At 72.7% G+C, this 57,671-nt stretch carries 40 protein-coding genes and 1 pseudogene (1 of these 41 running past the window's edge); 20 read left to right on the top strand and 21 right to left on the bottom strand.

All coding sequences use genetic code 11. The features are described 5' to 3' along the window. Both ACFWPS_RS40535 and ACFWPS_RS40530 read right to left on the bottom strand, forming a co-directional pair. A protein-coding gene (locus tag ACFWPS_RS40535) for an MMPL family transporter (RefSeq protein WP_383715309.1) crosses the window boundary here: on the bottom strand, positions 1-625 show its 5' end (the start). 1,625 nt of this gene lie to the left of the window's left edge; the window shows 625 of its 2,250 coding nt (coding positions 1-625); its start codon is at positions 623-625; its stop codon lies beyond the left edge, outside the window. Positions 626-798: 173 nt separating this feature from the next. After that, on the bottom strand, positions 799-1,737 hold the full coding sequence (locus tag ACFWPS_RS40530; RefSeq protein WP_383715306.1) for an SGNH/GDSL hydrolase family protein: 939 nt from the start codon (positions 1,735-1,737) through the stop codon (positions 799-801). Between the two features lie 445 nt (positions 1,738-2,182). Between ACFWPS_RS40530 and ACFWPS_RS40525 the strand changes: the two genes are divergently transcribed. Next, complete coding sequence (locus ACFWPS_RS40525) at positions 2,183-2,968, top strand: hypothetical protein (RefSeq protein WP_383715303.1); 786 nt, start codon at positions 2,183-2,185, stop codon at positions 2,966-2,968. 54 nt (positions 2,969-3,022) lie between these two features. Here the strand turns inward: ACFWPS_RS40525 and ACFWPS_RS40520 are convergent, their stop codons facing one another. Continuing rightward, on the bottom strand, positions 3,023-3,730 hold the full coding sequence (locus tag ACFWPS_RS40520) for an SDR family oxidoreductase (RefSeq protein WP_383715300.1): 708 nt from the start codon (positions 3,728-3,730) through the stop codon (positions 3,023-3,025). Positions 3,731-3,831: 101 nt separating this feature from the next. Between ACFWPS_RS40520 and ACFWPS_RS40515 the strand changes: the two genes are divergently transcribed. The 9 genes from ACFWPS_RS40515 (at position 3,832) to ACFWPS_RS40475 (ending at position 23,791) form a co-directional block, all read left to right on the top strand. Then, entirely contained in the window at positions 3,832-4,677 is an 846-nt protein-coding gene (locus ACFWPS_RS40515) for a helix-turn-helix transcriptional regulator (RefSeq protein ID WP_383715298.1), read from the top strand. Between the two features lie 96 nt (positions 4,678-4,773). Beyond that, positions 4,774-5,955 (top strand): histidine kinase, encoded by a 1,182-nt coding sequence (locus ACFWPS_RS40510; protein ID WP_383715295.1) that lies wholly within the window; start codon positions 4,774-4,776, stop codon positions 5,953-5,955. Then, on the top strand, positions 5,943-6,596 hold the full coding sequence (locus ACFWPS_RS40505) for a response regulator (RefSeq protein ID WP_383715293.1): 654 nt from the start codon (positions 5,943-5,945) through the stop codon (positions 6,594-6,596). The genes ACFWPS_RS40510 and ACFWPS_RS40505 overlap by 13 nt, the downstream gene beginning before the upstream one ends. Before the next feature lie 365 nt (positions 6,597-6,961). Beyond that, the gene (locus tag ACFWPS_RS40500) at positions 6,962-11,041 is read left to right on the top strand and encodes an amino acid adenylation domain-containing protein (protein WP_383715290.1); all 4,080 of its coding nucleotides are present in this window, start codon (positions 6,962-6,964) and stop codon (positions 11,039-11,041) included. Continuing rightward, positions 11,038-20,376, top strand: coding sequence for an amino acid adenylation domain-containing protein (locus ACFWPS_RS40495; RefSeq protein WP_383715288.1), 9,339 nt, complete (start codon positions 11,038-11,040; stop codon positions 20,374-20,376). Before ACFWPS_RS40500 ends, ACFWPS_RS40495 begins: the two co-directional genes overlap by 4 nt. Before the next feature lie 11 nt (positions 20,377-20,387). Beyond that, the gene (locus ACFWPS_RS40490; RefSeq protein ID WP_383715285.1) at positions 20,388-21,470 is read left to right on the top strand and encodes a GSCFA domain-containing protein; all 1,083 of its coding nucleotides are present in this window, start codon (positions 20,388-20,390) and stop codon (positions 21,468-21,470) included. After that, the gene (locus tag ACFWPS_RS40485; protein WP_383715282.1) at positions 21,409-22,128 is read left to right on the top strand and encodes a hypothetical protein; all 720 of its coding nucleotides are present in this window, start codon (positions 21,409-21,411) and stop codon (positions 22,126-22,128) included. The genes ACFWPS_RS40490 and ACFWPS_RS40485 overlap by 62 nt, the downstream gene beginning before the upstream one ends. 51 nt (positions 22,129-22,179) lie before the next feature. Further along, positions 22,180-23,058, top strand: coding sequence for a TauD/TfdA dioxygenase family protein (locus ACFWPS_RS40480; RefSeq protein ID WP_383715279.1), 879 nt, complete (start codon positions 22,180-22,182; stop codon positions 23,056-23,058). Positions 23,059-23,080: 22 nt separating this feature from the next. After that, entirely contained in the window at positions 23,081-23,791 is a 711-nt protein-coding gene (locus tag ACFWPS_RS40475; protein WP_383715277.1) for a hypothetical protein, read from the top strand. A 9-nt stretch (positions 23,792-23,800) separates the two neighbouring features. On the opposite strand, the gene ACFWPS_RS40470 is transcribed toward ACFWPS_RS40475, so the two are convergent. The 10 genes from ACFWPS_RS40470 to ACFWPS_RS40425 all read right to left on the bottom strand — a co-directional run bounded on the left by ACFWPS_RS40470 (position 23,801) and on the right by ACFWPS_RS40425 (position 37,262). Further along, entirely contained in the window at positions 23,801-25,924 is a 2,124-nt protein-coding gene (locus tag ACFWPS_RS40470) for an exo-alpha-sialidase (protein WP_383715275.1), read from the bottom strand. Between the two features lie 120 nt (positions 25,925-26,044). Continuing rightward, the gene (locus ACFWPS_RS40465; protein ID WP_383715272.1) at positions 26,045-27,043 is read right to left on the bottom strand and encodes a dihydrodipicolinate synthase family protein; all 999 of its coding nucleotides are present in this window, start codon (positions 27,041-27,043) and stop codon (positions 26,045-26,047) included. Beyond that, positions 27,043-28,656, bottom strand: a complete 1,614-nt coding sequence (locus tag ACFWPS_RS40460; RefSeq protein WP_383715270.1) for an FAD-dependent oxidoreductase — start codon at positions 28,654-28,656, stop codon at positions 27,043-27,045. The genes ACFWPS_RS40465 and ACFWPS_RS40460 overlap by 1 nt, the downstream gene beginning before the upstream one ends. Beyond that, positions 28,653-30,854, bottom strand: coding sequence for a trehalase family glycosidase (locus tag ACFWPS_RS40455; protein ID WP_383715268.1), 2,202 nt, complete (start codon positions 30,852-30,854; stop codon positions 28,653-28,655). Before ACFWPS_RS40455 ends, ACFWPS_RS40460 begins: the two co-directional genes overlap by 4 nt. Continuing rightward, positions 30,851-31,723: an ATP-binding cassette domain-containing protein gene (locus ACFWPS_RS40450; protein ID WP_383715265.1), complete on the bottom strand. Its 873-nt coding sequence runs from the start codon at positions 31,721-31,723 to the stop codon at positions 30,851-30,853. Before ACFWPS_RS40450 ends, ACFWPS_RS40455 begins: the two co-directional genes overlap by 4 nt. Further along, positions 31,720-32,757 (bottom strand): ABC transporter ATP-binding protein, encoded by a 1,038-nt coding sequence (locus tag ACFWPS_RS40445; RefSeq protein ID WP_383715262.1) that lies wholly within the window; start codon positions 32,755-32,757, stop codon positions 31,720-31,722. Before ACFWPS_RS40445 ends, ACFWPS_RS40450 begins: the two co-directional genes overlap by 4 nt. Beyond that, the gene (locus ACFWPS_RS40440; RefSeq protein ID WP_383715260.1) at positions 32,754-34,292 is read right to left on the bottom strand and encodes an ABC transporter substrate-binding protein; all 1,539 of its coding nucleotides are present in this window, start codon (positions 34,290-34,292) and stop codon (positions 32,754-32,756) included. Before ACFWPS_RS40440 ends, ACFWPS_RS40445 begins: the two co-directional genes overlap by 4 nt. Positions 34,293-34,360: 68 nt before the next feature. Further along, on the bottom strand, positions 34,361-35,239 hold the full coding sequence (locus ACFWPS_RS40435; protein ID WP_383715259.1) for an ABC transporter permease: 879 nt from the start codon (positions 35,237-35,239) through the stop codon (positions 34,361-34,363). Beyond that, complete coding sequence (locus ACFWPS_RS40430; protein WP_383715256.1) at positions 35,239-36,165, bottom strand: ABC transporter permease; 927 nt, start codon at positions 36,163-36,165, stop codon at positions 35,239-35,241. The genes ACFWPS_RS40435 and ACFWPS_RS40430 overlap by 1 nt, the downstream gene beginning before the upstream one ends. Then, positions 36,162-37,262 carry a LacI family DNA-binding transcriptional regulator gene (locus ACFWPS_RS40425; RefSeq protein ID WP_383715254.1) on the bottom strand — a complete coding sequence of 367 codons (1,101 nt, stop codon included), beginning with the start codon at positions 37,260-37,262 and terminating at the stop codon, positions 36,162-36,164. The genes ACFWPS_RS40430 and ACFWPS_RS40425 overlap by 4 nt, the downstream gene beginning before the upstream one ends. A 245-nt stretch (positions 37,263-37,507) precedes the next feature. On the opposite strand from ACFWPS_RS40425, the gene ACFWPS_RS40420 reads away from it, so the two are divergent. Together ACFWPS_RS40420 and ACFWPS_RS40415 are read left to right on the top strand one after the other, a co-directional pair. Further along, positions 37,508-38,365, top strand: a complete 858-nt coding sequence (locus ACFWPS_RS40420) for a phytanoyl-CoA dioxygenase family protein (RefSeq protein ID WP_383715251.1) — start codon at positions 37,508-37,510, stop codon at positions 38,363-38,365. Between the two features lie 4 nt (positions 38,366-38,369). After that, on the top strand, positions 38,370-39,308 hold the full coding sequence (locus ACFWPS_RS40415; RefSeq protein WP_383715248.1) for a helix-turn-helix transcriptional regulator: 939 nt from the start codon (positions 38,370-38,372) through the stop codon (positions 39,306-39,308). Positions 39,309-39,340: 32 nt separating this feature from the next. Here the strand turns inward: ACFWPS_RS40415 and ACFWPS_RS40410 are convergent, their stop codons facing one another. Then, positions 39,341-40,207, bottom strand: a complete 867-nt coding sequence (locus ACFWPS_RS40410) for an aldo/keto reductase (RefSeq protein ID WP_383715244.1) — start codon at positions 40,205-40,207, stop codon at positions 39,341-39,343. A gap of 194 nt (positions 40,208-40,401) precedes the next feature. Between ACFWPS_RS40410 and ACFWPS_RS40405 the strand changes: the two genes are divergently transcribed. Both ACFWPS_RS40405 and ACFWPS_RS40400 read left to right on the top strand, forming a co-directional pair. Beyond that, the gene (locus ACFWPS_RS40405; protein ID WP_383715241.1) at positions 40,402-42,075 is read left to right on the top strand and encodes an FAD-dependent oxidoreductase; all 1,674 of its coding nucleotides are present in this window, start codon (positions 40,402-40,404) and stop codon (positions 42,073-42,075) included. A 130-nt stretch (positions 42,076-42,205) separates the two neighbouring features. Beyond that, positions 42,206-42,637, top strand: a complete 432-nt coding sequence (locus ACFWPS_RS40400) for an OsmC family peroxiredoxin (RefSeq protein ID WP_383715238.1) — start codon at positions 42,206-42,208, stop codon at positions 42,635-42,637. Between the two features lie 72 nt (positions 42,638-42,709). Here ACFWPS_RS40400 and ACFWPS_RS40395 read toward each other — a convergent pair. Together ACFWPS_RS40395 and ACFWPS_RS40390 are read right to left on the bottom strand one after the other, a co-directional pair. Then, positions 42,710-42,928: pseudogene (locus ACFWPS_RS40395) on the bottom strand (aminoglycoside phosphotransferase family protein); the annotation flags it as partial. Positions 42,929-43,015: 87 nt separating this feature from the next. Then, complete coding sequence (locus ACFWPS_RS40390) at positions 43,016-43,963, bottom strand: LysR substrate-binding domain-containing protein (protein ID WP_383715235.1); 948 nt, start codon at positions 43,961-43,963, stop codon at positions 43,016-43,018. 115 nt (positions 43,964-44,078) lie between these two features. Between ACFWPS_RS40390 and ACFWPS_RS40385 the strand changes: the two genes are divergently transcribed. After that, complete coding sequence (locus tag ACFWPS_RS40385; RefSeq protein ID WP_383715232.1) at positions 44,079-45,200, top strand: diaminopropionate ammonia-lyase; 1,122 nt, start codon at positions 44,079-44,081, stop codon at positions 45,198-45,200. A 202-nt stretch (positions 45,201-45,402) separates the two neighbouring features. Further along, positions 45,403-45,837, top strand: coding sequence for a VOC family protein (locus ACFWPS_RS40380; protein ID WP_383715230.1), 435 nt, complete (start codon positions 45,403-45,405; stop codon positions 45,835-45,837). Positions 45,838-46,290: 453 nt separating this feature from the next. On the opposite strand, the gene ACFWPS_RS40375 is transcribed toward ACFWPS_RS40380, so the two are convergent. From ACFWPS_RS40375 to ACFWPS_RS40355, 5 genes are read right to left on the bottom strand one after another with little or no spacing between them, the layout of a single operon-like run. Continuing rightward, entirely contained in the window at positions 46,291-47,544 is a 1,254-nt protein-coding gene (locus tag ACFWPS_RS40375) for a serine hydrolase domain-containing protein (protein WP_383715227.1), read from the bottom strand. 38 nt (positions 47,545-47,582) lie between these two features. Further along, positions 47,583-48,377 carry an ATP-binding cassette domain-containing protein gene (locus tag ACFWPS_RS40370; RefSeq protein ID WP_383715226.1) on the bottom strand — a complete coding sequence of 265 codons (795 nt, stop codon included), beginning with the start codon at positions 48,375-48,377 and terminating at the stop codon, positions 47,583-47,585. Positions 48,378-48,379: 2 nt separating this feature from the next. Further along, positions 48,380-50,365 (bottom strand): dipeptide/oligopeptide/nickel ABC transporter permease/ATP-binding protein, encoded by a 1,986-nt coding sequence (locus ACFWPS_RS40365; RefSeq protein ID WP_383715223.1) that lies wholly within the window; start codon positions 50,363-50,365, stop codon positions 48,380-48,382. 17 nt (positions 50,366-50,382) lie between these two features. Beyond that, complete coding sequence (locus ACFWPS_RS40360) at positions 50,383-51,324, bottom strand: ABC transporter permease (RefSeq protein ID WP_383715220.1); 942 nt, start codon at positions 51,322-51,324, stop codon at positions 50,383-50,385. 24 nt (positions 51,325-51,348) lie between these two features. Beyond that, positions 51,349-52,911 (bottom strand): ABC transporter substrate-binding protein, encoded by a 1,563-nt coding sequence (locus tag ACFWPS_RS40355; protein WP_383715217.1) that lies wholly within the window; start codon positions 52,909-52,911, stop codon positions 51,349-51,351. Between the two features lie 718 nt (positions 52,912-53,629). Here ACFWPS_RS40355 and ACFWPS_RS40350 point away from each other — a divergent pair. From ACFWPS_RS40350 to ACFWPS_RS40335, 4 genes are all read left to right on the top strand, one after another. Beyond that, positions 53,630-54,862: a serine hydrolase domain-containing protein gene (locus ACFWPS_RS40350; protein WP_383715215.1), complete on the top strand. Its 1,233-nt coding sequence runs from the start codon at positions 53,630-53,632 to the stop codon at positions 54,860-54,862. Positions 54,863-55,525: 663 nt separating this feature from the next. Next, the gene (dhaK, locus tag ACFWPS_RS40345) at positions 55,526-56,518 is read left to right on the top strand and encodes a dihydroxyacetone kinase subunit DhaK (protein WP_383715213.1); all 993 of its coding nucleotides are present in this window, start codon (positions 55,526-55,528) and stop codon (positions 56,516-56,518) included. Positions 56,519-56,569: 51 nt separating this feature from the next. Beyond that, positions 56,570-57,169, top strand: coding sequence for a dihydroxyacetone kinase subunit DhaL (gene dhaL / locus ACFWPS_RS40340; RefSeq protein ID WP_383715210.1), 600 nt, complete (start codon positions 56,570-56,572; stop codon positions 57,167-57,169). Beyond that, positions 57,162-57,572, top strand: coding sequence for a PTS-dependent dihydroxyacetone kinase phosphotransferase subunit DhaM (locus ACFWPS_RS40335; RefSeq protein ID WP_383715207.1), 411 nt, complete (start codon positions 57,162-57,164; stop codon positions 57,570-57,572). Before dhaL ends, ACFWPS_RS40335 begins: the two co-directional genes overlap by 8 nt. The last annotated feature ends 99 nt before the right edge of the window (positions 57,573-57,671 follow it).

Below are 57,671 nucleotides of genomic sequence, written 5' to 3'. Positions count from 1 at the left end.
GGATCGCGGTCAGCAGCGGCAGTCCGGCGGCCGCGAGCGAACCGAAGGTGGCCAGCAGGACGACGGCCGCGACCGCGATGCCGATGACCTCGGCGACGCCCCCGGGTCCGGCGCCGCTGTCCATGGCGGAGCCGCCGGTCTCGACGGTGAGGCCCGTGTCGCGCGCCTGGTCGACGGCGTCGTCCAGTGCCGTGCGGGCGGCGTCGGTGATCTGGGACGACTTGACCTTGTAGGTGACGGTCGCGTACGCCGTCGTACCGTCCTTGCTGACCGCGTTCGCCTTGAACGGGTCGGAGACGACGGCCACCTGGGCGCCGTCGCCCAGGGCGGTCACCGTCTCCTCGATCGCCTTCCGGTGACCGGTGGCGGTGACCCGCTGCCCGTGCGGGGCGACGAAGACGACCCGCGCGGTGGCGCCGTCGGCGGCGGCACCCGGGAAGCGCTCCTGCATCAGGTCGAACGCCTTCTGGGACTCGATGCCCGGCGCCGAGAACTCCTCGTCGGCGGCGCCCGGCGCCTGCAGCGCGCCCAGTCCTACGGCGGCCAGGACGGCCAACCACAGCAAGGCGACGTACCCGCGCCGCCGGAAGGCCAGTCGGCCCAGTCGATAGAGAAAAGTAGCCACGTCAGGGAACTCCGCATCCGATCTCGCTTGGTCACCCAGGCTGTCCCGGCGAGGGCCCCCGCGTCGTCGTACGGCTACTGGCACTGCCGGCTACTGAATCCGCAGGACGGACTACTGAAACCGCAGTACGCGTCCGGGCCGCCGGATCATGCCCCGGTACGACGCCCGGACCGTCAGCGCGTCGCACCGAGCGCGCGGAGCACGGCCTCGGCCATGCCGCGCTCGCCGCGCTCGTTGGGGTGCACGGGGGCGGCCGGGGCCGCCGGGACCAGTGGTTCGATCCAGCGCACGCCGGGGTCCGCGCAGGCGCCACGGCCCGTGGAGGGCGTGTAGGTGTCGACGTACACGGCCCCGGCGGCCTGCGCCCGCTCGCGCAGCACGGCGTTGAGCCGGCGCTCTTTCGCGCGCAGGTAGCTCACGTCGCCGGGGGCCAGTCCGAGCGCGGCGCAGTCGGTTCCGGCGGCGGGCAGGATCGCCGGGTAGCCGACCACGTAGACCCGGGCCTCCGGGGCCCCGTGCCTGACGTCGTCGAGCACGCCGGACAGCCGGGCGCCCGCCGTCCTGATCCTGCCGTCGACCTCGTCGGTGCCGTCCGCCGCGTACCGGTCGCGGCACGGCGCCCCGTCGGCCGCACCGCCCGTGATCCGCTGCTCCAGCCGGTAGGCCACGCCGGTCTTGACGCAGGTCGTGATCAGCGAGCCGAAGCCGATGTCGTTCCCGCCGATGCCGAGGGTGACCAGCCGCGTGGCCCTGGTCACGGCCGACAGTTGCGCGGGGTTGACGCCGTCGTCCGTCGACTGCGGCCCGGACAGGTCGTCCATGACGGCCCCGCTGCAGCTGACGTCCCGGAACTCGGCGGCGCGCAGCCCGAGCCGGGCGGCGACCAGGGCGGGGTAGTTGTGGTCGGAGCGCTCGCAGCCGGCGGGCCGCCCGTGCCGGCCGGGGATGCGGGGGCCTGCCGTGTAGGAGTCGCCGAGCGCGGCGTACGGCCCCTTCGGCGGTGCAAGGGGCGGCGCGGCGCCACCCCCGCTGCCGCTGCCGACGGTCACGGCGGTGGCGAGCGCGAGGCACGAGGCGACCGCTGCGAGCCCGAACCCGGTACGAGTCCTCATCCGATGGTCCTGTCTCCTGCTGGGGATCCGACCGGCGCAGGGCTGGGCCGCGGTGGGCGGCGCCGCGCCGGTCTCCGACACCGCTTCAGGCTCTCCGGGCGCCGCGTGTCCCGTCGTCGTACCGATGTGGGCAATCGACGGTCTCATCGCGCAGTACGCGTGGCCGTACCGGCGTACTGCGGTTTCAGCAGCGACTACTGCGGTTCCGGTAGGCCGGGCCCCGGTGAAGGCACTGGTCGTCGACGCAGGCGGCTGAGGCGCGGGCCAGGCCCCGTTCGAACCGGGTTGTGCACCGACCCGGACGGCATCTGCGCAGAAGCGACACACAGGCTGCACACTGCCTGGCCAAAGGCTCGCTACCGTTCAGGCCGTTCGATCCCACGTGCGATCGAGATCAGGCCATGGCGGTGGACGCCGTCGGCGCAGTCGAGTCAGGAAGACGCGGATGGACTACTGCTCCTCGTGCCGTCGGCACCTCAACGGCGCCTTGGCGTGCCCCGGCTGCGGCGCCTACGCCCGGGACGCCGCCCCGCGTGCCACCGTGGCCCCGGCGAGGACCGGCGCGGCGGTCTGGCAGGTTCCGGCCGGCACCGCGTGGTCCGACCCGGACACGTACGCCGAAGAGGCCGCCGAGGACCCGTACGACGGCCAGGGCGCCGCCCCGTCCGCGCCGCTGGGCCGGGCGGCCCGGCGCCGTCAGCGGGCCCGCTGGAAGAAGAACCAGCGGCGGGCCGTGGTGGCCACCGCGGTCGCCCTGGTCGGCGGCGGCCTGACCGTCGCTTCGCTGGACCGGCAGGGCACCGACCGGGCCCAGGCGGCCACGGCTCCGGACAACAGGACCATGGGTCTCGCCGACGAGCAGGCCACCGACATCACCGACGCCACCCGGACGACGGTGTCGGCCGGCCGGCACCGGGCCCCGGACGCCACGCCCGCCACCGGTTCGGCGGCGAACACCCAACGGGCGCAGACCACCGGCGGGCGCCACGCCGCACCGACGACCCGTCAGGACACCGCCGCGTCACCGCAACCCGCGGCGACCTCAGCGGCCCAGCAGCAGTCCGCCGCCACGGTGTCCGGGGACACGGCCGCCGCGACGGTGGCGCCGACGACGGCCACGCCCACCGCGAGCGCCACCACCGGCACCTCGACGTCGTCGGCGAGCCCCGCACCGACCGCCACCGCGACCTCGCCCTCGCAGCTCTGCCTGCTGGTCATCTGCCTCGGCTGATCCCCGGGCCGCCGCGTGCACGGGTCGCGGCGGCCCGGCTGGTCAAGCCGTGGCTCACCAGGGCAGTCGGCCGTTCACGTCGAAGAAGCCGCCGGTCGGTCCGTCCGGGCCGATCTGCGCCATCCGTACGATGATCTCGGCACCCTGCTCCACGGTCTGCGTGCCCGTGTTGCCGTTCAGGTCCGTCTTGGTGAAGCCGGGCTCGACGGAATTGATCCGCATGGCCGGGAAGGCCTTCGCGAACTGCACGGTGAGCATGTTGACCGCGGTCTTGGAGGCCGGGTACGCGATGCCCGGGTAGAAGTGCGCGAAGTGGTCCGGGTCGGAGAGGGCCGTCAGCGAGGCAAGACCGCTGCTGACGTTGACCACGACCGGTGCCGCCGAGCGCTCCAGCAGGGGCCGGAAGGCGTGCAGGACGCGGACGACGCCGAAGACGTTCGTCTCGAAGGTGTTGCGCATCAGGTCCGCGGTGACGGTCTCGGCAGTGGGGACGCCGTTGTCCGCGGTCCTGCTCTCGATCCCGGCGTTGTTGATCAGGACGTCGAGCCCGCCGTCGGCCTCGATCCTCTTGGCCGCGGCCTCGACCGAGGCGTCGTCGGTGACGTCGAGGAGGACGAACCGGGCGCCCAGTTCCCCGGCGGCCCGGCGGCCGCGCTCGGCGTCCCGGGCTCCGATGTACACGGTGTGACCTGCGGCGATGAGCTGGCGGGCGGTTTCGTAACCGATGCCCTTGTTGGCTCCGGTGATCAGTGTTGTCGTCATGCCTCCACCCTGCGCCCCGGTCACGGGGGCAGCCAGAAGACCCTTCTTCCTGGGACTGCGGGTACCAGGCACCGCCGCGGCCGACCGTGTTGACTGGGGGTATGACGGCCACGGAACTCGGACAGGCACTGCGACGCTGGCGCGACCGGGTCGCGCCGGACGCGGCGGGGCTGCCGGCCGGCGGCCGGCGGCGCGCGGCGGGGCTGCGGCGCGAGGAACTGGCGCTGCTGGCCGGGATCTCGGTCGACTACGTCACGCGCCTCGAACAGGGCCGCGCGGCCAACCCGTCCGTGCAGGTCGCGGAGGCGCTGGCACGGGGGCTGCGGCTGTCCGCGGACGAGCGGACGTATCTGTTCGGGCTGGCGGGGCTGGTGCCGCCGGGCCCCGACATGGTGCCCGCCTACATCACGCCCAGTGTCCAGCGGCTCCTCGACCGGCTGGCCGGCACCCCCGTCGCGGTGTCCGACGCGGCCATGACCCTGCTGGTGACCAACCCGATGTACGGGGCGCTGATGGGCGACCCGTCCGGGCTGCGCGGCTTCGAACGCAACGGCGCCTGGCGCAACTTCCTCGCCCGGCCGACCCGGGTGCGGCACACCCCCGAGGAGCGGCGTGTCTTCGAGGCCGGCATGGTCGCCGAGCTGCGCTCGACGGCCGCCCGCTATCCGGCCGACGGCCAACTGCGGCGGATGATCGCCGAGTTGCGGGCGCAGAGCAGGCGGTTCGCCGAGCTGTGGGACGCGGGGGTCGTCGGCCGGCTGGAGGCGTCGCGCAAGACGGTCGAGCATCCGCAGGTGGGCTCGCTCACGCTGGACTGCGACCACCTCCGGGTCGAGGAGCACGACCTGCGCATCCTCGTGTACTCGGCCGAGCCGGGCACCGAGGCCGCCGAGAAACTGGACCTGATCTCGGTGCTCGGCACCCAGAGTCTCGCCGGGAAGCACTGACCCGGCCGGTACGGGCTCACCGGCACGGGCCCACCGGCACGGGCTCACCGGCAGGTGAAGCTTGCGTGACTCAAGCAAAACCCCTAGCTTCCTATCATGCGGAAATCGGTGCGGCGCGCCGCGGAGGCCACGGTCCACCTCGTCCTGACCGCCGCGATGGCCTTCGGAACGTGGATCTTCATCACCGTCCTGCTGATCACCGCGATCGGCACACTGGTGGTCGTCGGTGTCTGGCTGCTGCCCGAGACGGTGCTGCTCGTCCGGCGGATCGCGGGGGCCAAGCGGAGTCTGACCGCCGCCTGGACCGGGGTGCGGATCCCCGAGGCGTACCGGCCCCTGACCGGGGCGGTCCGCGAACGGGTGGTCACGGCCGTGCGGGACCCCGGTACCCGCACCGACGCGCGCTGGATGGCCGCCCACTGGTTCTACGGCGCACTGCTCGGCCTCGCCCTGCCGCTGTGGCCGGTGGGGCTGGTCGTCGACGGTCTGTGGTGCGGGCTGCTGCGCCGCGAGGCGGTCGTACTGCCGCTGATCGTGCGGCTCGCGGACCTGGAGGCGGACTGGTCGACGGCGCTGCTCAAGCCGTCCCCGCAGGCACGGCTCACGGCCCGGGTCGAGGAACTGGCCGCGACCCGCGCCGACGCCATCGCCGCGCACGAGGCCGAACTGCGCCGGATCGAGCGGGACCTGCATGACGGGGCGCAGGCACGGCTGGTGGCGCTGTCCCTGCGTATCGGGCTGGCCAGGCGTGCCTACGGCGGTGATCCCGTGACCGGGCTCCGACTCCTGGACGAGGCCCAGGAGCAGGCCGAGAGGGCGCTGACGGAGCTGCGGCAGGTGGTGCGCGGCATCCATCCGCCGATCCTGAGCGACCGGGGCCTGGCCGGTGCCGTGCGTGCGCTGGCGGCGAGCAGCGGTCTGGAGGTGGCCGTGGACGACGGCGGCCTGGACCAGGGGGTGCGGGCGCCCGCGGCGGTGGAGGCGGCCGCCTATTTCGCGGTGGCCGAGTCGCTGACCAACGTCGCCAAGTACAGCGGGGTGTCCCGCGCCGAGGTCCGGCTGGTCCGGTGCCGGCGCGGTCTGCGTGTGCGGGTCCGGGACGAGGGCCGCGGCGGCGCCGGGGGCAGCTCCCGGACGTTCGGCTCCGACGGAGAGGGCGGCGGCTCGGGGCTGCTCGGCATGCGGCGGCGGGTCGCCGCTCTCGACGGAACCATGAATGTGTCCAGCCCCGTCGGGGGGCCGACCGTGATCGAGGTGGAGCTGCCGTGCGTGTGGTGATCGCCGAGGACAACGCCCTCCTGCGGGAGGGGCTGGTCCTGTTGCTGACCTCGGCCGGGCACGACGTCGTGGCCGTCGCCGGGAGCGGCCCCGAGGTCGTGCCCGCGCTCGTGGAGCACCGGCCGGACGTGGCCGTGCTCGACGTGCGGATGCCCCCGGCCTTCCGCGACGAGGGGCTGCGGGCGGCGCTGGAGGCCCGCGAGCGGCTGCCCGGGCTGCCGGTGCTGGTGCTCTCGCAGTACGTCGAGGAGACGTACGCCGGTGAGCTGCTGGCCGGCGGGACCAGCGGGATCGGGTACCTGCTCAAGGACCGGGTGGGCCGGGTCGACGAGTTCCTCGACGCACTGGAGCGGGTGGCCGCCGGCGGCACCGCGCTGGACCCCGAGGTGGTCGCCGAACTCCTCACCCGCCGCAAGGACTCACCGATCGACTCGCTCACGCCCCGCGAGCGCGAGGTGCTGGGACTGATGGCCGAGGGCCACGACAACACGACCATCGCCAGGACCCTCGTGGTCACCGAACGCGCGGTGCACAAGCACATCGGCAACGTCTTCCTCAAGCTCCGCCTCCCCCCGAGCGACAGCGGCCACCGCCGGGTACTGGCGGTCCTCGCCCATCTGGCCCACGCACCGCGGGTGTGAGCCCCGCCTGTTCGCCAGGCGGCACGGGTCGTCCTGGGCGCGGCCGCCACCGGAAGAGCCCGCTCAAATAGGTCAACTCCCGCAGCAAAGTCAAGTGTTGACATGTCCTGAGCGCGTGACTGATGATCACAACTACATCACGGAGCCCCCTGAGAAACTCTGCACAACTGACGCCTCAGTGTGCGCATCCGCACCACGCGTATCCCCCGTCGGTCCTCCCCCACTCGCCGATATCTACGCATCCCCCCACCTCGCATCCCCCCACTTCTCACCCCCGCTTCCGGCACTTCGCGCGATGCCGTCATTCGCCGCGCCTCCGTTCCGTCCCCGGTCCCGTCCCCCGACAGGAAGGCTAGGCCTTGCCGGTGCTGAACACTCCCCGTCTCGCCCCCGCGGACCCGGCCCGCCGTGTCCGGCCCGCGTCCTTCGCCCAGCAGCGGCTGTGGTTCCTGGCCCAGCTGCCGGGCGGGAACACCGCCTACAACGAGACCATCGCCTTCCTCCTCACCGGCCCGCTCGACCCCGGCATCCTCACCGCCGCCTTCGACGCCCTGACCGACCGGCACGAGACCCTGCGGACCCGGCTGGTGGCCGAGGCGGGCGGAGTGAGTCAGCACATCGACCCGGCGGGCTCGGGTACCACCCTGGAATTCGAGGACCTCAGCGCCTCGGCCGACCCCGACGGGCAGGTGGCCGTGTACCAACGGGAGGAGGCGGAGCGGGAGTTCGACCTGGCGACCGGTCCGCTCTGGCACGGCCGGCTGCTCGTCCTCGACACCGCGCGTCACGTGCTGTTGCTGACGTTCCATCACAGTGTCTACGACGGCGCGTCGATGAACGTGATGATGAGGGAAGTCGGGCTCCTCTACGAGGCGTTGGCGGCCGGGGTCCCCCACGGGCTGCCCGAGCTGCGGCTGCAGTACGCGGACCACGCGGAAGCCCAGCGGGACTCCGTGCTCGGTGGCGCCCTCGCCACTCAGGAGGCCTACTGGAAGGACGTGCTGGCCGACGCCCCGCCCGTGCTCGAACTACCGCTGCCGGGGCCGCGGCCGGCGGAGCAGGGCTACGACGGCGGTCGCGTCGGGTTCGAGCTGGACGCCGACGTCACGGCCGCCCTGCGCGGGCTGGCCCGGGAACACGGGGCCACCTTGTTCGTCGCGGTGCTGACAGGCTGGGCCGTGCTGCTGTCCCGGCTCTCCGGACAACAGGACATCGTTGTCGGAAGCCCGGTCGCGGGCCGCCGCGGCCCGGCAACCTCCGGGCTCATCGGTTTCCTCGTCAACTCGCTCCCGCTGCGGGTCGACCTGTCCGGTTCCCCGACCGCGGCGGAGGCCCTGGATCGCACCCGGGCGGTGGTCCGCGGCGCCCTGGCCCACCAGGACCTGCCTTTCGAGCGGATCGTCGAGGTGGTGAACCCGCCGCGCAGCGCGGCCCACACCCCGTTGTTCCAGACGATGCTGGCCTGGGTCCCGGACCGGCACGACCTGCTGAAGCTGCCCGGGGTCGAGGCCGAGCCGCTGCCGATCGCCCACGCCCCGGCCAAGTTCGACCTCGCCCTGTCGGCGACCGAGTCGGAGGGCCGGCTCACCGGGCACCTGGACCACGCGACCGCACTGCTGGACACCGCCACCGCCGAACGCTGGGCCGGACACCTCCGCCACCTGCTCACCGACATGGCCCGGCACCCGCACCGCACCGTCGACACCCTGGAGCTGATGGATCCGCGCGAGCGCCTGGCACTGATCGGCGCCGGCGACGCCACGCGGCAGCGGGACGAGAGCGGCGACTCCCCCGACACCGGCGGCTCCTCCGACGCGGCCAACTCCCCCGACACCACTGGCTCCTCCGACACCGGCGGCTCCCCCGGCGCCATGGCGACCGCGCTGCGTACGGCCTCCGGCATCACGGAACTCTTCGAGGCCCGGGCCCGCGCGCACCCCGCCGCCACCGCCGTCATCGACCGCGACCACGCACTGGACTACGCGACGCTCGACCGGCGCGCCAACCGGCTCGCACACGCCCTCGTCGGCCGTGCCGTCCGCCCGGGTGACGTCGTCGGACTGCACGCACGCCGTACCGGTGACCTGGCCGTCGGCATCCTCGGCATCCTCAAGGCGGGTGCCGCCTATCTCCCGCTCGACCCCGGGCAGCCCTGGGAACGCCTCGCCGCCATGGTCGAGGACGCCGTGTGCCCCGTGGTCCTCAGCGACCACGACGGTGCGGACCGGCCGGGGGACTGGCTCGACATCGGCGCGGTCGAGGCAGAGGCCGAGTCAGAGGCCGAAGGGACGGCCGGGGACCGGCCGCCGGCCGGGCTCACCCGGACCCCGGACCAACTCGCCTACGTCATCTTCACCTCCGGGTCCACCGGCCGGCCCAAGGGCGTCGCCGTAGAGCACCGCAGCGTCCTCAACCTCTTCTCGGCCTGGCACGACCGGATGGGCAGCGCCCCCGGTGAGGCAGGCTCGGCCTGGTCCAGCATCGGCTTCGACGCCTCGGTCCACGAACTCCTGCTGCCCCTCACCACCGGCGGCGTGCTGCACATCGTCCCCGAGGAGGTGCGGGGCGACCCGGAGGCACTGTTCGCCTGGCTGCGCGAGCACGAGATCGTGCAGGCGTTCCTGCCGCCCGCCTACGTCAAGTGGGTCGACGAGGACCCGGCCGGACGGCTGCGCGGCCTGCGCCTGCGCAAGCTGCTGACCGGGGTCGAGTCGCTCACCGAGGCGGCGCTGCACCGCATGACGGAGCTGCTGCCCGGCCTGCGGGTCTGCTTCGGCTACGGCCCCACCGAGGCGACCCTCTACAGCACCGCCCACTACGCCCCCCGCCCGCTGGACCGCCCCTGCCCCATCGGCCGCCCGCTCCCGGGCACCCGCTGCTACGTCCTGGACGCCCGGATGCAGCCGGTCCCGCCCGGCGTCGTCGGGGAGATCCACCTCGGCGGGGCGGCCCTCGCCCGCGGCTACCTCAACCGCCCCGACCTCACCGAGGAACGCTTCCTGCCGGACCCGTTCGTGCCCGGCGCCCGCGTCTACCGCACCGGCGACCTCGCCCGCTGGGGCGACGACGGCCTGCTCCACTACGCAGGCCGCGCCGACGACCAGGTGAAGCTGCGCGGCTTCCGTATCGAACCCGGGGAGACAGCCGCGGCGTTGACGCGGCTGCCCGGCGTCCGCGAGGCCGTCGTCCTCGCCGACCAGGACCCGGCGGGCCGGCCCCGGCTGGTGGCCGCCGTCGGCCGGGGCGCCGCCGCGGCGCGCACCAGCGCCGACTGGCGCGCGGCACTCGCCCACAGCCTGCCGGACTACATGGTCCCCGCCGTCGTCCTCGACCTCGAGACCCTGCCGCTGGGCCGCAGCGGCAAACTCGACCGCGCCGCTCTGCTCCGCCTGGTCCACGAGCAGACGTCGGACCAGGTCAACACCGCCAGCCCGCGCGACCATGTCGAGCACGCCCTGTACCGCATCTGGCAGCGCATCCTGCTGCACCCCGCGATAGGCGTCGGCGACAACTTCTTCGATCTCGGCGGCACGTCCCTGTCGGCCATCAAGATGGCCCACGAGGTCACCGAGGCCTTCGGCCGCCGGCTGCCGGTCGCCGAGGTCATGGTGCGGCCGACGATCGAGGCGCTGGCCGCGCTGCTGCGCGAGGACGGCGCAGACCGCGCCCCGGGCAGCCTGATCGAGTTCCGCCGGGGCACCGGCCCCCGGGTGGTCTGCGTCCACCCGGCCGGCGGCACCGCCTTCTGCTACCTGCCCCTCGCCACCCACCTCCCCGGACACACCGGCCTCTACGGCATCCAGTCGCCCGGCGTGAACCCGGGAGAGGACGTGCTGCCCAGCGTGGAGACCATGGCGGAGGCGTATCTGCGCCTCCTCGAACCCCTCGGCGAAGGTCCGCTCGTCCTGACCGGGCTCTCCTACGGCGGACTCGTCGCCCACGAGATGGGACGCCTGCTCGGCGCCGCCGGACGGACCGACGTGAGCGTGGTCCTCCTCGACACCCAGGCGACCGACGACGCCGAGGCCCGTGCGGCGATCACCGCCGTCGACGCGGCCGAGTTCCGCGACAAACTCGTGCGGTTCAACGGGATGTACCCCGGCATCGACGACGCCCAGGTGGACCGCTACTTCCGGATCTACAACCACAACCGGCTCACCGCCCGCGAGCACGTGCCGGCCGCCTCACCGGCCCGGCTGGTCCTCGCGGAGGCCGTGCCGGACGGCGCCGACACCCCCTTCCACGCCGAGGTCCGCGCCTTCTGGCGGCAGCGCGCACAGGGCGAGTTCCGCGTCGAGACGATGGCGTGCGACCACTGGGAGATCCTGGAAGGCGCCGAGACCGCCCGGGTCGCCGCACTGCTCGCCGCCGAACTCGCCCATCACGAAGGGCAGTCGACGCACGCGACGCACTCCGTCGCCGTACCGGCGGGAGAAGCCCGATGACCGACCGCACCGCACCGTCCGGAACGACCGAGGCCGGACCGGCCGCAACAGACCCGGCCGAGGCCGGACCGGCCCAAGCAGGAACGGCCGAGGCAGAAACGGCCGAAACCGACCTGGCCGACGACGTATTGACTGACCGTGTCCTGGCTGACGGCGGACTCGTACAGGCCGTGCTCGCCCAGGCTCGCCGCGTGCCCTCCGCCGTCGCCGTCGAGGACGGTGGCCGCCTGCTCGACTACGCGGAACTCGACCTGCTCAGCGGCCGGGTCGCCGCGAGGCTGCGGGAACGGGGCGTGGGCGCCGGGCAGTCCGTCGCGGTCTGCCTGCCCCGCTCCTGGCAGCTGGTGTGCGTCATGCTCGGCATCCGCCGCGCAGGCGCCGCCGTCGTCCCCCTGGACCGGCTCAGCCCGCCCGACCGGCAGCGCCACATCCTCGACGACTCCGGCGCCGTCGCGGTCGTCCACGACGGTACGACCGAGCACGTGGACGGGATCGACGCCGACCTGCTCCTCGGCCCGGCCGCGACACCCGCTGCCGTGAAAGCATCCGAACCCATCGGCGACGCCGACCCGACCGCCTTCGTCTTCTACACCTCCGGCAGCACCGGCCGCCCCAAGGGCGTCGAGGTCACCGACGCGGGTGTGCTGCGGCTGGCCCGGCCCGGCTGGCTCGACCCGCGGCCCGGCGCCCGCTTCGCCTGCCTGTCCAACCCGGCCTTCGACGCGCTCAGTTTCGAGGTCTGGGCCCCGCTGCTCACCGGCGGCGTCTGCGTCGTACTGGACGACTCCGACGTGCACAGCCCGCACCGGTTCGCCGCCGCGTTACGCGAACGCCGCGTCGACACCGCGTTCATCACCGTGGCGCTCTTCAACACGGTCGTCGACAAGGTTCCCGGCTGCTTCGCCGACACCGGCCAGGTCCTCGTCGGCGGCGAACGGCTCGACCCGCGCGCGATCCGCACCTGGTACGCCGCCAACCCGGGCTCCGCCACCGTCCTTCACAACGTGTACGGGCCGACGGAGGCCACCACGTTCGCCCTCTGTCACCCGATCCCCCGCGACTTCGACGGCGACTCGGTCCCGATCGGCACCCCGCTGCCGGGGACCGGGCTGCTGCTGCGCACCGCGGACGGGCGCACCGCGGAGGACGGCGAGGTGGCCGAACTCCTGCTCTCGGGAACGGCGTTGGCGCGCGGCTACCGCAATCTGCCGGACCTGACCGAGCGTTGTTTCGTCCGTTTGGAGGACGAGGACGGCATCCCGCGCCGCTGGTATCGGACCGGTGACCTGGTACGCCAGGACGCCGACGGGCGCGTGCACCACGTCGGACGCGCCGACCGGCAGGTCAAGGTGCGCGGCTTCCGCATCGAACCCGGCGAGGTGGAGCAGCGGATCATGACCCTGCCCGCCGTCCGGCACGCGCACGTCTGCACCCGGCGCGACACGGCGGACCGCCATGAGCTGCTGGCCTTCCTCGTCCTCGGCGACGGCCTCTCCTTCGCCGACTACGAACGTCACCTCGGTACCGCCCTGCCGCCGTACATGCGCCCCCACCACACCCACCTCGTCACGGAACTCCCGCTGACAACCAACGGCAAGGTCGACCAGGCCGCGCTGCTGCGCGCGGCGGGCACGCCGTGGCGCGGGAGACGTGCGGACGCCGCGCCGGTCAGTGCCGAGCAGCGTCCCGTCCTGGAGATCGCCGAGGAGATCCTCGCCGTCGGCGGCCTGCGGCCCGACGACCGCTGGATCCCGAGCGGCGGCGACTCCCTCAAGGCGTTGCGCTTCCGCTTCGAGATCCTGGAGCGGTACGGCGTCGACATCCCCCAGGGCCTTGTGCTGCGCGCCGACTTCGCCGCTCTCGCGGACGCCGTACGCACCGCCGAGGCGGACTCCCGTCCGCCGGTGCCGCCCGCCCCGGACGCCACGGCCGCGCCTGCCACCAGCGAACAGGAACGCCTCTGGCTCCTGCACCGGCGCGACCCCGACGACCGCTCCTACGACGTGCCGCTCGCCTTCCGCGTCCGGGGCACCGTCGACCCGCAGGCACTGCGCCACACGCTGCGCACACTGGTGGCGCGGCACCCGGCCCTGCGCACCCGGCTGGTCCCCGCCCCGGACGGCCTGCTCCAGCGGACCGAGGCGCCGTACGACCCCTGGCAGCCGCTCGACGCCCCCGCCGGGGAGCCCTGGCAGGAGACCGCCGACCGCTTCTTCGCGCACCGCTTCGACCTCACCGAGCACCGTATGCTGCGGGCCGCCTGGGCGGAGCGCGCGGACGGCGGTCTGCTGCTTCTGCATCTGCACCACGCGGCCGTGGACGGCTGGTCGCTCAACCTCCTCTTCCGCGACCTCAGCGACGCCTACGCGGGCGACGCCGGGCGTCCGGCGCCGACCGCCGGCCCTCTGGACCTCGCCCGCTGGCAGCACGACTGGCGCGCCACGCCCGCCTACGAACGCCACCACGCCCGGCTGCGCGACCACTACGCCGACGCGGTGGAGCCGTCACCCGCCCTGCCCGCTCCCGAGCCCGCGGCATCCGCCCGGCCGCGGGCCGGGCTGCTGCGCACCTCCCTCGACCTGGTCCGCCGTTCCGCACTGGACCGGCGCGCCGCGGAACTCGGCCTGACCAGGTTCCAGTTGCTGGTGTCGGCGTTCGCCGCGTGCCTGTACGGCGTGACCGGGCAGGCCCGGCCCCTGGTCGCCGCTCCGGTGGCGAACCGGCCGCGCCCCGAGTTCGCCGAGAGCGTCGGCATGTTCGCGAACACCGTGCTCCTCGACCTCGCCGTACGGCCCGACGACTCCCTGCACGCCCACCTCACCGCACACGCGGACACGGTGACCCGGGTGCTGGAGGGACAGGAGGTCCTCCTCGCCGATCTGCTCGCCGATCCGGCGTTCCGCGACCGCACGCCCCTGTTCGACTACCTGTTCGTCCTGGAGAACACGGAGTTCTCCACGCTGCGCCTGGCCGACTGTGCGATCGAGCCCCTGTGGCCGGAGCCCGCGGGCGCCAAGTGCGCGCTGACCCTGTCGGTGGTGGAGGACGAGTCGGGGTTCGGCTGCCTCTGGGAGTACCGCGACGACTTCGGCTCCGACCGCGCGGCAGCGGCGGCCCGGTTGTTCCGGCGGGCCCTGGACCGGCTGACCGGCGACGGCGACCTCACCGTGCGCGAACTCGTCGCTCCCCACCGCACCTCGGCGACCGCTCACGGCACTCCGGTGGCAGCGGACTTCACGACGGTCGCCGAGGGCTTCGCCCGCCAGGTCGCCCGCACCCCGGACGCGCCCGCCGTCACTTTCGGCGGGACCACCCTCACCTACGCCGAACTCGACGCCCAGGCCGACGAGTTGGCGTCGCTCCTGAGGGCGCCCGAGGATCCCGCCGCGCCGGCGTCCGTGGCCCTGTACCTCCAGCCGTCCGTCGAGCACGTCGTCGCCCTCCTCGCGGCGGCCCGCCGCAACCTGACCGTCGTGCCCCTCGACCCCGCCTACCCGCCGGCCCTGCTGCGTCATGTGCTGGACCGTGCCGCCCCGCTGTGCGTGCTGACCGGCGCCCAGGACCTCGACGTCCTGGCCGCGATCGCCCCGCCGGACCTGCCGCGGCACGTCGTCACCCTCTCCCGTACGCCCACCGCGCCGCCCGTGCCGTACCGGCATCGCGGACTGAGGCCGCTGTACACCCTGTTCACCTCGGGCTCCACCGGCACCCCCAAGGGCGTCCAGGTCCCCGACCGGACCCTGTGCTCCCTGCTCACCTGGCAGCGGACGGCGGGCGGACTCGAACGGCCCGCCGTCACCCAGCAGTTCTCCATGCTCTCCTTCGACGTCTCCTTCCAGGAGATCCTCACCACGCTGTGCTCCGGCGGTGAGCTGCGCCTGGTGCGTCCGGCCTGGCGGCAGGACGTGCCCACACTGCTGCGGCAGTTGGAGACGGGCGGTGCGGAGCGGATCTTCCTGCCGTACGTGGCGCTGCAGATGCTCGCCGAACACGGCGTGCGCCTGGGGGTGTTCCCGTCCCGACTGCGTGATGTCGTCACCGCCGGGGAGCAGTTGGTGTGCACGGACGCGATCCGCCGCTGGTTCGCCGGGCTGCCGGGCGGGGCTCGCCTGTTCAACCACTACGGCCCGACCGAGACCCATGTCGTCAGCGCCCTGTGCCTGGAGGGCGACCCCGCCGCCTGGCCGGCCCGTCCCGCCATCGGGCGCCCGGTGGCGGGGGCCGTGCTGCGGGTGGTCGACGAGGGCGGCCTGCCCGTCCCGCCGGGTGTGACGGGCGACCTGCTCATCGGCGGTCCCATGGCGGGCCGTTGCTATCTCGGCGACCCCGCCGCACACCGCGACCGGTTCCTCGACGACCCCGAGCTGGGCACCCTCTACCGGAGCGGGGACCGCGCCCGCTTCGACGAGCGCGGTCTGCTGCACTACGCGGGGCGCGACGACGGCCAGGTCAAGCTGGGCGGACACCGCCTCGAACTGGGCCAGGTCGAGGCCGCGTTGCTGGAGCTGCCCGGGGTGGTCAACGCGGTCGCGGGGGTACTGGACGGCCTGCTGGTCGCCGCCCTCCAGTGCCGGGGTGAGGATCCCGATCCTGCGGACCTGACCCGACGGCTGGCGCTGCTGCTGCCCGCCTACGTCCGGGTCGCCGCCTTCCGCCGCGTGGCGGACCTGCCGCGCACGCCCAGCGGCAAGCTGGACCGCCGGGCGGCGCTCACCGCGCCGGGACGGGAACTCGGGCCCGCGCCCGCATCGCGGGCGGGGCACGAGCCACGGCCAGGGCACGAACCGGGAGCGGACGGCCGTACGGGCGCCGGGCCGTCGCAGCTGGAAGGGCGGCTGGCCGAGCTGTTCCGGACGGCGACCGGGCGGACCGTCGCCGTGGACGAGCGGTTCCTCGACGCCGGGGCCACCAGCCTGGACCTGATGCGCTTCCAGCTCAGATGCACGGGAGAGGGTGATCTCCCCTTCTCCGTGCCGGACTTGTTCGAGCACGTCACCCTGCGCGCCCTGGCCCGGCTGCTGACGGACGGCGGCACCGCCCGCGACACCCCGGACCGCCGACCGGAGGCGTCTGGCGACACCCGGCGGACAGCGGACGAGCCGGTCGCCGTCGTCGGCATGGCCGTACGGCTGCCGGGCGCGCCCGACCTGGCCGCCTTCTGGGACCTGGTCGTCTCCGGCCGGCGTGGCATCGAGCACTTCGCCGCGGCCGACGGCCGGGTCGGCGCCCGCAGCCAGTCGGCGGGACTGCTCGACTTCGACCCGGGCCGGTTCACGATCAGCCCGCACGAGGCCCGGCTGATGGACCCCCAGCAGCGCCAGCTGCTGATGAACTGCGCCGAGGCCCTGGCCCACGGCGGAATCGGCGACCCGGCCCGGCTGCGGGTCGGTCTGGTCGCCTCCTGCGGCGAGAACACCTACTTCCAGCGCATGCTCCGCGACGGCGACCCGGACCTGCTGCCCGACTCCTTCCGGCTCGCCCTGCACCACGAGAAGGACTTCCTCGCCACCAAGGCCGCCTACCATCTCGGCCTCACCGGACCGGCGTTCACGCTCCAGTCCGCCTGCTCCAGCTCGCTCGCCGGGGTGCACGTCGCGGCCGGGATGCTGCGGCAGGGCGACGCCGACGTGATGCTCGTCGGCGGGGTCCTCGTCGACACGGAGCTGACGGACGGGTACACCTACCGGCCGCAGCACATCTTCTCCCCCGACGGGCACTGCCGGCCCTTCAGCGCGGACGCCGAGGGCACCGTGGGGGCGAGCGGCACCGGCGTGGTCGTCCTCAAGCCGCTGGCCGCGGCCCGCCGGGACGGCGACACCGTGTACGCGGTCGTCACCGGCTCGGGGCTGAACAACGACGGCTCCGGCAAGCTCGGTTACAGCGCCCCGTCACTGCCCGGGCAGCGGGCCGCGATCCGCACGGCACTGGACCGGAGCGGTCACGGTGGCGGCGACGTCGGGTACGTCGAGGCGCACGGCACCGGTACCCGGCTCGGGGACCCGGTCGAGGCGGCCGCGTTGCGGCAGGCGTACGGGCTGGCGGAGGACGCGAGGGTGGCGCTGTCGTCCGTGAAGAGCCAGATCGGGCACCTGGGCGCGGCGGCGGGCGTCGTCGGCCTGGTACGGGCGGTGCTCGCCGTGCACCACGGGGTCGTCCCGCCCACGGCCGACTTCGACCGGCTCAACCCGGAGATCGCCGACGGCCCGTTCCGGATCCCGGTCGCCGCCGAGCCCTGGCCCGCCGGTCCGCGGCGGGTGGCCGGGGTGAGCAGCTTCGGCATCGGCGGCACCAACGCCCATGTGCTGCTGGAGCAGCCGGACCCGGTGCCGGTGCCGGACCCGGTGCCGGACCCGGCGGAGCCACTGCCGTGCCTGGTGCTGTCCGGCGCCTCGGAAGCCGCGGTCCGCGCGGACGGGCGCCGAATCGCCGACTACCTCACGGCCCGTCCCGACGCCTACCCCCAGGTGCTGCGGCACCTCCAGGCCGGACGCCCCGCCCTCGCCCACCGCGCGGCGGCCGTCTGCCCCGACGCCGCCTCGGCCGTCGCCTGGCTGCGGGCGCTGCCGACGGTCACCGCACCCCCGTCCCAGGACGCACCGGCGGTCGAGGACCGCGACCCGCACACCCTCGCCGAGGCATGGGCGGCCGGCCGCACCGTCGTGTGGCCGACGGGTCCGGCACCCGCGCCCTGGGACTTCCCGCCGCCCGCCTTCGACACCGCCGAGTACGACTTCCCGCGCGCCCCCGTCGAGCGGTCCGTAACCTCCCGGCTGCCCGCCGCGCAGTGGCTGCACCAGCCCCTGTGGACGCGCTCGCGGCGCGCCCGCACCGGCGCCCCGGTGTCCCGTCGTACCGCCGTCGTGGTGACCGGCCCCGGGCAGGACGGCGAGAACTGGCGGTTCCTGGAACGCCACTACGCCCGCGTGGTGACCGTACGCGCCGGACAGGGCCTGACCCGGCTCGGCGACGACCGCTACGAGGCCGACGTCGCCGACGCCGGGCAGCTCGCCGCCCTGCTCGACCGCCTGACCGGCGCGGACGGCTCCGACGCTGACGGCTCCGACGGACCTGATCGGCCGGACGGAGGGTCCGTCGACTGGCTGCACGCGCTTCCGCTCGCCCTCGACGGCAGCGCGACCACGGCCTCGCTGGACACGGCCGAGTGGGCCTGCCTCGACACGGTCGCCGCCCTCGCCCTGGCCCTCGCCGGCCGTCCGGAGGCGGACCGGCCCCGGGCCTGGCTGCTGTCCCAGCGGGCGCAGCCTGTCACCGGGAGCGTGCACACCCCCGAGGCCGGTCTGCTCGCCGCGGCCCTGGAAGTTCCCCGGCAGGAACTGGGCGTCACCCTGCGCTGGGCCGACCTGCCAGGACCGCACCCGGCCGGCTGGGCCGCCCACCTGCCCGACCTGCTCCTCGACGACACCATCGCCGTCACCGACCGGGCGACGGCCCTGCGGGACGGCTTCTGGTGGCATCGCGCCAGCGTGCCGGTGCCCGTGGGCGAGACGCCCCGGCCCGCCGCCGCGCCGGGCACCCATCTGGTCCTCGGTGGCACGGGCGGCCTCGGCACCACCCTGGCCGCGAGCCTCCTGCGGCACCCCGGGAACCGGGTCGTCCTGGTGGCCCGCGGCGCCGAAGTGCCCGCCGAGCTGCGGGCGTTCGGCGAGCGCGTCACCCTCGTCACCGCCGACCTGGCGGCCGAGGAACCCGCGGCCGTCGCGGACCGGCTGGCCCCGCTGCTGGACGGTCTGGCCGGCATCGTGCACGCCGCCGGCACCGCCGCGGGCGGGCTCCTGGCCCGGCGTGAACCGGCCGCCGCGCGCGGCGTCACGGCGGCCAAGCTGCGCGGCGCCCTGCTCGTCGAGCTGCTCGTCGCCGAGCACGCCCCCGACTACGTCCTGTACTGCTCCTCGATGGCGGCCCGGTTCGGCGGGGTGGGCCAGTTCGACTACGCGGCCGCCAACGCCTGCCTCGACGCCTACGCCCACCACAGCGCACCCGGCGGCGACGCCACCGTACGCACGAGTGTCGGCTGGGACGCGTGGCGCGACGTCGGTATGGCCCAGCAGCACGCCGCCCGGGCGGACGCCCGGCATCGCGAACACCTGACCGTGGCGCTCACCCCCGAGGAGGGTACGGCCGTCTTCGAGCGGGCCCTCCACCTCCAACTGCCGTACCTCATGGTGAGCACCACGGACCTGACGGCCTCGCGGGCCTTCTACGAACCGTCTCTCACCGCCGAGCCCGCCACTCCCGCAGCCGCCGCTCCCGAGCGGGGTGACCTCGGCGCGGAGATCACCGGAATCCTCCTCGACCTGCTCGGCGTGGACACCGTCGACCCGCAGGCGGCCCTGTACGACCTGGGCGCCGACTCGCTGACCCTGCTGGAACTCCTCGACGAGATCAAACGCCGGCACGGCGCCGACATCGAGCTGTCCCGGCTCAGCCACCGGGTGAGCCTCGCGGAGCTCCTCGGTCACCTCGCCGGCAGCGGTGCCCGCCCGCACGGCGTGGTGGACGTCGAGGTGTGGCAGCGCGGCCCGGGGCCGGACGTGCTGTGCCTGGTGCATCCGGTGGGCGGGGACATCCAGGCCTACCGGCCGCTGGTGTCCGCCCTGCCCGACGACCTCACCGTCTGCCTGATCGCCGACCCCGGGCTGCGCGCTCCCGGGCTGCCGGACCGCTCCATCGACGAGCGCGCCGCGCACTATCTGGCCGCCGTACGACGGGAGTTTTCGGAACCCGGGCGCCGACTCGCGCTCGCCGGCTGGTCGTTCGGGGCGTGGACCGCGCTGTCGATGGCCACGCTCGCCGAGGCCGACGACCGGCCGGTGACCGCCCTCCATCTCCTCGACCCGCCGCCGCCCGGGGCCGGGCACCGCCTCGCCGGCTACGACGAGGAACGGATACAGGCCGTCTTCGCGCGCGAGTTGAGCGGAAGCGGCGGGGGGCGGCCGGCCGAGCCGGTGCACGACGCCACCGGACCCCTCCCAGGAACCGTCGGTCCCCTCACGGAGGCCGGTCGTGTCTACGCCGAGCGGCTCGCGCGCTGCTGCCGTGCCAACCTTGCGGCGATGGCCGGGCACCGGCTGCCGCGGCTGCGCCGGACGCCCGCCGCCGTATGGCTGGCGGAACGCCCCGTGGCCGAGGCCGCGCTCGCGCCGGAACCCACCGCCCCCGGTGCGTGGGACGCCCATCTTCCGTCGCCGTACCGGCTTCACCACGTCGACGCCGACCACTACGAGATCGTCGCCGAGCCGCATGTCCGGGAGATCGCCGCCGCCCTCGCCGGGACCCCGTCCGCCGCCCGGCCGCAGCCCGCCGGACGGATCTGAGGAGACCAGCCGTGCAGCATCCGTACACCCGCCTGCCCGCGAAATCGTTCTGGCGCACCGCGGTCGCCGAGCCCGACCCCGCGGACATCGACGGCCTGTGGACACCGAAGTTCGCGATCGGCCAGGACGATCCCGTGGTCACCGCCGGATCCTGCTTCGCCGCGCACATCGGCCGGGCCCTCCTGGCGGAGGGCATGCACTGGTACGACGCCGAGCTCCCGCCGCCGGGCCTGACGGCCGCCGAGCAGGCGGCGCGCGGATACCGCCGGTTCTCCTTCCGCACCGGCAACATCTACACGGCCGCCGCGCTGCGCCAGTGGGTCGCCTGGGCGCTGGAGGAGGAGAAGCCGCCGGAGGAGGTGTGGGAGGAGGACGGCGTCTTCCACGACCCCTACCGGCCCACCGTGGAACCGGGCGGCCACGCCTCTCCGGACGACGTGCTGCGCGCCCGCGCGGTCACCCTGGACACGGTCCGCACCGCCCTGGACAGGGCCGACGTCCTGGTGTTCACCCTCGGCCTGACCGAGGCCTGGCACGACGTCCGCACCGGTACCGTCCTGCCGATGTGCCCCGGTACCGTGCGCGGCACCTACGACCCCGGCCGGCACGTCCTGCACAACCACACGGTGGACCGGGTGCTCCGCGACCTCACCGACGTGCTCGCGATGGCGCGCGGCGTCAACTCCCGGCTGCGCACGGTCCTCACGGTCTCCCCGGTCCCGCTGACGGCGACCGCCACCGGCCGCCACGCGCTGGTCGCCACCACCCACTCCAAGTCGGTGCTGCGCGCCGCGGCCGGCCAGCTCGCCGACGCCTGCGACGACGTCGACTACTTCCCGTCGTACGAGATCGTCACGGGCTTCCCGTACCGGGCGGCTTTCTACGAGCCGAACCTGCGCACGGTCACCCCCGCCGGGGTGGCCTTCGTGATGCGGCACTTCTTCCGGGGTGTCCGGCCCGATACCGGCACCGCGCCCCCCGCGCCCGCCCTCGCGCATTCCACCCCCGTCACCGGCGGAGAGGACCACTGGTGTGACGACGCCGTACTCGACTACTACGCCCCCCGTTCCCGCCCGGTTCCTCCTGCTCGGTGACTCCCACGCCGGCTGTGTCGGACGGGCCGCGCAGCAGGCGGGGCTGCCCTTCGTGGGCGGCCCGGTCGGCTCGGGGCGGGACTTCCTCGGCCCGTTCCTCGCCATCGACGACCGTGGCGGTGGCGGTGGCGGTGACCTGGTCTTCCGGGACGCCGAGACGCGGCGGCTGGTCCGGGAGTTCCTCGACGTGCTCGGTGTGACCGGGTTCGCGGGCCTCGGGGTGCCGCTCGTGTGCACGTTCGGGCTGAGCGCGCACACGGTGGCCACCCGGCAGAACTGGGACATCCACCGCGACCGGCACGGCACCGTGCCCGAACGGTTCCTGCGCAGCGGCCTGTTCGGCGACCTGGTCCGGGCGGGTGTCCGCGGCGCGCTCGCCTTCTACGACCGTACGGCCGCCCTCGGGCTGCGGGTGCTGGCCCTCATGCCGCCGCAGCGCGTTCCCGGCATGTCCGACCCGGAGGTCTTCTTCGCCGCCCAGGACGTCGTCGGCGCCGAACTCGCCGCGCGCGGTGTGGAGCTGGTCGACCTGCGGGCCCGCGTCACCGACGGTGCGGGGCGGCAGCGGCCTGCCTTCTGCCAGGCCGACGACACGATCCACGGCAACCTCGCCTTTGGCCGCCTGGTGGTCGCCGAACTCCTCGACCGCGGGCTCTGACCCCGCTCACCCGTCCATGCTTCCGTCCGCCCCGTCCCAAGGAGGTCCCTCATGGAGGACTACGCGCTGCGCGCCGTAGAGCAGCTCACCACCCGCCCCGCCGAGCCCTACGACACCCTCTCCGTCGCCCCGATCACCCCGGTGCTGGGCGCCGAGGTCACCGGCCTCGACCTCTCGCGTGAGCTGACGCCGCAGCAGGAGAAGGAGCTCAAGCACGCCTTCCACACCCACCACGTCCTGGTCTTCCGCGACCAGGACCTGACCCCCGAGGAACACAAGCGGTTCGCGGGTGTCTTCGGCGAGCTGCACCCCGTCGCCCTGGCCGCCGAGGGTTCCGACCCGCACATCCTGGAGATCAAGGCGGACAAGGACTCCAAGGCCGTCGCCGGCAACGGCTGGCACTCCGACGGCACCGCCGACGCCGAGCCCTCCCTCGGTTCCATGCTGTACATCACCACGATCCCCGAGGGCGGCAGCGGCGGCGACACCCTGTTCGCCAACATGCACCTCGCCTACGAGCTGCTCTCCCCCGCCCTGCGCGGCTTCCTGGACGGTCTGACCGCCCGCCACGACGGGGCCAAGCCCTGGACGGACGCCGGACTGACCCCGCCGCCCGAGTACGACGTGCCGCGCACCGAGCAGCCGGTCGTCGTCCGCCATCCGGAGAACGGCCGCAAGCTGCTGTTCGTCAACGCCCCCTACACCTCGCACATCACCCAGCTGTCCCGCGCCGAGAGCGACGCCCTGCTGGGGATGCTGTACGCGCACATCGCCCGTACCCCACTGCTGCACTGCCGGGTCCGCTGGCAGGAGCGCACGCTGGTGTTCTGGGACAACCGCAGCGTGCAGCACCACGCGGTGTGGGACTACTTCCCGCACACCAGGGAAGGCCGCCGCGTGGCGATCGACGGCACCAGCCTGCACGCCTGACCCGGCCGGAAGGACAGCGCACATGGCCACGACCACGGCCGCCCCGGCGGCGTTCCGCGCCGCGCTGCGGACCGGGTCCGCCGAGCCGCCCGCGGCCGGCGTGCCCGACTGGCTGTGGCGGCTCGCCACCGCCGTCCACGGGGAACTGCCGCCGCCCGCCGCGGACACCTGGGCCGACCGGCTGCACGGCCTGCTCGGCCCGGCGGGGGTTCCCGCCGGGCTGGCGGCCGTCCACCTCTGGCAGGCGGACACCGTGCTGCCGCTGCTCGCGGGGACGGCGGACACGGCCGTTCCGGCGGACCTGCACCGCGCGGCGGCCCGGGGTGCGGCGGCCGACCGGGACACCTGGCGGTCGGTTCTCGGGCCGTTGCTGCTGCGGCTGTACGACGCCGCCTACGACCGTGCCTCCGCCTACGCGGAGGGGCACGCGGGTGCCCGCGACTACGCCCTGGCCAACGGGTACGCCGCGGCCGAGGCGGACGCGTACGGCCACGAGTACGCGCGGCTCAGCACCGAGGCGAACGCCCGTGCCTTCGCCGAGGCTCACGCGGAGGCCCTCGGCCCAGCACTCGCGGCGGCGTACGCGGCCGACGACGCCCAGGCCTACGCCGCCACCTTCCCCGAAGCGCACCTGAAGGCCGTCGTACGCGCCACGGCAGCGGTGCACGAAACCCTCCAGGCCCAGCTCCTGGCCGACGGCCTGCTCACGGCGCTCGGGGCCGCCCGGCCGTGAGGCCGGGGCTCAGCTCTGCGGGCCCAGCAGGCGGAGCGCGTCGGCGGCCACCACGCCGTCGGCGTCGTTGGCCAGCTCGACCGACGTGGTGAGACCGGCCTGGAGCCGGAACTCGCCGAGCGAGAACCAGGTACCGCCGCGCGGGTCGGCGGTGCCCGCGGCCCGCTGGTCGACGCGCACGGTGGTGGTGCCGTCCGCGTGGCCGACGGTGTACGGGGCGTTGCTCGCCCGGTTGGCGGCCGGGGGGTAGGACGTCTGGATCTCGTACACACCGTCCTGCGGCACGGCCGGCCGCCAGCGCACCTTCCGCTCGCCCGAACCGGCGGGTGCCGTACGGTAGTTGCCCGACCAGTAACCGGGGTCCGCGGTCGCCGTCGGCCAGCTGCCGCTGACGATCGCGAAGCCGAGCCGGTCGTTGTCCACGACCACCTCCGCGCGTACGTCGGCGGAGCCCGGCGCCTCGATCAGGCTGAGCGAGTCGAGACCGAGCCGCATCCCGCCGCCCCTGCCGGGTCCCGTGACCGCGCAGCGCAGGGTGTGCCGTCCGGCGTGCAGCCGGGTGGCCCCCAGGTGGGCCAGGTCGAAGCCGTCCGCCGTCTGCGCCGTGGTGTCGATCGCGAAGGCGGGCAGCGGGGTGCGGTCCATGGTGACGGTGGCCAGTGCGCCGTCCGTCGTGCGGTAGTAGCGCAGGAGCAGCTCGTAGTCGCCGGTGTGCGGCACCCGGAAGGTGAACTCCGCCGTGTCGCCGGCCTGTTCGGGGGTGAGGACCAGCCGCTCGCCGCGGCGGGCGAGCGGATCGGCGACGGTCTGCACGGCGCCGCCGGTGACCTCACGGTCCGCTTCGGCCAACGCGACGACGTCCTCCCGGTAGTGGGGACCCCGGCGCAGGCTGTCGCGGCCGCCGGTCAGCCAGTCGAGCGAGAAACAGCAGACGTTGACCCGGCGCGGGACACTCGCCATGTCACCGTCGCAGCCGTAGAGGAGCACGATGGTGCCGTCGGACAGCCGGGCGAGATCCGAGTAGAAGGAGCGGTTCTCGTTGACGACCCGCTGGTAGCGGTACGAGAAGCCCTCGTCGTAGCTGACGGCCACCGTCATGTTGTACCTGACGGGTGAGTCGGGGCGGCTGAACAGCACCCGCCCGGGTGCGCGGCTGCCGGGGCCGCCGGTGTAGCGCAGCAGGCCGGCGTCCACCGCGTTGAACGAGCCGGTGCTGCCGTCGAGCGCGGGCTGCGACCAGGTCATGCCGTCGTCCGCGCTGACGGACACGATGCGCTGGTTCTCACCGCCCGACGCGAAGCGGCCGTTGACGAGAACGGTGCCGTCGGAGCGCTGCACCATCCGCGCCTCGTTGATGGGGTACGCCACCTGTACGGGCACCTCGCCGGTCGCCTGCCAGGTGGCGCCGTGGTCGTCGCTGTAGACCGGCGCGACGCCGTAGAACCGCTGGGCCACCGTGTTGCCCACGATCACCCTGCGGTGCAGGCAGTTGAGCAGCAGCCGGCCGGAGCGCAGCTGGAGGCCGTGGCCCGGACCGGGGCCGTGCAGCGCCCAGTTGTAGGGGAAGCCGTCGAACAGGCCCGCCAGGCTCCGTGCTTCGCTCCACGTCTGCCCGCCGTCCCGGCTGGAGATCGCATACAGCTCGCCCGAGTCGCCCGAGCAGGAGGTGTTCTGCGGGAGTCGGAGCGAGAGCATGTAGAAGAGGAAGACCTCCCGCGTCTCCCGGTCCACGACCAGCGCGGGGTTGCCCCAGGACTCGCCGTCGACGGAGGCTACCAGGGTGCGGGTCTCCTCCCAGGTCCGGCCGCCGTCGGTGCTGCGACGCAGCAGCAGATCACGCGGCCCGGCGTCGCACACCTCGTGGCGGCCCTCGGTCACGGCCAGGACGGTGTCGTCGGGCAGTACGGCGAGCCCGTGGACGTGATAGTTCACGAGCGGGCCCTCGACGGAGTCCCAGAGGGTCTGCTCCTCGAAGAAGGCGCCTTGCCGGCCGGGCGCGGAGGTCCGGTCGGCGGCCCGGGCCGTGGCTCCGAGGGCCACCGGCCCCAACGCGGCGGTCGCCGTGGCGCCGACGACACCCAGGGCGAAGGATCTGCGGTTCATGGCGGTGCCGTTCGGTCTGCTGTCGGACATGGTGGGCCACCCCTTTCGGGCGGTACGGAGGAGAGGGACCCGGCGCGGGGCATTACGCGCACCGGATCGGAGGCAGGTGCGGGTGCAGGTGCGGGGGTGCATATGGGCGTGCGTGTGGGATCAGGTACGTATGAGATGTGCGTCGAGGGGGCCGAGCAGGTCGAGCAGGGCCTGCAACTCCTTGTCGGTGCACGGGGTGAAGGGCGCCGCGGCATGCGGCGGGCACAGCCCTCGGGCGGCGAGGACGGCCTTCACCGCCGGGACACCGGGGCGTGCGGTGTGCAGCGCCAGCACCTCGTCGAGCAGCCGTTGCGCGCGCCGCGCGTCCTCGTCCCGGCCGTCGCGGTGGGCCCGGAACAGCTCGGCGGTCACCGTGGGCGCCACATTGGCCACCCCGAGCACCATTCCGTCGGCCCCGAGCCGCAGCGCGTCCAGTGCCTGCCGCTCCGCACCCTGGCTGACCCCGAAGTCGTCGCGCCGGCGGGCGGCCGCGAGGGCGTGTCCGAACAGCGCTAGGTCGCCCGAGCTGTCCTTGATGCCCACCAGGTGCGCGAGGCCCGTCAGTTCGTCGAGCAGGGCGGGGGTCAACGGGTTGCTGTAGCGGGGCGCGTTGTAGGCGACGACGGGAACGCCGAGGCCGGCGAGGGCCGTGTAGTGGGCGACGATCTCGTCGTGCCGGTGGTGGAAGTAGATCGGCGGGCTGAGCACCAGTGCGTCCGGCGCGGCGGGCAGGACGGCCTCCGCCCGGGCCAGCGCCTCGGCGGTGCCGGGAGCCGTGACGTTCACCAACACCGGTCCGTGGGAGGTCAGTTCACGCCAGCGTGCGGCCACCCCGACGGCGAACCCGGCCAGCTCCGCCGTGGGCAGCAGCGGGCCCTCGCCGTTGCTGCCGAAGAGCATGAGACCGCGTGCGCCTGCGGCCGCCAGCGCCGTGAGCAGGGGGTCGGCGGCCGGGGCCGAGGGGTGTCCCGGCCGGTCCATCGGGGTGATCAGCGGGACGATGACACCGGAGAGCAGGGCGCGGCCGTCGATGTGCCGTCGTTCGGCTGTGGCGCCGTCGTGGCTGGTCGCGCAGTTCCCCGCGCCCCTTTGGGGCGCGTCGATGTCCCGACCACCCATCAGTACCCCCTGACCTCGGGCCAGGCCAGTTCCACCCCGGCGCGCGTGAGTTCGTCCTGGAAGCGGTGCAGACGTTCGGTGTCCTCGTACACCTGCTCGGCCTCCAGCCGGTTGTCGAGGCAGTGCGCCGCCAGTGACCCGGCCGCCTCGCCGATGTTCCACTCGACGGGGTGCAGCCGGTAGCAGCCGTTGGTGATGTGGGTGGTGCCGATGTTCTTGCACACCGGCAGCAGGTTCCGCACCCGTACCGGGAGCAGGGCGCCCAGCGGGATCTGGAAGGGGCTGCTGGCCACGTCGATGTAGGTGTCGCCGCCGGTGGACGGATGCAGGTCGATCCGGTACATCCCGATGCCGACGGAGTCCGGGTGGCGTACCGCGCCGTGCTCGCCCCGCACGGCGAGGGACAGGTCCTGTTCGACGATCCGGCGCCGGGCGACGATCCGCCGTGACTCACGGATGTACGGCGCCTTGGCCAGCCCGTCGGCCGTGCCCAGCACGTCGCCGCGGAGTCGCAGCCCCGGCCAGCCGGTGCCGCCGTCGGGGCGGGGGGCCTCGGTCTGCAGCCAGTAGAGCATGCTCATGCTCAGCTCGCGGGCTCCCGCCAGATGCCGGTCGCGCTCCTTGTCGTCCACCCCGATCAGCGGTCCTGGCAGGTAGTCGATCATGGGCCAGTTGACGATGGTGACATCGCTCGCGGCGAACCCCGGCCGGTACAGCCTCCGGGAGAACACCCGGCGGAACTCCCACAGTTCCTTGTCGCCCGCGTCCTTGCTCTGGTCGGCGACGACCGGCCCCGAGTCGGCGTTCGGGGTAAACCCGCGCGGTACGGTCTCCAGCGTCCTCGGGTCCGGGGCGCTGAGGCTCAGCAGCCGGTTCGGCCACTGCGGGGGGTGGTAGGCGGCCCAGCGGTCGTATCCGGCCGGCCGGTCGACGGTGTGGTCCTCCCCGGCCCGGTGGTCGACGGCGAACACCCAGGAGAACGCCTGCATGTTGGCCGGCCGCGCCTCGTCGGGTGCGCTCGGCTCGCCGGTGTCCCGCCGCGACTCGAAGCCCGTCACGTGCTCGGTGCCGGTCAGCGGCAGCAGGTCGCCGAGTTCCGTCGCGTCCAGGACGTATCGAGCGGACACCTCGACCCGGGTGCCGTCCGGGCCCTCGACGGCCACGGACCGTACCCGGTCGCCGTCCACGGAGGCCGCCACCGGACGGTGCCGGTACAGGATCCGCAGCCGCCCGGCGGCCACGTACGGCGCGACCATGGCCGCCAGCACGGCGGCGCCGACCCGCGGTTCGTGGCACAGCGGGCTCACGCGCCCCTCGCCCGGGTTGAGATACCGGCGCCGCCTGGCCTCCTCGGTGAGCGGATACCAGGTCCGGTAGTGGTCGCGGATCGCCTCGCGCAGCGCGCGGTAGGTACGGGTGGCGCCGAACTGCTCGATCCAGGCGTGCTCGTCGGGCGGTACGCCCTGGCTGGTGAGCTGACCGCCGATCCAGTCGGTCTCCTCGGTGAGCAGGACCGACCGGCCGCGGTCGAGGGCGGCCAGTGCCGCGGCCACCCCGCCGAGGCCCCCGCCGACGACGAGGATGTCCGTGGCCGCCGACGTCGGCGCGCTCATGTGTCGCTCCCTTCCCGTACGTCACCCGTGCCGTCCGGACCGAGCGTGAATGCGCGGGGTCCGCCCCGTACGTCCACCTCCACGGGCGAGCCGCCGTCCGGCGGGGTGACGAGCAGGTCGCCGGTACCCTCGGCGGTCCCGGTGACGCGGTCGCCGGTCCGCCGGTACCCCCGTACGACGACGCCCGGAGCCATGTCCAGCAGGACCCGCCCTTCGAGGCGGACGGTGAGCCGGTCTGCCGCCCGCACATCGAGGCGGCCCTCGCCGAGCGGCAGGTTGCGCAGTTCCGCCGGCTCGCCCGGGTGGGCGAACCGCCAGCCGTCGGGGCGCGCGTCGGCCAGTTCGCCGAAGGCGAGGCAGGCCAGCAGGCCTCCCCAGGCCATCAGTCCGTCCGAACGCTTCTCGAAACCCGTCAGGTTCTCGCCGTCGACGGCCGGATAGTTCTCCCTGACGTGGCCGTACGCGCGCCACTCGTCGAGGAACAGCCGCAGCAGGTCGCCCACCACCGGACGGCTCAGCTCCGTCAGCCCGTACCGGCGCAGTCCGCGGACGGCGAGGTAGGCCATCGGCGCCCAGATCCGGCCGCGCCAGTACGTCGCCGCGAAACCGGGGTCGTCGCGGGCGACGCTGGGCAAGGGCCGTACGCCGCCCAGCACTTCGGGCCGCAGCAGATCGGCTGCCATGGCCGCCCCACGGTCGGCGTCCGGCAACCCGCCAAGCAGCGCGTACAGCATCGTCGGCGAGACGTGCGGATCGTGCGTGCCCGCCGCCGTGAGGTTGCGGTAGCCGCCCCGCTCGGCGTCCCACAGCAGCCGGTCGGCGGCCGCCCTCGCCGTGGCGGCCTCGGCGCGCAGCCGGTCGGCCGTCGCCTGCTCCCCCAGGATGCCGGCGATGTCCGCCAGTGCCTCGGCGTCGGCGATGTGCAGCGCGTTCAGGCCGACGTCGGCGAGGTCCATGGTGTGGGTCGCCGGGTCGTACCGGGTCTCGTCGTACATCGGTGAATCGTCCAGGCCCGACTCGCGCTTGGCCCGGTCCAGGGTCGCCGACGCGGGGTCGCCCGCGACCGGGTCGGAACCCCAGGCGAGCAGCCCGTGCGGCCCGCGGCGGGCCCGCGGCCACCAGTCGTGCCAGGCCAGCAGCGCCGGGAAGGTGCTGTGCAGCAGGATCGTGTCGCGGGTCTCGGGCGACAGGCCGCCCGCCAGATGGGCCTGGTACACCGTCAGCGCGCCGACCGGCGGCTGCGAACGGTCGTCGGTGCGGCCCCTGTCGTCCGAGATCCGGTTCGGGATCATGCCGGACTCGTCCGCGTACGGAAGGATCTGTTCGAAGATGCCGCGCGCGTAGTCCCGGTCGACGGCCGAGGCGACGAGGCCGGTGAAGAACGTGTCCCAGGCGTGCAGGGCCCAGGTGCCGTAGAAGCCCTTGCGCTCCGCGCAGACGAAGTCCCTGGAGGTCGGGGTGAGGACGCGGCCGATGTCGGGGGCGAAGACGGTGTTCCAGGTGACGGCAGTGGTCAGGGCGTCGGCGGCGGCGCCGAGCCAGCCGCCGGACCGCAGCCGGGTCAGGTCGGCGGCGGCGCGGTGCGACGCGAGTACGCCGGCGGTCCGCGCCGCCGTGCCCGGGGCGTCGGCCGGCGCGATCCGCAGCTCCACCGTGCCCGGACCGCGGAACGCCAGGACCAGCGCGTCCGCCGGGCCCTCGACCCTGTCTGCGGCCGACGAGGCGGTGACCGTCCAGCGGATCCCGCCCGCGAGGACGGTGCCGAGCAGGAGGTCGCCGGCCCCCGGACGCCCCGGCGCACCCGGACGGCCCGACGCACCCGGACGGCCCGTCGGCTCGACGATGCCGGTGAGAGCGTCCACGGACAGCGCGACCCGGCCCGTGCTCTCGGCGCGGACGTACAGGATGTCGCCGGGTCCGCCCGCGAACTCCAGCCGCAGCCGGTGACCCGCCGCCCGTACCGTCACCTCGGCGTAGCTGCCGTCCACGGTGTGCGGCCCGAGCCGTTCGAGGCCGTCGCGCCAGGTGAACCCGTCGAGCACCGGGCCTCCGGGGCCGAGCACGCCGAACCGCACCCGCGGTCCCGACGGCAGCCGGCTCATACCGGTGTGCGTACGGACGTCCCAGGTGTTCCAGCCGGCCGGCGCGGGAGTCCCGGTGGCACGCCACTCTCCGGTCCCGGTCCCGGTCCCGCTCATACGACCGCCCTGCCGTCGGCGGTGCCGTCCCCCGGCACCGGGTCGTCCAGGTCCAGGGCCGCGTCCAGCAGCGCCCGGGTGTACGGGTGCCGCGGTGCGGTCAGCACCTCGCCGGTCCGGCCCTCCTCCACGATCACGCCCCGGTGCATCACCGCCACCCGGTCGGCGATCTGGTGCACCACCCCCAGGTCGTGCGAGATGAACAGCATCGCGAGCCGGTGCCTGCCCCGCAGATCGACCAGCAACCGCAGGATCTGCGCCTGGACCGACACGTCGAGCGCCGACACCGCCTCGTCGCAGACCAGCAGCCGGGGCCGCACCGCCAGCGCTCTGGCGATGCTGACCCGCTGGCACTGACCGCCCGACAGGTCACCCGCACGGCGCGCCGCCACCTCGGGGTCGAGGCCCATGTCGGCGAGGAGCCGGTGCAGGGCCCCGGTGCGGTCGCCCTCCGGAGCGGTGACCGGGTGGGTGCGCCAGACCTCCGCGATGATCGAGGCGACCGTCATCCGCGGGTTCAGCGACGAACGCGGGTCCTGGAACACCATCTGCACCGCACGCTGCAGCTCGGGCGGGCGGCGCCCGGCGCGGCCGAGCGGCCGTCCCTCGAAGGTGACGGTCCCGGCGCCGGGCCGCAGCAGTCCGGCCACGCACCGGGCCACGGTGGTCTTGCCGGAGCCCGACTCGCCGACCAGCCCGAGTGTCTCCTCGGGGGCCACCGACAGACTCACCCCGTCCACGGCGACCCGACCGCCCCGCCGTCCGCCGCCCCGGCCTCCGTAGGTGACGCGCAGATCGCGCACGTCGAGGAGGGCGCGCCCGCCGGAAGGTGCGGGCACGTCGAGGAGTTCGCGCTCGCTCGCGCTCACGGTCCCGGCACCTCCTCGGCGAAGTGGCAGGCGCTCCAGCGGTCCGGCGCGACCTCCCGCACCTGGGGCGGTTCGGCGCGGCACCGGGCGCGGGCCATCGGGCAGCGCGGGTGGAACGCACAGCCGGCCGGCCGGTTCGCCGGTGTCGCCGGGGCCCCGGGCAGCGGGTCGGCCAGTGCGGTGCGGGTCCGGACGGCGGGCACGCTGCGCACCAGGGCCGCGGTGTACGGATGGGCGGGCCTGCGCAGGACGTCACGGGCGGGCCCTCGTTCGCAGACCCGTCCCGCGTACATCACGACGACCCGTTCGCCGACGTGCGAGACGACCCGCAGGTCGTGGCTGACGAGGAGCATCGCGAGGCCGTCCGCGGCCTGGATGTCGGCCAGCAGCCGCAGGATCCGGGACTGCACGGTGACGTCGAGCGCCGTGGTGGGCTCGTCGGCGAGCAGCAGCGCGGGGTTGCCGGCCAGCGCCATGGCGATCACGGCGCGTTGGCGGAGGCCGCCGGAGAGTTCGTGCGGGTAGGCGCGCATCCGCCGCTCCGGCTCCGGTACCCCGACCCGGTCGAGGAGTTCGACGACCCGGCGGTTCACCTCGGCGCGGGGCAGCCGGTCGCGGCGTGGCACCTCGCCGATCTGACGGGCGATCCGCTGGGTCGGGTTCAGGGCCGCAAGGGGGTCCTGGAAGATCATCGCGATCTCGCGGCCGCGTACCGCACGGCGCCGGGCCGGGTCGGCGGCGAGCAGGTCCTCGCCGTGCCACAGCAGCCGGCCGGACAGGGTGGCGCCCTCGGGCGGCAGGCCCAGGATCGCCTGCGCGGTCATAGTCTTTCCGCTGCCCGACTCGCCGATGAGGCCCACGGTGGTGGCCCGTGGCACGTCGAAGGAGACGCCGTCCACGACGCGGGTCCGGGTGCCGTGCGGGCCCGGTACTTCCACCACCAGGTCGTCGATCCGCAGGATCGGCCCGTCGGTCGCGGGCGCCGCCTTCCCGGCCCCGCTCTCCCGCGCGGTTCCGGCTCCGGCGGGGGTCACGAGCTCCCCGTCCGTACGGGGGCGAAGTCCGGCAGCCCGCTGGCGTCGGGGACGAAACCCTTCAGCTCGCTGTTCCAGGCGTAGGCGATGCTCACCGACATCGGGTACATCCCGACCGCGTCCTGCCAGATGATGCGGCTGGCCTGGGCGTAGAGGTCGGTGCGCTGCTGCTTGTCGGCCGTGGCTCCGGCCGCCGCCAGCAGGCCGTCCAGCTGCTTGTTGCAGTAGCCCATGCGTTTGGCCGCGCAGGTGTAGAGGCGGCCGAGGTTGCTGGCCGCGTCGTAGCTGGGGGTGGCCAGCTGCTGGAAGTTGATGTCCCACTTGAGTGCGAGCAGGTCCTCGGTGAACACGGCCTGCTCCTTCTCCAGCGGCTCCACCTGCACGCCGACCTTCTGCAGGTCCGAGACGACGGCCTGGATGAAGGGCTTGAACTCGTCGTTGGCGAACTGCAGGCGGAGCTTCTTCGAGAAGTCGAAGCCCGCGGCGGTGAGGGCCGCCTTGGCGGCTGCCGGGTCGTAGGTCACGGCCGGCTGTGCCGCGTGGCCGAGGACGACGCTCGTCACGGGTGCGTCGGCCGCCTTGCCCGTGTCGGGATAGAGCTTGCCGATGATGGTCTTGAAGTCGACCGCCTGCCAGATCGCCCTGCGCACCTTCGCGTCCTTGAGGGCGGGGATCGAGGAGTTGAACCACATGGTGAACTCGGCGCTGCTCGGCACGGTCTGCACCGTCAGGTCCTTCTGGCTCTTCAGCGAGGCCAGTTGGTCGTCCGGGATGCCCCAGACGACGTCGACCTCGCCGGTGCGCAGTGCGGTCATGCGGGACGCGAGCTCGGGGATGTTCCGTACGGTGACGCGGTTCAGTTCGGGCTTCGCACCCCGGTACTTCTTGTTCGGCACCAGGACCAGCGACTCGCTGGGGGTGAAGGCGTCGACGGTGAACGGGCCCGAGCCGACGGGGTGGTCGAAGAAGGCGGTGTCGTCCTTGCCGACGCCCGACGGGAGCACGTAGAAGGTGCCGAGCTTGCCGGGGACGGACGCGTCGGGCGCCGGACTGTGCAGGACCACCTCGGTGGCGGAGACCTTGGTCATCGTGTCGCCCGGGAAGTTGCCCGCGTTGGGGCCGTTCAGGCCGATCATGCGCTGGAAGGAGGCGACCACGTCGTCGGCGTCGAGGGCTGAGCCGTCGGAGAACGTGACGCCGGAGCGCAGCGTGAACGTCCAGGCCGTGACGTCCTTGTCGGCCTTCCAGGAGGTGGCGAGATCGCCTTCGAGGGTGCCGTCCGCGGCGGGTTTCACGAGTCTGCTGAAGATCTCCTGTGCGGCCAGCTGGGTTCCCGTGGAGGCGCCCTGGGCCCCTTGCGGGTCCAGGCTCTCGATCGGGTAGGTGCCGGCGACCGTCACGTCACCCGAGGCGGAAGAACCTCCTCCGTCCTCCCCGCCGGTCGTCGTGCAGGCGGCGAGGAGCGCCGCGCCCGCCGTGGCGGTGGTGGCGAGCCGGATCAGCCGGCTCCGCCCGTGCTCACGCGTCCTGGTCATGATGGTGCTCCTCTCGATCGAGGGTCGGTCGGAGTCAGCCGGTGGGTGAGGCGCTGTACCTGGCCGGTTCAGTCGGAGCGGCCACGCCCGTAGCGGGCGGTGAGCTGGTCGCCGAGGATGCCCACGTTGACGATCAGGAGGGACAGGGCGATGCCCGGCAGGGTGGAGATCCACCATTGCGTTTCGAGGTACTCCTTGCCGTTCGCGATGGTCTGCCCCCAGGACACGGTCGACGGGGGCAGCCCGATACCGAGGAAGCTGAGCCCCGCCTCCGCCAGTACCACCAGCGCGAATTCGAGCGTGGCGAGGGCGACGACCGGGCCCGCCGTGAAGGGGAGCACGTGCCGGGCCAGGATGGTCCGGCCGGGCACTCCCAGCACCCGGGCGGCGTCCACCCAGGGCCGTTCCCTGACGGAGAGCGCGATGCCGCGGGTGACGCGGGCGAAGGTGATCCAGCCGGTCGCCGAGAGCGCGACGACCACCAGCAGGACACTGCGCTCGAAGGCGCCCGCGATCACGATGGCCAGCAGGATCGCGGGAAACGCCAGCAGGACGTCGAAGATCCGGGCGAGCACGGCGTCGGCGGCACCCCGGAAGTAACCGGCGACAGCGCCGAGAAGGACCCCGACGAGGCAGGACAGCCCGACTGTGGACACGCCGATCAGCACCGCCGTGCGGGCCCCGTAGACGATCTGGGCGAGCAGGTCGCGGCCGAGTCCGTCCGTGCCGAGCCAGGCCGTGCCGCCGCCGGACACCTTGGAGCCGGGTGCGAGCAGCCGGTCCTCCAGGGAGGTGTGCACCGGGTCGTAGCGGATCACGATGGGTCCGACGACGGCCGCCAGCAGATAGCAGCCCACGACCAAGGCGGGGACCCGGGAGAGGAGCGGGCGCCGCGCCCGCCGCGGAGTCGTCGCCGGCTTCTCGACGGCCACGGTGATGCCGGCCATCAGACGGCTCCCGTCCGGATCCGCGGATCCAGCTGGGCGATGAGCAGATCGGCCATCAGGTTGAGTACGACGACGACGCCGGCGATCAGCAGGGTGGCGCCCTGCACGACCGTGTAGTCACGGTTGGCCACCGCCTCCACCACGAGCGATCCGAGGCCGGGCCAGGCGAACACGTTCTCGACGATCACGGCGCCGCCGACCAGGGCCCCGACCTGGACGCCGACCACGGTCACCACCGGGATCAGCGAGTTGCGCAGGGCGTGGCCGAACAGCACCTGCCGTTCGGTCAGTCCCTTGGAGCGGGCGGTCTGGATGTAGCTCTCGCGCATCGTCTCCGCCAGGCTGGTCCGGGTCAGCCGGGCGATGATCGCGACGAACGGGAACGCGAGGGTGACGGCCGGCAGCACCAGGTGCTGGGGCGAGCCGACCCCGGAACTGGGCAGTACGCGCAGGCTGAGGGCGAAGACCAGCACCAGCATGATGCCGATCCAGAACGTGGGGAACGACTGGAGGGCGATCGTGCAGGCCGAGACCACCCGGTCCAGCAGCCCGCCCGGCCGCGCGCCCGCCAGCATGCCGAGCGTCAGCCCCACGATCACCGCGATGACCGTGGCCGTCGCGGTGAGGTCGACGGTGGCGGGCAGCCGGTCGAGGACCGCGCCCATGGCGGGCCTGCCGAGCCAGTGCGACTCGCCGAAGTCGAGCCGGCAGACGTCGCCGAGGTAGCTGAGGTACTGCGCGCCGAGCGGCCGGTCGAGGCCGAGCGAGGCGCGCAGCTGGTCGAGCTGGCTCCGGGTGGCGTCCGGGCCGAGCAGTACCGTCGCGGGGTCGCCGGGCGCGGCCCGGACGATGACGAAGATCAGCGAGGCGGCGCCCCACATCACGAAGACCCCGATGAGCAGCCGGTGCACGATCATCCGGATCATGCCCTCGGCCTCCCGCCGCCGGTGGGGACCGGGCCGACCGAGTCGCCCGGTACGAAGGCGCAGGGCACCGTCAGCCGGCGCGCCGCGGGGGCCTCCTCGTCGAGCAGTTCGATCAGCACCCGTACGGCCTCCACGGCCATCTGGGCGCGGGGCAGCGAGAACCGGGTCCAGTTCCGGGACTCCGGTGTCCAGGACGGCGGATCGCCCAGCAGGGCCAGCGAGCAGTCCTGCGGGAACCGGACCCGTTCCGTGCCGGCCATCGTCGCGAGCGCCCCGGTGAGCCGGTCGTCCTCGGTCGGCTCGACCAGCAGCGCGGTGATCCCGAGTCCGTCGATCCACCCCTCCAGCCGCTCGACCGTCAGGCCGGCCGGATCGGCCAGGCTCCGGATCAGCGCCTCGTCCTGGCCGAGGCCGGCCTCGGCCAGCCCGCGCCGGTATCCCTCCTCGCGGTCCCTGGTGGGCTCGCTGTCCTCCGGGGCCCGCAGGTACAGGATCCGCCGGTGGCCGAGTCGCGCCAGCTCCGCGACGAGGTGCGCGGTCGCCGAGACGTAGTCGGCGGCCACGTAGGAGAGTTCACCGTCGTCCACCTCACGGCGTCCGACGAACACGAACGGGAAGTCCTCACGGACCAGCGCCGACAGCTCCTCGCGGCGGACGTTCCTGCCGAGCAGCACGCAACCGTCCGCGATCTTCAGCCGGTTGGTGCCGCCGGCGTAGATGGACCGCCCGGCCCCCGCCGTGCCGGACACTCTGCCGTCGGAGCAGAACAGCAGCAGGTCGTAGCCCTGCCGTGCCGTCTCCTCCTCCACGCCGAGCAGGAACGGGTAGTAGAAGTCCCGCTGGTCGGTCGGGAACACCGACTCGAAGGTGTAGAGCCCGAGCAGCCGGTTCCGGCCGCCTTTCAGACTGCGTGCGGCGACATTGGCGGCGTACCCCAGTTCCTCGGCCGCCGCCAGCACGGCCTGCCGGGTCGGTTCCGCGATCTGCGCACTCGCCGCGCCTCCGCTGATCACCAGCGACACCGTCGCCTGGGAGACGCCGGCGCGCCGGGCGATGTCCCGTTGGGTGGAGCGTCTACGTCGTTCGGGAGGGGCCATGAGCACTCCCAGCTAATACGTATTAGCAAGTGCCGAACGACGCTACCCGGATGCGGCGAAAAGCGTCAAGAGACGTGAACAACCCTTGTCCGCCTTGTTTCTGACACATGATCTGATCTTGCGGAGTGACCGGATTCGCCATCCCGGTGCACCGGCCGGCCATGGCACGGGGACACGATGTCCAGGACCATCGGGAGCACGACCGCATTCCGGTGTTCCGGCATCCCGGCGCGAAGGGGAACCCGATGACCGACCCCACCGACGACCTCGCGACCCGCTTCCGCCGGGACGGGTACGCCGTGCTGCCGGACGCCCTGACGCCGGCCGAGGTGGCGGAGTTACGTGCGGAGACCGTGCGGATCTGCCGCGGTGAACGGGGTGCCGTCGAGGGGGCTCCGCCACCGGTCGCGGACGAGAGCGACGACGACACGGTGCGGCGGTTCCTGTGCGTGCACTATCCGCACAAGCTGTCGGCGCTCATGCTCGGCACCATGCGCCATCCCGCCGTCGTCGGCCCGCTGACCGAGGTGATCGGTCCCGACCTCAAGGCGATGCAGTCGATGCTGTTCGTCAAGTCCGCGGGAAGGCCGGGCCAGGCGTGGCACCAGGACGAGATGTTCATCCCCACCCGGGACCGTTCGCTGACCGCCGCCTGGCTCGCCCTCGACGACGCCACCGTCGACAACGGCTGCCTGTGGGTCCTGCCGGGCTCGCACCGCCCCGGCGTCATCTACCCCAACCGGCAACACGACGACGCCCGTTACGACTGCACGGTCGAGTCCTACGACTTCCCGTACGACGAGGCGGACGCCGTTCCGGTCGAGATCGCCGCCGGATCAGTACTGCTCTTCAACGGCTACCTGCTGCACAGGTCGCTGCCCAACACCGGCCGTCAGGGCTTCCGTCGGGCCCTGGTCAACCACTACATGAGCGCCTCGTCCCTCCTCCCCTGGGCGCCTCCCGACGCCGAAGTGCCCATGGCTCAGGCCGACTTCCGGGACATCGTGCTGGTCGCGGGCCGGGACCCGTACGCCTACAAGGGCACCGCCGACATCCGCAGGCCCCGGGTGCGGCGCGACCGGTCCGGGGGCTGCGACAGGTGAGGCCGTGACGGGACGCCGCCCGCCTCTGGCGCCCACGCTCCTGACCCCCACGCTCCTCGCCCGGCTCGGTCCCGCTGTCGCCGACTACCCGCCCGGGTCGGTCTTCGGCCCCAGGGACGCCGGGTCGTACGAGTTCGTCTGGCTGCTGCACGGCAGTGCCGGCTGGGTCTGCGGCGACCTGACCGTGCCCCTGACGCCCGGCGCGCTGCTGCTCGTACGCCCGGGTATGCGGGACACCTTCCACTGGAACACCCGCGGGCCCACCCGGCACGCCTACGCGCACTTCCGGCTGCCCGCCGCACCGCGGGGCGCGGCCCCCCTCGACGACACCGGCTGGCCGGTCGTCAGGGACCTGGCGGGGCGCGGCGACCCGATGGCCGCGCTGTGCCAGTACCTCCTGGCGCTCGGCGCGACCCGCCCGCCGGGCTGGGAACGGCACGCCGAGGAGACCCTGCGGCTGCTGCTCTTCACCTTCGTGCACGGCACCGGCACGACGACCGGCACGGTGTCGCTCCCGGAACCGCTGGTCGCCATGGCGGCAGCGGTCCGCTCCCACTGGTCGGACGGCATCGCCCGGCCGCTCCCTCTCAAGCGGTTGGCGCGCGCGGCCGGGGTGTCGGAGAGCACGCTGTCCCGGATCTGCCGGCGGCACCTCGGTGTCAGCCCGGTCGCGGGGCTCGAACGGCTGCGCCTGGCGAGGGCCGAGCCGCTGCTGTGGCTGAGCAACCTCTCGCTGCGCGCCATAGCGGTGCGGTGCGGCTTCCCCGACGCCTACCACTTCTCGCGCCGGTTCCGTGCCGTCTACGGGATGTCCCCGAGCGCCTTCCGCAGGGTGCCGCCCGAGTCGGCACCACCGTCCCCGGTCGGCGACGGCGCGCTGTCCGCGCTCCTGACCCTGGTGCCGCCCTCGCCGCCGCGGTCCGCGGACGGTCGCCGCCGCTGAGCGGGCCCTGCGGTGAACGGGGCACGGCTGCCTCAGACGGCCCTCGTCAGCGCCGCGAACTCCTCGCCGGAAAGGCGTACCGACGCCGCCTCGACGTTCTCGTCGAGGTGGGCCACCGACGACGTTCCCGGAATGGGCAGGATCACCGGGGAGCGGCGCAGCAGCCAGGCGAGTGCGAGCTGGGACGGCGTCGCACCGTGGTTCTTGCTGATCCTCGCCAGCGGACCGTTCGATTCCGCGAGCGTGCCGGTCGCGATGGGGAACCAGGGTATGAACGCGAGGTGCTCGGCCTCGCAGTAGTCGAGGACGTCTTCGGAGGTGCGGTCGGCAAGGTTGTAGAGGTTCTGGACCGACACGATCTCCGCGACCGCACGGGCCTCCTCCAGCTGGGCCACCGAGACCTGGGACAGGCCGATGTGGCGGATCTTCCCCTCCTCCTGGAGCCGGGTCAGTTCGCCGAGGGACTCCTCCACCGGCACCGCCGGGTCGATGCGGTGCAGCTGGTACAGGTCGATGCGCTCGACGCCGAGGTTGCGCAGGCTCAGCTCGGCCTGCTGCCTGAGGTACTCGGGCCGGCCGTTCGGCAGCCACACACCCGGGCCGGGCCGGGTGAAGCCGCCCTTCGTGGCGATGACCAGACCGGCGGGATACGGGTGCAGCGCCTGTCTGATCAACCGCTCGCTGACGGACGGCCCGTAGGAGTCCGCCGTGTCGATGAACGTCACCCCGAGCTCGGTCAGCCGGCGCAGCACCCTCACCGCCTCCCCCGGATCTCGTGGGTCGCCCCAGACACCGGGTCCGGTGATGCGCATCGCACCGAATCCGAGGCGATGTACCGGCAGATCACCACCGAGCAGGAACGTGCCGGAAGCCGCTGCGGGGGCGGGAGTGGTGGTCATCGCGATTCCTGCTTTCCACGGGCGAGGGGATCCGGGATCAACGGCGGCGTGAGCCGAGCCGACGGCGTGGGCCAGCCTCCCACCTCCCGCGCGTACGGCACCCTCACCTATTCAAGCGAGGGACGGGCGGACGCCCCCGGCGGAGGATGGATCACCCCCAAGGACCCTTGCCCACCAGCGAGAGAAGGCACCACATGGACCACGTTGACCGAGGCGAGCCATGGGTACGGGCCCCGGCGGCACCGCTCTCCGGCGACCAGCTCAAGAAACTGGCGGCGCTCGGATCGGAGTTTCCGGCGAACTCCGGCGAGGTCCTCTTCACGGCAGGCGCCGAGTCCTACGACTTCTTCGTCGTCCTTGAGGGATCCGCTGACGTCGTCGACCGGATCGGGGAGCCGAGCGAACGGCTGGTCGCGTCGTACGGGCCCGCGGAGTTCCTGGGCGAGATCGGCATGCTGACGGGCGAGCGCGCCCGCTTCGCGGGTGTCATGAGAACCCCGGGCCGGCTGCTGCGGGTTCCGGTGCGGCGGATTCTGACGCTCGTCGCCCAGGACGCCGGCCTCAGCGAGTACATCCTGCGGACGTTCCTGGAGCGCCGGGCGAACCTGGTGCGAAGAGGCGCGGGACTCACGCTCATCGGTTCCCGGTACGACGAACGGAGCCGGACGCTTCTCCAGTCGTTCTCGCTCGGCCGGACAGCCGTGCGCTGGATGGATCTCGAGGAGCAGCCGGAGGCCGAGGCGCTGCTGCGTGAACTCCGGATCCCGGTGACCGACCTTCCCATCGTCCTCGTCCCCGGCCGGCCTCTGCTGCGCAACCCGCAGCCGGCCGACATCGCCGCGGAGTTCGGAGAGCCGGCCGGCGCGGTGGCCGACGACGGCCTCGATGTCGGTGACCTGCTCGTCGTCGGCGGCGGCCCCGGCGGTCTCGCGGCGGCGATGTACGGCGCCTCGGAAGGGCTTGGGACCACTCTCATCGATGCGGCGGCCTTCGGCGGCCAGGCCGGTACCTCCTCCAGGATCGAGAACTACCTCGGATTTCCGGCCGGACTCTCGGGCGCCGAGCTGGCCGCGCGGGGGACGATCCAGGCGGCGAAGTTCGGGGTCCGGCTGCACCGCAACGTCCGCGCGGCGGCCTTCGCCAGCAAGGCCGGCGTACACACCGTCACCTGCGACGACGGACGGACGTTCAGCGCGCGCGACGTCGTCATCGCCACCGGAGCGGACTATCGGCGCCTGGCCGTCTCCGGGATCGACGACTGGGAGGGCAACGGCGTCCACTACTCCGCGACGGTCGCCGAAGCGGGAAACGTGCTCGGACGGCCGGTGGCCGTGATCGGCGGCGCGAACTCGGCAGGCCAGGCCGCCATGTTCCTGGCCCGCACCTCCGATCCGGTGTACCTCCTGGTACGGGGACCCGACCTCGACCACTCGATGTCCCGCTACCTGATCGACGCGGTCACCTGCCGTCCGAGGATCCGGGTACGCGTCCGGACGGAAGCGGTCGGCGTCACGGCGGATTCCTCGGTCACCGGGCTCGATGTGGTGGACCGGACCACCGGGCAGCGCTCCGCCCTGGAGGTCGCCGCGGTCTTCGTGTTCATCGGCGCCACGCCGTGCACCGGTTGGCTCGGCAACCAGCTGGCGACGGACTCCGGGGGCTTCCTGCTCACGGGACACGACCTCGACGCTCGCGCGGCCGGTCATCGAGCGCCGTTCCCGTTCGAAACGAGTGTCCCCGGCGTGTTCTGCATCGGCGACGTGCGTAGCGGGAGTGTCAAACGCGTCGCCACCGCGGTCGGTGAGGGTTCCGCAGCGGTACGGCTCGTCTTCGAGCGGCGCCGGGCCGACGGGGAGGGCGTGTTGTGACCTCCGGCCCAGGATCCGGCGCGGTCACCGCGTCTCACCTGTCTGGGTGATGTGCGGCGCACCGACCGTCGGAAACGATGCCCGCACCGGCGGCTTCGCGCCGGATCGACCGTCCACACCTGGAGGGCACATGCCTGTCTCGAAAGCACATGCGGCCTGGAACGGCGACATCCCCAGCGGGTCCGGGACCTTCACCGCCGGCGACAGCATCACCGGGGGCGTGACGTACAAGTCCCGCTTCGAAGGCGGCCCCGGATCCAACCCGGAGCAGCTCATCGGTGCGGCTCACGCCACCTGCTTCTCCATGGCGCTCGCCAGCACCCTGGCGAACGCCGGCTTCCCCGCCGAGTCCATCGAGACGGATGCCTCGGTGACCCTGCGGCCGGTCGACGGCACTCCCACGATCACCAGGATCGAGCTCGTGACGAGGGGCCGGGTCCCGGGGGTCGGGGAGGCCGAGTTCCGGGAGTTCGCCGCATCGGCAAAGGCGAACTGCCCGGTCAGCCGGGCACTGGCAGGCGTCCCCGAGGTCACCCTGCAAGCGACTCTCGCCGACGGGTGAGCCGGATGGCTCAGCCGAGCGCGTCCAGCAGGGCGGTGACGTAGGCGTCCAGCCGTTTCTCCACGGCCCAATGTTCTCGGCGTGCTCGACGAAGACCGGGTCGACGAAGGTCCGCAGCACCAGGTCGCGGGTGCCTCCGTGCGGCGTGCCGATGGTCAGCCGCCGCATCTCGGCGGTGATGCCACCGTGCAACGCCTCGGTTCTGACGATCCGCTCGCCGTCCTTCAGATGCCGGCCCACCCAGGCCAGGGTCAGCGGCCGGACGGCCCCCGCCTCGTCGTGGTCGATCACCGTGCCACCCCATCATCCGGACGGCGCACCGCGCAAAGGGCTTTCGCCACAGGCGTCGGCAACGCTGTTCCGCGCGGCCCGGACTCGTCAGTCGTTGCCGTTGCCGTTGCCGTTGCCGTTGCCGTTGAGCCTGTGGGTGGCTGCCACGCGAAGGGCGTCGCGGCAGGCCAGGATGGCCGGGTGCTGACTGCGGCCGGAGCGTACGGCCGTGAAGACGCGCCGTGTGCGTCGGCCGCGCGGGAGTTGCCGCAGAGCGACGCTCGGGTGCCGTCCGGTCCAGAGGAGGCCGGGCAGGAAAGCGGCGGCATGCCGCTGCTCGACGAGGCGGAGGTGGAGCAGGATGTCGGTGGTCTCGAACCGTACGTCGGGTTCGAAGCCGGCGTTGCGGCACAGGGCCGTGGCCCAGCGCCGGGCGGTCGTGCCCTCCGGTTCCATGGCCCAGGGGTGGTCCGCGAGTGACCGCAGCGCCGTCATCGGGCTCTCGGTACAACCGTCGTCCGGCGGCTTCGGCAGCGCGAGGTGGAGCGGGTCGTCGAGCACGTCCTCCTCCTCGACCGCGGCGGGCCGCGGGCTCGGGTTGCCGGGGTACTCCTCGGCGAGGACCAGGTCGAAGCCGCGGGCGTGCAGGGCCGGCAGGGCCTGTTCCGGCTCCGCCTGCGTCAAGTGGACCCTCAGGTGCGGGTGCCGCTCGCGCAGGACGTCGAGCGCGACGGGGACCAGGGCCAGGGCGGCCGTCTGGAACGAGGCGATGCGCAGGGTCCCGGTCAGGTCCGCCAAGGAGGTGGCGATGTCCGCTTCCGCGCGCTCCAGGCGTTCGAGAACCGCTTCGGTGTGTGCCACCAGGATCTCGGCCTGTTCGGTCAGCCGCACCCGTCGTCCGACCGGCTCCAACAGCGTGACGCCCACTTCGGCTTCCAGTTGCGAGAGTTGCTGGGAGACGGAGGACGGCGCGTACGACAGGGCGGCGGCGACAGCCGCGAGCGTGCCCCGGTGCTTGAGTTCGCGGAGCAGGCGCAGTCGGTGCAGGTCGAACATCGGCAGCCCGCTCTCCTCGCCGACACGGAGCGAATGGAATGATTTGCTTTTCCGACGACTATAGGTCGAATACATTCGCTGGACCGAGCATGAGCGGGCACCGCACCCTTTTCGTGTGACCGAGAACGCCTCATCCCTCCGCCCCCTGCCGTGGTCCGTGCGGCCCGGCGCCCGCACGTGGCGGTGTGCGCCCGCGCCCACCGAGGTGCGCGCCTTCCATGCCGCGCTACCCGGCTACTCCCCCACTCCGCTGACCGAACTCCCCACCCTGGCAGCCGAGTTCGGGGTCGGCCGGGTGTTCGCCAAGGACGAGTCGTGTCGTCTGGGCCTGCCCGCGTTCAAGGTGCTGGGTGCGTCCTGGGCAGTCCAACGCACCCTGGCCGAGCGCGCCGGCAGGGGTACGGAACCGGGTCCGGTCACCCTGGTGACCGCCACCGACGGCAATCACGGCCGGGCGGTGGCACGAACGGCGCGCTTCCTCGGGCAGTATGCCCACGTCTTCGTCCCGCGGGGCGTGCATCCACAGGCCGTGGCGGCCATCGCCGCCGAGCAGGCGAAGGTCACCGAGGTCACGGGGTCGTACGACGAGGCCGTTCGACTGGCCGAACGGGCGGGCGCCGCGCCCGACGCGGTCCTGGTCCAGGACACCGCCTGGCCCGGCTACGAGCGGATACCGGGATGGATCGTCGAGGGCTATTCCACCCTCACCGCCGAGATCGACGAGCAGCTGACGGCCGAGGGGATCACCACCGGGCCCGACCTGGTCTGTGTCCCGGTGGGTGTGGGGTCACTGGCCCAGTCCGTGATCACCCACTACCGGAGCCGCCCGACCGGAGCGGCTCCGGCGCTGCTGTCGGTGGAACCCGACACCGCGGCCTGTGTCCTGGCAAGCCTCGCCGCGGGCGAGCCCGTCGGCGTCACCACCGGCCACACCATCATGGCCGGGCTGAACTGCGGAACCCCGTCGAGCATCGCCTGGCCCTACCTGCACGGAGGGCTGGACGCCGCCGTGGCCGTCTCCGACGCCGACAGCACCCGTGCCGCCGCCGCCCTCGCCGCCCTCGGTGTTCCGTCGGGGCCGTGCGGAGCCGCCACGCTCGCCGGCCTCCGCGCGGCGCTGACCGGCACCGGTGCCGAGGAACGCCGTACGGCGCTGGGCATCGGCACGACCTCGGTGATCGTGCTGCTGAGCACCGAGGGCCCGGCGGCCAACCCGCACTCCACCGCCGACCACTGAACTCGATGAGGACCTTCGCCACCGCGAGGTCGGTGCCACCGGTCGCCCCGGACCGCCAGGATCGACGAACGGCCGGAACCAGCCCTAAACAGGCCTGAAGGTGTTTGGTCAGGGCTGGATCCTGGGGCTGCGACGGGCGAGGGGCGGATCCGCCTGGGGAAATGAGCGGCAGGGTCCCCCTGGTACGCGGTACGGTGCGCCGATGCCGGCGATCAAGAAGTTCCAAGTCACCTTTGACTGCGCAGAACCTGAGCGCCTCGCTCGCTTCTGGTGTGAAGTGCTGGGGTACGTCGTACCGCCGCCACCGGAGGGGTTCACCACCTGGGACGATTTCGACCGCACCCTGCCTGCTGAGAAGCAGGGATCGTGGTTCGCCTGCAGTGATCCCTCAGGCGTGGGCCCGCGCCTGTACTTCCAGCGCGTCCCCGAAGGCAAGATCGTCAAGAATCGGGTGCATCTCGACGTCCGGGTCGGCACCGGGCTCGTGGGGGACGAGCGCCTCGCCACGCTCGAAGCCGAGTGCGCCCGACTGGTCGCGCTCGGTGCAACCCACGTGCAAACGCTGTACGCCGATGAGGAAAACGAGTCGTGCATCCCGATGCTGGACATCGAGGGCAACGAGTTCTGTATCGACTGAACATTCTCCGAGGAGAGTTCTCACGCCTTGCAATCGTCGCCGTCGCCAACGTCAAGCCGCGGCCCGCAGCAACCACGACAGCCACGGCAGCCACGGCAACCGCTGCAGAGACCGCCGAGCCCGAGCCGGCGCCAACCATCACCGTGACAGCAGCAGGGCCGCCTCGACGGGGGATGCGAGACGGCCCTGCTGCCAGTGTGGCATGGGATGGGGGCTACCGCCGATGCCCTCGCTCGTAGCCCTGTGGTCCACCAGCCAATTGTTGGCAGCACCATCCCCGTATCGGCGTATGGACCGGCGTCGCCGGAGGCGGCGGCATCCTGGGCACGGCATCCCCCCAGAACGCCGCGGACACGGCGGACACCGCGGACACCGACTCGCCGGAATCCATCTCCCCCGGGGTAGCCGTGACCGACGAGGTGGTTCTGTCGCCTGTTGACTGCCGAGCGCGGTTCAGGCCGTCATGGCCTGGTACACGAGGTTCCGCAACTGGCGCCGCAGCGGCGGCCGGTGCTTGCCCCAGGTGGCGACCTGGGTGCAGAACACGGCGGTGACGCCGTCGACCGGGTCCACGAAGAAGTGGGTGTTCGCCGCGCCGGACCAGCCGAACTCGCCCTTGTTGCCGAACGAACCCGCGGCCACGGGATCCGTGACGACGTAGAACCCAAGCCCGAAGCCACAGCCGCGGTGCTCGTCGTCGGGGTACATGGCGAAGGAGTTCAGATCGGCGCCGCCGGGCAGGTGGTTGGTCGCCATGAACGCGAGGGAGCGGGGGCCGAGGAGCCGCTCGCCGTCCAGTTCGCCGCCGCGCACGAGCATGGCCGCGAACCGGTGGTAGTCCTCCAGGGTCGACACCAGTCCGGGAACACCGCTGCCGGACGGGAACTCCGCCGGCTGACGGAACGTGCGCCGCAGTTCCTCGTTCACGACGAGCCGGCCCGATTCGGGGTCCGGGCTGTAGATCTCCGCCAGGTCCGTCACCCGCTCGGGCAGGAGCGAGAACGTCGTGTCGGTCATCCTGAGCGGGCCGAGCAGGTGCGTCCCGATGAACCTGTCGAGGGTCTCGCCGCTGCAGATCTCGATGATCCGGCCCAGTATGTCGACACCGAGGGAGTAGTTCCAGGCGGTGCCCGGTTCGAACAGCAGCGGCAGCCCGCCCACGTCGGCACACATCTGCGGCAGTGTGGAGCCTGGCAGCGGGAGTACGTCCTGGCCCGCCTCGCGGTACAGCGCGTCCACCGGGTTCATGTGGGACAGCCCGAGGGTCAGTCCGGCGGTGTGCGTGAGCAGGTGGCCCACGGTCACCGGGCGGGCCGCCGGGCGGACCCGTAGGCCCGCCGGCGAACCTCCGTCGTACACCGTCATGTCCGCGAACTCGGGAACGTACGCGCTGACCGGGTCGTCGAGTCCGAGCAGACCCCGCTCCACGAGCATCATCGCGGCGACGGACGTCACCGGTTTCGTCATGGAGTACAGCCGCCACAGTGTGCCGGGCTCGACCGGGAGTCCGAGTTCGAGGTCCCGGAGTCCGCCGCCCGCCGCGTACACGGGCTCTCCGTGCCGGGCCACGAGCGCCGACCAGCCCGGGATGACCCCGAGTTCCGTCTGCCGGTCGAAGAACTCGGTGATCCGCCGCAGCCGTTCAGTGCTGAAACCGGACTGCTCCGGGGGCTTGGTCACGCCGAAACGGTCGGTGAACTGCTGCATGTATACCTCCGGATGCCGAAGTCGGGGGGCTGCCTGGGTCAGCGGGCGGAAGGGGCCGGGGCCCCTTCGATCCCGGCCGCCGCCAACAGCCGTCGGGTGTAGGGATGTTGTGCGTCGGCGTAGACGTCGTCGGTCGTGCCCTTCTCCACGACGTCACCGCGGTACAGGACGGCGATCCGCTGGGCGAGATGCCGGACCACGGCGAGATCGTGGGAGATGAACAGGTAGCTGACACCCGTCTGCTGCTGGAGAGAGGTGAAGAGGTTCAGGACCTGTGCCTGGACCGACAGGTCGAGTGCGCTGACCGGCTCGTCGCAGACGATGAGCTTCGGCTTCATCACCAGGGCCCGGGCGATCGCGATGCGCTGCCGCTGGCCTCCGGAGAACTGGCGCGGATAGCGGTCGGCCGCTTCGGTCGGCAGTCCCACCAGCGCCAGCACCTCCCGTACCCGCTCCAGGACCACGGACCGCTGTTCGCGCGAGTGCACCAGGAGCGGTTCGGCCAGGGTCTGGCCCACGGTCAGCGCCGGGTTGAGGGAACCGTTGGGGTCCTGGAAGACGGCCTGGATGGTCTTGCTCAGCTCCCGGCGCCGGGCACCGCCGGCGTGGGTGATGTCCTGGCCGTCGAACAGGATCGTGCCCTGCGTGGCGGCCGTCAGCCCGAGCACGGCACGGCCCAGGGTGGACTTGCCGGAACCGGACTCCCCGACCAGGGCGAGGGTCTCGCCCGGCCGGATGTCCAGGGACACGTCCCGGATGGCCGGAGTGCCCTTGCCACGGCGGTGGTACGACACTGACAGGCCGCGGATGTCGAGCAGCGGCGGTTCGCTCATGCTCACGCGGACACCTCCAGCTCTTCGCCGGCCCGTACACAGCGGGCGAGGCCTTGGTCGGCCGGCTGAATCAGGGCGATCGGCCCCTCTGTGCACCGGGAGACCCGGTCGGGACACCTGTCGGCGAAGTGACAGCCGACGGGCCACTGCCCCGGGGGCGGCACGGTGCCGGGGATGGTGGGGATGGGCTCGCCCACCGTCGCCAGCCGCGGGTTCGCGGCGAGCAGCTTACGGGTGTAGGGATGGACCGGCGCGGTCATGACCCGCTCCGTCGGACCGGCCTCCACCACCTGGCCCGCGTACATGACCAGGGCGGTGTCGCAGGCCTCCGCGATGACGTCCCAGTCGTGGCTGATCATCAGCAGGGCCATGCCGGTGTCCCGCTGGATCGTGCGCAGCAGCTGGACGATCTCGCGCTGGACGGTGACGTCGAGCGCGGTGGTCGGTTCGTCGGCGACGAGGATGCGCGGACGTCCTGCCAGCGCGACGGCGATGCAGACGCGCTGCGCCATGCCGCCGGAGATCTGCGACGGGCGCAGCTTCAGGACCCGGTCCGGATCGGGGATCTGGACCTGGACGAGCAGCTCCCGGGCCCGGAGCGCGGCCTCCTTGCGGGAGACCTTCTCGTGGGTGCGCACCGCCTCGCGCAGCAGGTGGCCGATGGTGAACAGGGGGTCGAGGCCGACCATGGGCTCCTGCGAGATGAAGGCGATGGTGCCGCCGCGCAGGGCCCGCCACTGGGCCGCGCCGAACGAGCCGACGTCGGTACCGTCGATCTCGACCATGCCCGAGGAGACGTGGGCACCGCTCGGCAGCAGGCCGAGCAACGCCAGCCCGGTCATCGACTTGCCACAGCCGGATTCGCCGACCAGTCCCACCGTGCGGCCCTGCCCCACAGTCAGGCTCACATCGCGGATCAGATCGACCACACCGGCCCCGGTGTCCGCGGCGACGGTCACCCTGGTGAGCCGCACGACCGGATCCGGATCCGCCGGCAGCCAGGCGTCGCCGGACTCCGGGCCCGCCGCGGCGGCGACCGCCGCGGGTTCGGGCGCCTTGCGGCGCCGGGCCGGCGCCCCGGCCGAGACACCGGACCAGCGCTCGGCGAGCATGTCGCGCAGGCCGTCGCCGAGGACGATCAGCGACGCGGCCGTGACGGCGATCAGCCCGCCGGTCGGTATGGCCAGCCAGAGGCTCTCGTTCAACGTCTGCGAGGCGTCGGCCATCATGCCGCCCCAGGACGGAGCGGGCGGCTTCACGCCGAGACCGATGGCGTTGATGCCGGCTGCGATGAGCAGGGCGGCCACGCACGCCAGCGCCGCGTTCACCAGGATCAGGCCGGTGATCCGCGGCAGCACGTGCCTGCGGGCCACGCGCCAGGTGCCGAGTCCGGACACCCGCGCGGCGGCGACATAGGTCTCCCGGCCGACCGTCAGCGACGCCGACCGGACGACGCGCATCAGGCCGGGCACCGACAGCAGGCCGATCACGACCATGGCCGCGGTCATGCTCTGCGAGAAGAGGGCCAGCGCGATCAGCAGCAGGATGATGCCGGGGATCGACATCACCACGTCCGCCATCCGCATCAGCACCGCGTCGAGGCGGCCCCGGCGCAGGCCGATGACCAGGCCGAGGGGAACCGCGATCACCAGGGTGATCCCCACGGCGATCCCGATCTCCCGGAACGTGTCCGCGCCGCCGTACATCAGACGCGACAGCACGTCGCGGCCGAGCCGGTCGGTGCCGAGCAGGTGCTTCGCGCTCGGCCCGGTCAGCGCCGCGGCGAAGTCCGCCTGCTGCGCCGGATACGGCGCGAGCCACCGGGCACCGAACGCCCCGACCAGCTCCAGGACCAGGATCACGGCCGGAATCGCGATGCGCGGCCGACGCAGGACCCGGAGCAGGACCGACACGTGCGGCGCCCGCCCCACGGCGGCCGAAGGGGCCTCCGCCTCCGCCGTGTGCGGCGTGGGCTCGGGTTTCGTCATGGATGTCTCCTGTGCGCTCATGCGGCGACCGCCTGGGGGTTGAGCCAGCCGACGGCAAGGTCGACCAGGAGGTTCAGTGCGACCACGATGAGGGTGAAGTACACCGCCACCCCCTGGATGACCGGGATGTCACCGCTCGACGCGGCGGTGACCGCCGCGCTGCCCAGACCGGGCAGACCGAAGAGCTCCTCCACCACCACGGCCGCGCCGAGCAGTCCGATGAGGTTGTTTCCCGCCACGGTCAGGACCGTGACGGAGACGTGCCGCAGCGCGTGCTTGAACAGGATCGACCGCTCGCTGACGCCGTTGGCCCGCAGGTTCCGCACGAAGTCCCGGTTCAGGACGTCGGCGAACTGTTCGCGCGTCTGCTTGGCGATCACCGTGACCAGTGCGAAGGCCAGGGCGGTCACCGGCAGCACCAGCGAGCGCAGCCAGCCGCCGGCGGACGTCCCGAAGAACACGTATCCGTTCGCCGGCAGCAGGCCGAACTGGGTGTTGAAGACCCAGATACCCAGCAGACCGACCCAGAAGGCGGGGATGGTCATGCCCGCGATGGACGCGACGTCCGCGGTGACCCGCGTGATCCGCCCACCGCGAGCGCTGGCCATGCCCAGCACCACTCCGATGACGAGTGCCAGCAGGGTGGTCGCGATCACCAGGGAAAGCGTCACCCCCAGCCGGGTGTTGAGCGAGCCCGAGACCGATTCGTTGCTGCTGATCGACTGCCCGAGGTCGCCGTGCACCGCGTCCTTCAGCCACTCCCAGTAGCGCACCCAGACCGGCTGGTCGAGGTGGAGGCGGTGCCGCAGCGCGGCGACCGCCTCGGGCGAGGCGTTCAGACCGCCGATGGACCGCGCTGCGTCACCCGGAATGAACAACTGGAGGACGAAAGTGAGCGCCGATACGAAAAGCAACAAGGGCACGGCCTGCACGATCCGCATGCCGCTGGTTCGCCACATGACGTGGTGCCTTTCTCGGTGGGGTTACTTGGCGACGTAGAAGTTCGACAGGTCCGGCGTGAGGTTCGTCGACGAGAGGTCGACGCCCTTCAGACCGGGCCGCACGTAAGTGATCTTCTCCACGGCCGCCATGTAGACGTTCCAGGACAGGTCGGACAGGCGCTGCTCGAACTTCTGCCAGCCCTGCTCCTGGAGCTGGTCGGTCGTCGCCGAAGCCGCCTTGCTGTAGAGCGTGTCGAGCTGCTTGTCGTCGGCCTTGAACGGGTTGCCCCAGCTGTACAGCAGGTCGTTGCCCTGGGCGTACGGCGGGGCGAGTCCGACGCCGTAGTCGAACATCATCGCCGGGTACTTCGTGTACGTGGAGTAGAGCTCGTTGGTGTTGGCCGGGACGGTGATCTTGACGTTGATCCCGATGTTCGCCATCTCCGCGGCGAAGGCCTCCGCCGCCTGGGACTCCCCCGTACCCGTGAGGTTCACGATGATCGGCAGGGTAAAGCCGTTGGGGTAACCCGCCTCCGACAGGAGCTTCTTGGCCTTGGCGACGTTGTAGGCGTACTTCCCTTCGCTGCCCTCGCTGTAGCCGCTCTTGCCCGCGAGAACGGGATAGTCCCAGCTCTTGGCGTACGTCCCGTACAGCGCCTTGGCGACCGAGCCCCGGTTGATGGCGTACATCATGGCCTGCCGTACGCGCAGGTCACCCAGGGCCTTGACCATGGCACCCTTGCGGTCCATGATCATCAGCTGCATGACCGAGTAGGGGTTCGACAGCACCTGGAGCCCGGCGGACTTGGCGGCCTTGGCGGTGGTGGAGTCGCCGAGGGCGTAGTCGACCTCCCCGGAGCGGAAGGCGCTCAGCGTGGTGTTCTCGTCCTTGATGACCTTGATGACCACCTTCTTCCAGTGCACCCGCGACTTGTCGAAGTACGTGGGGTTGGGGACGTAGGTGTAGGTCTGCCCGGAGACGGTCTGCGACGCGTCGATCATGTACGGTCCGGCGCCGTGCGTCGTGGTCCCGAGCTCGTCCGTCTTGCCGAGGCCGATGGGGCTGATGATCTCTCCGGCCGTCGGCTGGGAGAGGTACAGCGGCATCAACGGATCGGACTTGGTGAGGTGGAGGCGCAGTTTGAGGGGGGATACGACGTCAATGGATCCCACGGGGGCCAGGTTGGCCGCCAGCGGCCCGCCCGCCTTGGCGTAGTACTGGAGCGACTTCTTCACACCCTCGGCGGTGAGAGCGGAGCCGTCGTTGAACTTCACACCGGACCGCAGGGTGATGTCGAAGGTCTTGCTGCCGGAGCCGACGTAGCCCCACTTGGTTGCGAGGGCAGGCGAGTACGTCCCGTTCACGTCCCGCCGGATCAGCGTGTCGTATGCCAGTTCGAAGAAATACTGCTGCGGGTCGGCGGAACCGCCCAGAGCCGGGTTGAGGCTGTTGGGTGCGATGGACGAGGCAACCGTCAGGACATTGGGGTCCTGGGCCTTTGCGGTGCCCGACGAAGCGCCGCTGCCGCCACCGCATGCGGTGGTCAGGAGCAGCAGCCCGGCGGCACCGGCCGCGACTGTGAGAGAAGGGCGCGATCGTGTCAACTGGATCTCCGGCGTCTGAGGAGCGATATGGGTACGCGGGGTGCACCGGGATCGGGAGGAGGCCCACCGTCATGACGGAAGCTCCGCGGTGCGAGTCCGCGCGATATGGGGAGCGGCAGGGTGGTCCCTGAGTGCGTGGGGTTCCTGAAGCCGCGGACATGTCCCGGCCTACGGCAGAGGTCCCGAGCCGTTCTTGTGGACTGCTGCCGTCGGCAGGTGGCATGGCGGCGGCACTTCGAGTGAGCGCCGGAGTGGGGCCGGTGTATGTGCTGATGCCCTCAGTGCTGCGAGTACACCGTTGAGCCGACTCTTGTGGAGGCCGGCCTGGGTAACGTGCGGGGCCCGACGGGTGCGGTCGTTGCTCCCGCGGCGGTATGACGCATAAGCCGCCTCCCAGCGGATCCCCTGGAACCGAGTGGACTTATTCTTCAGGCGCCCCGTCCGAATCGAGAAGGACAGGAGTCCGCTGAGCGGAACGCTCCTGGTGAGCGCCTGCCGGCCATGCCACGAGGACATCCGGCGCAGCCAGGGCCCGGCTACCAGGCCCGTCCACCACTTCCCTGGACGCAACCCGGTACACACCAGTGATCTTCCCGGAACGTGTATCGCGGACGTATCGAAAACCGCATACGCCACCGCAACAGTCTCCCGTCTTCAGTGGCGGCACGGACCACAGTGCGTCAACGGTCAGTCGGCGCATCGGGAGAGGACTGTGATCATGGGCTCGGATTCCGTACGCGGTGTCGACCGGAGGCAGCTGTTCGGGTGGGGCGGCTTGGCGACCGCCGGCGTGATGGCAGGCGCGTCACTGGTGGGCGCCCAGCCCGGCCACGCCGACCAGGCCCGAACCGACCCGATCCCGCCGGACACCCGGCCTGACGGAGCCTACGACCGGTATGTGGCGAAGTTGGCGGCCGAGGGCAGGTTCTCCGGCGTGGTGCTGTTGTCGCACCGCGGCCGGACGGTGCTGTCCCGCAGCTACGGCATGGCCGACAGGGAGAAGGGGATCGCCAACCACGAGGGCGTCGCGTTCAGCCTCAGTTCGGCGGGCAAGCCGTTGGGCGCGGTAGCCGTCCTGCAGTTGGCGCAGCAGGGCAAGGTGAAGCTGTCGGACACGGTGGGCACCCATCTGAAGGGCTTCGCCAAGGAGATCGCCGAGCAGGTGACCATCCACCACGTGTTGTCCGGCACCTCCGGGCTGGACAGCCCGGACGAGGACGTGCAACGCGTCTTCCGGAGCCGGGACGAGGTGCACGAGTACTACGAGCGGCGGGCCCGGCAGGCGAAACTCGTGGGCGTCCCGGGCGTTCCCGACACCGCCCACGAGGAGGCGGAGATCACCATTTCCGCGCTGATCGTGGAAGCCGTGACCGGCAGGACGTACTGGGACTACGTGCAGGAGAACATCTTCGGGCGCTGCGGCATGACCGGCTCGGCGTTCTGCACCAGGCCGCAGTGGCTCACCGACGAGCACATCGCGCACCCGTACATGGAGCTGGCCGACGGCAGCGTGGTGGACGCCGTCCGCAACCTGGACAAGAGCAGCCCGGACCCGAGCGTGCTCGGCAAGAATCCGGGCCGCGCCTTCATCGACGCCCCCGGGGACGGCGGTTTCGCCACCGCGCCGGATCTGGTCCGGTTCGCGCGCGCGTTGGACGACGGCACGGTACTGGACCGGCCCTGGGCCGACGTGCTCACTGCCGCCAAGATCCCCCATGGACCGGCGTCGTTCGGGGCGTACGGGATTCCGGTCTCCATCGTCCGCGGCCAGTGGATGTACCAGCGCGCCGGTGGCAACCCCGGTGTCGGCGCCAACTGGGACATCTACCCGTCCACCGGCTGGGTCGGTGTCATCCTCAGCAACCACGACGGCGTACCGCTGCAGGAGATGATCGGGCAGGAGATGCAGGCCATCACCGGGGCCCCGGTCGACGGGGGATCGGGGGGCTGACCTACCGGGGGATTCCGCGTATGCACGTGCCGTGTGCGGGGGCCCGGCCGGCGCCGAGGCCGTCCTCGAACTCCGCACCCGGCGCCGACGACGAGCCCGTCACCGACACCGAGCAGGAACTCGACAGCTCCTGTCACTACGGCGAAGAAGGCCCCCACGCCAACAGCCCACGCCCCCCACGCGAAATGACCTCCGCGACCGGGCTCCACACCTTCGACCACACCCCCGACCGCCGCCCGTCCGTATCCGACGGCGAGGGAAAGGGCGCCGCGGGCCGGACGGTCCTCGCATCGGAGTCCTGCGGTACGGCGCCGTCAGCGTGCGCGTCTCGGATGCGGCGCCGGACGGCCCGGCAGCAGTGCCGCCCAGTACAGGCAACGAGGAAGCAGCCTGAGCCTCTCAAGTGCGTTTCACGAGCCCGCCCAGGTGACCTTCGCGTGCGCAAGGTCGATACTGCGCTCAGGAGAACTTCGCCGCTCGCGGTCACGGCCCCCACCTACACCTGACGAACAGTCACCAAAGTCGGCATTCAGTCAGTATCAGCCTCGCTGCAACCCGCTCCGGACCGCCACGGGGCGCCAAGGTCAAGACCCGGCGAAACCTGCTCTGACCTGCAAAGGAGCAGGTCGGAGACTAGTCTGGTAGCGTTATTTGGAGGACCGCATGAAGATGCTGATCAACGTTCCGGAGACCGTGGTGGCGGACGCGCTGCGGGGTATGGCGGCGGCTCATCCCGATCTCACCGTGGACGTGGAGAACCGGGTGATCGTACGGCGGGACGCCCCCGTCCCCGGGCAGGTCGCGCTGATCTCGGGCGGCGGCTCCGGGCACGAGCCGCTGCACGGCGGGTTCGTGGGCCCCGGGATGCTGTCGGCCGCCTGTCCGGGCGAGGTGTTCACGTCCCCGGTGCCGGACCAGATGGCCCGGGCCGCCGCGGCCGTGGACAGCGGGGCCGGGGTGCTGTTCATCGTGAAGAACTACACCGGCGACGTGCTCAACTTCGACATGGCCGCCGAACTCGCCGAGGACGAGGGCATCCAGGTGGCGAAGGTGCTCGTCAACGACGACGTGGCCGTCACCGACAGCCTCTACACCGCGGGCCGGCGCGGTACCGGCGCCACCCTGTTCGTGGAGAAGATCGCCGGTGCGGCCGCCGCCGAGGGGCAGCCGCTGGAGCGGGTGGAGGCCGTCGGGCGCCAGGTGAACGAGAACTCCCGCAGCTTCGGTTTCGCGCTGAGCGCCGTCACCACCCCGGCGAAGGGCACCCCGACCTTCGATCTGCCGCCCGGCGAGCTGGAGTTGGGCATCGGCATCCACGGCGAGCCGGGCCGGGAGCGGCGGGCCATGATGACCTCCGGCGAGATCGCCGACTTCGCGGTCCACGCCGTCCTGGAGGACCTGCCCCCGCGCAACCCGGTCCTCGTCCTGGTCAACGGCATGGGCGCGACCCCGCTCCTCGAGCTGTACGGGTTCAACGCCGAGGTCCAGCGGGTGCTCGCCGAGCGCGGTGTCACCGTTGCCCGCACGCTGGTCGGCAACTACGTCACCTCCCTGGACATGGCCGGTGCCTCGGTCACGGTCTGCCAGGTCGACGAGGAGCTGCTGCGCCTGTGGGACGCGCCGGTGAGGACACCGGCCCTGCGCTGGGGGATGTGAGCGAGAGAGCCGGCACCGACCCGCGTCCGTATCGCAACGCAAGGAGATCCAGTGCTCGACGCCGAATTCTTCCGCCGCTGGATGGCGGCGACCGCCGCCTCCGTCGACCGCGAGGCGGAGCGGCTCACCGCCCTCGACTCACCCATCGGGGACGCCGACCACGGCAGCAACCTCCAGCGCGGGTTCAAGGCGGTGGTCGCCACGCTGGAGAAGGACGCGCCCGACACCCCGGGTGCCGTGCTGACGCTCGCCGGACGCCGGCTGATCTCCACGGTCGGCGGCGCGTCCGGGCCGCTGTACGGCACGCTGCTGCGCAGCACCGGCAAGGCGCTGGGCGACGCGGCCGAGGTCAGTGAGGCCCAGCTCGCCGAGGCACTGCGGGCCGGGGTGGACAAGGTCATGGCGCTCGGCGGGGCCGCGCCCGGGGACAAGACGATGATCGACGCCCTGGTGCCGGCGGTCGACGCGCTCGGCGACGGCTTCGGCGCGGCGCGGGCCGCCGCCGAGCAGGGCGCCGAGGCGACGATCCCGCTGCAGGCCCGCAAGGGCCGGGCGAGCTATCTCGGCGAGCGCAGCATCGGCCACCAGGATCCGGGTGCCACCTCGTCGGCGCTGCTGGTCGCGGGACTCGCGGAGGCGGCAGGTGAGTGACGACAAGCTGGTCGGGATCGTACTGGTGTCGCACAGCGCGGAGGTCGCGGCGTCCGTCGCGGAGCTGGCGAAGGGGCTGGCGGGCGGCGCCACGGCGGTGCCGGTCGCCCCGGCGGGCGGCACCGAGGGCGGCGGGCTGGGCACCAGCGCCGAGCTGATCGCCGCCGCTGCCGCGGCCGTGGACCGGGGTGCGGGGGTCGCTGTCCTCACCGACCTAGGCAGCGCGGTGCTCACCGTGAAGGCGCTGCTCGCCGAGGGCGACGAACTCCCGGAGGGCACCCGCCTGGTGGACGCCCCGTTCGTCGAGGGCGCGGTCGCCGCGGTCGTCACGGCGGCCACCGGGGCCGGCCTCGACGCGGTGGAGGCTGCCGCCGCCGAGGCGTACACCTACCGCAAGGTCTGAACACCCACCAGGACGGCCGCCCCCCACCACACACACGACAACACCCCCTAGAAGGCTCATGAAGATCTTGGTGAGGGGTTCTCCGGCAGTCAGGCCGGA

The organism is Streptomyces sp. NPDC058457 (assembly GCF_042720695.1).
In the GTDB taxonomy this organism is placed as follows: Bacteria; Actinomycetota; Actinomycetes; order Streptomycetales; family Streptomycetaceae; genus Streptomyces.
Note: the sequence above shows the minus strand (reverse complement) of the source record. Positions and strands in the feature narration are given on the sequence as shown.

What these genes read in the sequence shown, in the direction of transcription:
- ACFWPS_RS40530 (WP_383715306.1), bottom strand. Translation starts at nt 1,737, where the DNA reads ATGAGGACTCGTACCGGGTTCGGGCTCGCAGCGGTCGCCTCGTGCCTC.
- ACFWPS_RS40525 (WP_383715303.1), top strand. Translation starts at nt 2,183, where the DNA reads ATGGACTACTGCTCCTCGTGCCGTCGGCACCTCAACGGCGCCTTGGCG.
- ACFWPS_RS40520 (WP_383715300.1), bottom strand. Translation starts at nt 3,730, where the DNA reads ATGACGACAACACTGATCACCGGAGCCAACAAGGGCATCGGTTACGAA.
- ACFWPS_RS40515 (WP_383715298.1), top strand. Translation starts at nt 3,832, where the DNA reads ATGACGGCCACGGAACTCGGACAGGCACTGCGACGCTGGCGCGACCGG.
- ACFWPS_RS40510 (WP_383715295.1), top strand. Translation starts at nt 4,774, where the DNA reads ATGCGGAAATCGGTGCGGCGCGCCGCGGAGGCCACGGTCCACCTCGTC.
- ACFWPS_RS40495 (WP_383715288.1), top strand. Translation starts at nt 11,038, where the DNA reads ATGACCGACCGCACCGCACCGTCCGGAACGACCGAGGCCGGACCGGCC.
- ACFWPS_RS40480 (WP_383715279.1), top strand. Translation starts at nt 22,180, where the DNA reads ATGGAGGACTACGCGCTGCGCGCCGTAGAGCAGCTCACCACCCGCCCC.
- ACFWPS_RS40475 (WP_383715277.1), top strand. Translation starts at nt 23,081, where the DNA reads ATGGCCACGACCACGGCCGCCCCGGCGGCGTTCCGCGCCGCGCTGCGG.
- ACFWPS_RS40470 (WP_383715275.1), bottom strand. Translation starts at nt 25,924, where the DNA reads ATGTCCGACAGCAGACCGAACGGCACCGCCATGAACCGCAGATCCTTC.
- ACFWPS_RS40465 (WP_383715272.1), bottom strand. Translation starts at nt 27,043, where the DNA reads ATGGGTGGTCGGGACATCGACGCGCCCCAAAGGGGCGCGGGGAACTGC.
- ACFWPS_RS40460 (WP_383715270.1), bottom strand. Translation starts at nt 28,656, where the DNA reads ATGAGCGCGCCGACGTCGGCGGCCACGGACATCCTCGTCGTCGGCGGG.
- ACFWPS_RS40455 (WP_383715268.1), bottom strand. Translation starts at nt 30,854, where the DNA reads ATGAGCGGGACCGGGACCGGGACCGGAGAGTGGCGTGCCACCGGGACT.
- ACFWPS_RS40440 (WP_383715260.1), bottom strand. Translation starts at nt 34,292, where the DNA reads ATGACCAGGACGCGTGAGCACGGGCGGAGCCGGCTGATCCGGCTCGCC.
- ACFWPS_RS40435 (WP_383715259.1), bottom strand. Translation starts at nt 35,239, where the DNA reads ATGGCCGGCATCACCGTGGCCGTCGAGAAGCCGGCGACGACTCCGCGG.
- ACFWPS_RS40430 (WP_383715256.1), bottom strand. Translation starts at nt 36,165, where the DNA reads ATGATCCGGATGATCGTGCACCGGCTGCTCATCGGGGTCTTCGTGATG.
- ACFWPS_RS40425 (WP_383715254.1), bottom strand. Translation starts at nt 37,262, where the DNA reads ATGGCCCCTCCCGAACGACGTAGACGCTCCACCCAACGGGACATCGCC.
- ACFWPS_RS40420 (WP_383715251.1), top strand. Translation starts at nt 37,508, where the DNA reads ATGACCGACCCCACCGACGACCTCGCGACCCGCTTCCGCCGGGACGGG.
- ACFWPS_RS40410 (WP_383715244.1), bottom strand. Translation starts at nt 40,207, where the DNA reads ATGACCACCACTCCCGCCCCCGCAGCGGCTTCCGGCACGTTCCTGCTC.
- ACFWPS_RS40405 (WP_383715241.1), top strand. Translation starts at nt 40,402, where the DNA reads ATGGACCACGTTGACCGAGGCGAGCCATGGGTACGGGCCCCGGCGGCA.
- ACFWPS_RS40400 (WP_383715238.1), top strand. Translation starts at nt 42,206, where the DNA reads ATGCCTGTCTCGAAAGCACATGCGGCCTGGAACGGCGACATCCCCAGC.
- ACFWPS_RS40390 (WP_383715235.1), bottom strand. Translation starts at nt 43,963, where the DNA reads ATGTTCGACCTGCACCGACTGCGCCTGCTCCGCGAACTCAAGCACCGG.
- ACFWPS_RS40380 (WP_383715230.1), top strand. Translation starts at nt 45,403, where the DNA reads ATGCCGGCGATCAAGAAGTTCCAAGTCACCTTTGACTGCGCAGAACCT.
- ACFWPS_RS40375 (WP_383715227.1), bottom strand. Translation starts at nt 47,544, where the DNA reads ATGCAGCAGTTCACCGACCGTTTCGGCGTGACCAAGCCCCCGGAGCAG.
- ACFWPS_RS40370 (WP_383715226.1), bottom strand. Translation starts at nt 48,377, where the DNA reads ATGAGCGAACCGCCGCTGCTCGACATCCGCGGCCTGTCAGTGTCGTAC.
- ACFWPS_RS40365 (WP_383715223.1), bottom strand. Translation starts at nt 50,365, where the DNA reads ATGACGAAACCCGAGCCCACGCCGCACACGGCGGAGGCGGAGGCCCCT.
- ACFWPS_RS40360 (WP_383715220.1), bottom strand. Translation starts at nt 51,324, where the DNA reads ATGTGGCGAACCAGCGGCATGCGGATCGTGCAGGCCGTGCCCTTGTTG.
- ACFWPS_RS40350 (WP_383715215.1), top strand. Translation starts at nt 53,630, where the DNA reads ATGGGCTCGGATTCCGTACGCGGTGTCGACCGGAGGCAGCTGTTCGGG.
- dhaK (WP_383715213.1), top strand. Translation starts at nt 55,526, where the DNA reads ATGAAGATGCTGATCAACGTTCCGGAGACCGTGGTGGCGGACGCGCTG.